This is a genomic window from Bacteroides sp. 1001302B_160321_D4, assembly GCF_015667765.1.
GTDB classification, from domain to species: Bacteria; Bacteroidota; Bacteroidia; order Bacteroidales; family Bacteroidaceae; genus Bacteroides; species Bacteroides xylanisolvens.
Genome location: NZ_JADPLO010000006.1, coordinates 57,672 through 115,342, shown reverse-complemented (window position 1 = coordinate 115,342; position 57,671 = coordinate 57,672). Strand labels below are relative to the sequence as shown.

The window sequence follows — 57,671 nt, the reverse complement described above, 5'->3', positions numbered from 1 at the left end:
GTATCAGGCGTTTCGTATTTCAATTTCAGGATAGCCAGTCTCATTTCATCTGTCAATACCGCAGAAATGCGTTCGGCCACCCTTTCAAAATAGCCATCATAACGAGAGCCTTCTTGGATATGAATCATATCCATTTGCCAGAGTTCTCCTTCCATATCCTGATACCATGCATGCCACTCTATACACGCTTCTGCTGTATGTAATAAATTCGTATATTCAATCTTCTTTACGGACGTATTTTCCGCCAATTCAGCCATCGCCCGAAAGCTGGCAGACAAATCCAAAGGGGAAGTATAAATATGAAAATCAATATCCCGATGTTTCATCAATAATCCTGTACGCAACGAACCTACCAGATTCACTTTGGCACCAATCCCCTCCCATATCCGAACAATACGGGTATCCTCTATAATCTCCCAAGCTTTCTGCTGGTTACGTTTTGCCAATTCAAGAATATTCATCTTTTTCCTTATTAAGTAAGTATGCAAAAATAGGAAAAAGGATACATATATAGCTATAAATAACTATTTAATCCCTTAATGGGTTGAGCTAACTTTGTCCGCAAATTCAATTCTTCACCATACAACTAAAAAGAGATTATGATATTCAATCAAACAGAGAAACAGGAAAAAGAGTATTTACAGCAAGTCATAACCACTATCCATGATACAATCAACACCACCAGTACTTCCGTCAAAGAGCATATAGACACCCTGCAGGAGTACAAGGATTATCTATGGTCGAACAAAGATATTGATCCCCACGAAATCCGTTCCATGCGCGAAAGCATATTAAATCATTTTGCATTAGGCGAAAACGTAATTGACAAACGCAGGCGACTAAGCAAAATACTGGATATCCCCTATTTCGGACGAATCGACTTTCAGGAAAAGAAAGACAAAAGCCAAGTTAGTCCGATCTATATAGGAATACACACTTTCTATGATTTCAAGCAAAAACGAAATCTGATTTACGATTGGCGAGCTCCTATTTCAAGCATGTTCTACGATCATGAATTAGGCGAAGCGACCTATTCTTCTCCGGCAGGTGAAATTAATGGAACAATCTTGCTCAAACGCCAGTACCGTATTCGTAAAGGAAATATGGAGTATATGATTGAAAGTTCCGTAACTGTTCATGACGATATTCTGCAAAAAGAACTATGCTCCAATGCCGACAACAAAATGAGGAATATAGTTACGACCATCCAAAGGGAACAAAATCGGATTATCCGCAATGAAAATGCCGCCGTACTTATCATACAAGGCGTTGCCGGTTCAGGGAAAACATCTATTGCCCTCCATCGTATCGCCTACCTGCTTTACGCGCAGAAAGGGCAGATTTCTTCCAAAGACATATTAATTATCTCACCCAATAAAGTATTTGCCGATTACATATCGAATGTACTTCCGGAACTTGGCGAAGAGACCGTTCCCGAAACCAGCATGGAACAAATTCTCTCAAATGTACTTGACAACAAATATAAATGCCAGACTTTCTTTGAACAAGTAACAGAATTATTGGAAAAGCCGACACAAGACTTTATCAAACGGATACAATACAAAGCCTCCTTCGAGTTTATATCACAACTTGACAAGTTCATCCTTTATATGGAAAACAACTATTTCAAAGCCACAGATGTAAAACTCACAAAAAGCATCACTATTCCCGCTGAATTTATTAACGAGCAGTTCAAACGATTCCATCGCTATCCCATACGTCAACGATTTGAGCCTATGACAGATTATATTCTGGAAATGATGCAACTACAATATAATCTCACAGTTAGCACTCCGGAGAAAAACCAACTAAAGAAAGAGATAAAAAAGATGTTCGTAGGCAATAACGATCTCCAAATCTATAAAGACTTTTTTGAGTGGATCGGAAAACCGGAGATGTTCAAGACACGCAAAAACCGCATACTGGAATATGCAGATTTAGCCCCTTTGGCTTATCTGCATATCGCATTAAATGGGAACAACGCCCAATCTTACGTCAAACACCTTCTGATAGACGAAATGCAAGACTATTCTCCCATACAATACAAGGTGATTCAAAAACTTTATCCGTGTCGAAAAACAATTCTTGGAGACACTTTCCAATCCGTCAATCCTTATGGTTCTTCCACTGCCGGTATGATTCAAAAAGCATTTGCAACAGGAGAAATTATGAAACTTTGCAAAAGCTATCGTTCTACTTTTGAGATTACCAGTTTTACACAAAAAATTCAACCGAACAATGAATTAGAACCGATTATGAGACATGGGGAACACCCCAAGATTCTTCCATTCAAAAATACGGAAGAAGAGATCCAAGGTATTGCGGATTTAGTAAACTCCTTCAGGAACTCCCATTATACCTCATTAGGGATCATCTGCAAAACAGAATCCCAAGCAAAAAAACTTGTTCAAAAGCTCCAGATATATGCAAACGACATCTCACTTTTGTCAAATCAAAGTTCTGCTTATGTAAAAGGGATTATCATCACTTCCGCCCATATGGCGAAAGGACTGGAATTTGACGAAGTAATCATTCCGCAAACAGATGATAAGAACTATCATTCCAATATTGATAAAAGTATGCTTTATGTGGCAACCACAAGGGCTATGCACAAGCTAACTTTGACTTATCCTGTTTCTTCACCCAGTTGTCGATTCCTGTAATAGAATATAACATCGAAAATTAAAAGAACTACCCGCAAGACAAGAGCCGCTTGAACAATCTCAAACGGCTCCGTAACTCCTTTAACAACATGGTTATCGAGCTAATACAACCACCGGTCTATATTCCTTTTTTCTGCACTGAACTCCACTCCAACTTTAACCAACTCACGCCCGTCTACCTGATAAGGTATCAGATAGCCTTTTTCATCAATCTGCTGCAAAGCCTGTTCGGCAGTACCATTCAGTTTAAATTCAAATACATAAATATACTTCGGAGTTTTCACCACTGCATCCGCCCGTCCGCGGGCACTACGAACCTCTGCTCCGGTAAATTGTCCCATCAATTTGAATACTAAGTAAAATACAACTTGATAATGTCGTTCGGTCTTTTCATTCAGTTCATAAGGGAAATCTGCGAAGAAAGCCTGCAAGCGGGTAAGAAAAGCATCAACATCACCACTCTCCAATTCACGTACAAATTTACCAAGATAAAAACCCCGTTCATCATCTACCACTGATGTGTAATAAGGAACCAAAAAATCCATAAATCCATATCGTACTTCATCATTGGGAAATTTCAGCAGGTAGTTTCCAAAACGCTTGTCATACCCCTTTATAGTCAAATAGCCACTCTGATAAATCAACGGAATCGGATTATTAGCATCTACCCTATATTCCATAAACGAAGAAGCATTGGCTTCTACCCCATCAATCAACGTACGCAAATCATACTCACTCTTTTTAAGCAGTTCGACTAAAAAAGTAGGAGTACCGGTTTGAAACCAATAGTTGCTAAACTTATACCCGTCAAAAACATTAAGCACACTGAATGGATTGAATACTCCTTCCGCAAACTCACAAAAATGATAGCCGTCATATAAAGCCGTCATCTTGTTCAATGTTTCTTCATAAGTCAGTTCATTCGTTTCTGCCAATCGATTCAGTTCAGGAATAAAAGTATCCTTCAATTCTTGTCGCGTAATACCACAAATGGTGGCATACTGCGGCTTCATACTGATATCATTCAGTTGATTCAAATCACTGAACACACTGACTTGCGCAAACTTAGTCACACCGGTAAGGAAAACAAAACGAAGATACCGGTCAGAACTTTTCAGTACACCATAGAAGGCCTTCAATGTCTTACGATAGTCATCAAGCAAAACGTCATCACCCAATGCCTGCAACAAAGGTTTATCATATTCATCCACCAAGACTACGACTCCACGACCAGACTGTTCACAGGCTCGGCGAATTACACCCGCAAAACGTCCGGAGAGAGTTTCCTCATCCTCCCCTTTGCCATATTTCAGTTCCCATTGCGTCAACTGCCTGCTAAGAATTTCGACTAAAGCCTGGGGAGAATCATATTTTTCCGCGTTTAAATCCAAATGAAATACCGGATATGTCTTCCATTCCTTTTCCATATTAGCTATGACCAACCCTTCAAATAATTCTTTCTTACCTTCGAAATAAGCTTCAAAAGTAGAAAGAAGAAGACTCTTGCCAAAACGACGAGGACGGCTCAAGAAATAAGGTTTACCTGTGTTAGCTATTCGCCACACAAAAGCAGTCTTATCTACATAGAGATAATTTTCTTCACGAATCTCTGCAAAAGTCTGTATTCCAATAGGAAGTTTACGTAATATCCCGTCCATGATTTTTCCTCTATTTTGATTATTCAAAGATACGCATTTCCACGGGAATACACATACAAATTCCACAAAAAAGTACACAGTTTCACAGACAGCACTACCATGACTCCATTTTTCATCAAACTAGTTTTGTACCAGACAAACAACATCTCACTTCCTCTTCACTTTGCAAATCCAACACACAATAACCAGAACCAGCAAAATAATTCCGTACCAATACCCACCTCCGATTATCCTATTAGTAGTTTTCTCAACTCCCGTTTTATGAATCTCTGTCTTAGCGCTCATATCCGATAAGCTCACAGACTGTGAATTCACTTCTTGAAGAAGTTGTTTCTCATTAACGTTTTTCCTATCCACCACAGTCTTTACCGCCATCCCAACCTTCAATCCAAGCGTATCCACAGGAAACACAAACAGCACCTGTTCGATATGCTCCTCCACCACCTCCGAATCCTTTTCTAAAGCAACCTTATTTTTAACAAGACTTTTCCCGGAGCTACTATTTAAACTTGAATCAACCCTAACTTCACTCTCCCTGTTTATCACCTCTTTCTTACTCCTACATCCCGACAGCAATACAGGCACAACCAAAGCCACCAACAATACAAACAGTAACTCCCTCCCACTCCTCAAAAACTCCTTCACATCAAAACAGGGACAACCCTTCACATATTCATAAGGTTCAATCACTCCGTCACCATTCAAATCCGGTGAAGTATCCCGATGTCCCAACACTTGGAGAATATTATATTCCCACTGCAAATCGATAATAATCTGATAAAGCACCCGTTTTTGAGCATTCGTCCGGGTATCTGCCGGACGCCCGTTCTCATCCAATCCACCGATATAACATATCGCGATACTCTGCTCATTCCAACCTTTACAATGAGCACCGGACAAAGCCACATCCCGCCCCTTTTCCAATTTCCCATCCAAACGGATCACATAGTGATACCCGATACCGTTGAACCCACGTTCCCGGTGCCAACGGTCAATATCTGTGGCAGTAAAATCCTGTCCGGCTTTCGTAGCCGAACAATGTACTATGATAGAATCTATATTTCTCATGATTATTCATTATTAGTTCAAACGCACCAGTTAATAATCCGAAGGTGGCATACGTTTCACACACCCTCTAATCTCACACTTCTTCACTTCCGACTCCTTCTGTATCAACTCCACTTCATGACATTTATGTATCCAGTCAATCTTCTCTTCCTGCTCCTTGCGAAGTTCAATATAAAGCCCGTCTATCTTCTCGTCACGTTGAGTCAGCCGTTCTTCCAGCCAGTCCACCTTCTTACGGCGATTTTCTTCTTCCATACTGTTCACGGACGCTTCCTCTTTCCGTGCATCCGTCTTACGACAAGTGAGATACCTCACTAACCATTTCACTGCTTCCAAACCACCCATAGCGGTAATAAAAGCAAGGATTGTAGTTATTTGCATATTCAATCATTTTTACGTAGTTATAAAGAAAGAATGAGGCCGAAGCCCCATTCCATACAAACCAGACAGTTCTCAACGGCTCATGAATCAAGCAGCTGGGTCTGGTGCTTCACCATTACCACCCGAACCACCATCCGGATCCGGAGTTTCACCCCCATCATCCGAACCGTCACCAACACTACCCGAATCATTAATATGATCCAAATCCTTGAACTTCAATCCATCCGAACGGGTAGTCGTCCCGGTAAACAGACGAATATCCGAGTTAGCACGAAAACAGATACGAAGCCCTGAAATATTAGCGATCGTAAAATCTTCCGCCTTCTCCGTCCCTTTGCTTTGGGCAGAAAGGTAAAAATATCCCAGACCGGCGATATTCACCGAACGGCCACCCAGCAATGTCTTTCTCAATAACGTACGAAAATCCTTCAATACACTAATCGTTTCACCCTCGCTGACACCGGAAGCAGACGCAATCTCCTTTGCAAACTCATCCAACGTTGCACTCGTATCATACTGATAAGAAATCACCGGATACACTTTCTTTCCTGCTTCTTTATTTGTAGGGTCACACAGGCGAGACACCCTTCTAAATCTAATAGCCATACTACTTTTCTTTTTTAAATAAATACTGTTTTAATTATCACTTCGCTAACGTTAACGATGCAAAGATGCAGCATCTTCCACGGAGATGAAACGACACCTAATAACCTCATCAGAAAAGTACTAAAAAGCATTTCAGACATATACAACTGACATAGAGGAACTAAATAAACGACAAGAAAACGACGAAAAGCAGAAAAAAGCGACAAAATCAATACCTGGGGGAGAATAATAAATAAACAAACATATTCAAACTAATAAATATCATAATAAAAAAGTGCACCTTCTTCCCCACCGGGAAAAAGATGCACACACAAACAAAACAAACAATAGGCTACCTTCACAGGCAGCGGAAAAGTCATGATTCCATTTTTCTTATGCCACTATTATATATCATCATACTTATTTAATAAATAACTGGTAACTTCACTTATAGAAGAGGGTTCTTTCAATAATACTTGCTTGTCCTCTCCCAACAAATATATCGAGGGAAGAGAACGTAAGAAATATAGTTCTTTTTCAGTCAACACCTTCCTGACATCATAACCGTTTATCCACACAGAAGGAAGAGACTGCTGATATTCTTTCCACATATCTATTTCACCTTCCATACAAATCGTAACAAGAGCAAGTTGCGATAGGGATAATCCACTATGTTGCAAGAAGGAATTTATTATCGATGATTCAGACAGTTCCATCATTGATTGCCGACAATAAATACAGTCCGGATCATAAAACAGTAATAATGTATATTTAGCGGAAATATCCCATAAATTCTGAAGTTCTCCCGTAGAAAGAATGAAAGTAAAATCAGCAGCTTTTATCCCTATCCGGTTCTTTTTAAGCATTTTCAATTGATACAAAGGACGTATACGCATCATTCCATCTAAGTGTCCAGATGTTAATGCTTCCTCCAATACTGAAATATAATAACTATCATTCCGTAGTGACGAATCAGGTTCATATAGATGATGCTCCAACCGTTGTAGAAACCAACGGTTTACGACCTTATTAACTTTAGTCTTCAACACCAATTTCCTGATATTTTCAAAAGCCCTTTCCTCTGTCAATTCCGACAATTGAGAAAGATAATCCACCAGCATCTTTTCGGTAGTGGCAGAGCTGCTTAACCGGATAGTATCTGTAAAATCATACGTATCCCAAAAGCGCTCTATCAGTATGCTGTCTTTTTGTTGCTTTGCCATAATATTTGATTTACCAGAATTGGCAGAACAAGTACATAAAAGTAGAAACACGCCTAAAGTAATATAAAGAAGTCTTATATATTTCTGATGTATTACCAATCTTAAAAGGTGTAATAATCTTAATCTTCGTTTATTCATAATTCTACAAGTTCAAGCACAATTCATTACACCATTTGACATACTCGTTTTCTCCACCACAAATCCTTTCCGGCACTTTCATTTCTATACATTCATTCCCGACATATATCCGGCTCATCTCGAATATTTCTATCAGACAGTCATCCGATATACACATACAAAAGCATATAATATCCGGATTATCACATTTCACGATTTTCATCCCCGGATAAAGTAAAGACAGACAAAAAGCAGAATATCCGAATGCTTTCCATGAATCCTCTAGATAATACAAATAAACAAAGCCTCGATTATCACCTTCTTTTTCCAAAATATCGTTTAATATATTCATCCTCATATCTCCTTTCATTCTTAACACTATTTGCATTATCCTTCCTGACGTATCCGAAGTTCGAAATACCCATTTCTGCCAAACAGACGCACTTTTCCTTCACGCGCATTACCTGTATTATTTTCCTTTATATGGACAAAAATATAATCATTAACAGAGTCTAACAGGGGGTGAAGAATGGCTCCTTCATGTCGCTGTTCAGCTATCCCAATCCAATCAGATAAACCAACGACTTCCCCATAATGCGTATATGGCATGGGAAGCACTGTATATGACTGGCCAATAGAGGGATAGCGTTCAACAGTCACCGTTTTTTGTAGGACTCCATATTGGATAATACTCGTAAAAGAGTATTCCGTACCTGCTTTTTCACTCGGTTCCGTGAAACATAAGTCCATCTCAACAGGATTATCAGGAGTATCATTACAAACTGTCTCCCCTGTTATTTCTGTCCCGTTTGCTTTCACTGTTATCAATCTACGTTGAAGATTGGGGTAATCCGGGTCAAACGTAGTGTAACTCTCCAATGATTCATCCCGGATGCACCGGTAGAAATGGCCTAACACAAAAGAATTCAAGGTTTCATTACTGTATATAATCCAATGGGAATTTTCAAATCCCATCTGATAACCATTCCATAAATAATTCTCCTTATAATCATACGTACCGTTATACTCTAATAATATGTATGCTTCCATATCATTAGTAAATCCATTTTTCTCCGCATTCTCGAATGAATTAGCACCAAATCCCTTAACACTCCCGATAGTCAGTTTATAGTAATCATTGCCTGTAATTGAAGTCAACGGAACTTTGTCTTTTGTACACAGACGGAGTTTATAGTATCCCTCCCTTTCTGTCCCATCCGTTGCTTTATATTTTCCACGTACAACAATATGAAATCCCTTATGAGCATCCAAACCCATATTCCGAATCTGATACAGATAAATAGGAGTTGACAAAGGAGCAAGATTACTGACAGACAAAGTAGAAGGACTGATATAATCCACGTCTGCCAATACTGAAGCTGATACAGGACAACCCAACCAATCTATTGAAATCAATTTAAAATTGCCGGCTGTTACTTCCACACTGAATTTCGCCACATTCCGTTTTAAACTGAAACCATTACTGCCGTCACTTTCCATGGCATTACGAATATTCATCATATTGAGTGATGAAAGAGTTATGCGTCTGGTAGCCATTACAAAAGGCGGTTTTACAAGTGCTTCCGTACTTGTGCATATCTTATTTTCCAACTCCTGCAAAGTATGTATTGTCCCTTCCTCCATCGGATAATTGGCTATCAGATACAATGTATGTTCTCCTGTGGCTGAAGATATGTTCACCGTCGTCTTATATTCATTCCCAGTCCATTCCAAATCAGGGTGCTGATGATAAACAAGATCTCCCTTATGGTCGAATATTAGGAAGTCCATACTTTCCACCTTCGCTTCATCGGCAGGAACAACTATCCCCCGCGTATGTATAACAGATTCTTGTTGTACGCTCAGCCTCAAAACCATTTGTTCCTGTACATCTCTCGGATCGTTGTTCTCCGACATTTCATCACTATTGCAAGCTCCAAAAGAGAAAAGCAATACAAACAGGAGTAATTGAATATATTTCTTTTTTACTATCATATCTGTACTTTTTTATCAAAGAGAGGGATAACGTAGTTTCACACAACGTACCGTATGTTTCTGATTCCGCAGTTCATCAGTCGTATCACTTCCATCCGGATCGCTCATAGTGGCTACTATAAATGTGCCATCATCATTCTTTCCCCAATAGCTGTCCGAGAAGAAATTATTGGGAAGTCCGTTGGTTCCGGCATTCAAGAAAACATAATTCATTTCTTTTCCTGTGGGCAACCGCCAAGTACCACCTAAATTTGCACATACAGAAGATGCGTTTTCTTTCGTAACATTAGGAACATCCGTACTTGAAACAATAAAGTCTGAAACTTCAGGGGGACGGACATCAAGAGTACAGTTATAGAGATATTTTTCCTCTTTATAATTGTCTATGAGGTTATTGAATCCGTAACTTATATACGCCTTTCTGGCATTTGTATCATGTTCTTCTATACACCATGACTGACCTGAATTAATCGCCTGATTTTCACGTATGGTAGCTAATCTCCAGCATCCTTTTCCTCTTGTTGCATCATTTGCACTTACCCCTTCAGGATAATACGCCCTACATCCAGTTTCCTTAGTGGCTCTTTTATAAAACTCCTCATTATAAATGCCGACACGCATCCAAGTCGCTTCTTCCCAATACCCCATGGCTTCAGCCCAAGTAACAGGATCTTTTTCACTACGATTCGTTTCCGAGGCATAAAGTTGTAGATTAAGTTCAACAGACGCAGTACCTGATTTCAATTTAGTTACATAGGTAATATTATTACCCGTATTCCAGTTTCCACGCCTGAATCCGACACGTCCGCTCTTCTTATTTGCATCATCATATTCTATTGTCATTTGTAGTTGATTACCGATTGTCACCCCAGTGGGGAGTGTCACTTCGACCGGAGCATTACAGGCAAAACGCACGTATGAGTAAAAGCGTAGCGATTTTACTTCAACCGTCTTTTTGTTGACAGCAAGAAAACTAGCTCCCGTTATTTCAATTGGGACATTGATTTCCGACCATCCGGAAACGTTGGATTTCATCTCGAGAGACTCTTCCCCATAACCGGTTATTGCTTTAACATTCAAACTGTAATGTCTGTTGCGGGTTATATTCCATTCTGTAGAATGTGAATCAATAGAATTCAGAGCGTCACCAATCGGTAGAGTATATACCCGGGTAATTCCTCTAGAGGTTCCTTTAATACGCAATACCATTCTATAATCTTTATCTGTCGGTAAATATTCCGGCAAATAGATTTCACCGGACGACCATGTGAAATGATTTTGTTCCGTGCTGCTATTTCTCAATGAAAACATACGGTTATCTAGAAAACCTTCTTCTATCTTGTACTTACCGGCAACCAAATAACTATATTTCGGTATACGAAGCAGCTCCATAGATTCAAAGTTGACATATTCGCCCGTGGGATTTCCGTTTTCACAAATCTCCGTACTTAGGTCGAACTTAACACTTAGTTTGGCAATCACACGTTGCAACTTTATCTCCAGTTTAGATACAGGCACAGACACCCCCTCTGTATATATCTCATTTTTACTTCGCACATTCACATTAAGCAACTGCCGGAAAAACACAAATCTTGAAGCATTCAAGTTACTTTCCGAATTCATCTGAATACTTTTCAATTCTTCAGGGCTGTTTATTCCCGAAAGATCTACTGGTTCATTTCCTATCACATAAATATCATTGTATCCTATATAGGTAATGGCAACATAATCTTCATTTATATCTATCAATTGATTGCTGACTAAAACTTTAGGCCCGTAAGGATTGGAAGTGCGTGTCGAGAAAATGATAACACGCAATTGTGATACCTCATTTTCATCCCCTGCAACAAGCTTAGGCATGATACTGACAGGGATTTCCTTCCCTTCTCCCTGACCATTACTATCGGAAGATGCTTCTGTTCCGTCAGTACAAGCAGTGAGTAGATATAATAATGTCACAACGAAGCTATATATATAAACTAATTTCAGTCTCATTCTCTCATTCAATTATAAAGTATCACATTTCCGTATCCTGCAATATGATTGTCCACCCTGATACGGTAACAGCCGTTTGCATATAAGTATCCGTGTCACCGTCCAGATCATCTATAAGCGATATTTCTACTTCATACACATCCTGCCGGTCAAGTTCCGACTGTACACGGGTATATGGATGCATCCGGATGAGTTCGACTAAACCAGAACGGTAGAGTTCTTTGATTGTGCCGTCCTGCATTAAACGTTCTATCAGTAGCGTCAATTTTTCCCCTTCCACCAAACGCATCAAAGAAAAAACACCTGCAAATTGATTCCATGCATCATTATTTGTGCCCTGATATGGATAATATGTCAATTCATTGCCCGAAGCAACTACAGAATTATCAAATTTATAAGTCGCCCCTTTAGGGTCAACCACACGGACACGCACACCATCCGCACAGCGGTGAATACATGGTATTCCGCTTTTTTCAAACCACTTCACATTCAGATGCAAATGATTCTCATTCTTTATAAGTGAAAGAACTTCAGTGTGTTCCTTCACATCGTTTACTTCTACTTGTTTCATAGCATGAAAAACAGGAGTCAGTCTATAGTTCACGCTACGTTCTTCTGTTGCGTTGAGTGATAATAACGCTTGCTCAAGCGTAGTTTGTCCGGCAATAAAGACCGGTTGTAAAGTCACTTCATCAGTCAAGTTTCCCCATGCCACCAACGTATAGCTACCGGCAGAAAGTTCCGGGTCAACCCGAAAATCTTTCGGGAAAGGCGTTCCTTTACGAGTTATACATTTCAGAAAACATCCGGCTGCATCAAATACATACAAGTCTATTTGCTGTACGTCAATGTTGAAGCGATCGGGACAAGTATTGTCCGTGTGATGAACATATTCGAAAGCCACCTGGAAACTTCCCTGCGGACAATCGGAAAAATCTTCATTAACGCATCCTGTAATAAGCCATAATAGCATTGATATATATGCCACCATCCTTCTTTTCCGGTAAAATGTACTATACATGTTAAATTGTTATTGAGAGGGATTTTAGATTCTTTTACCGGGGAAAATGCCCCGGCAAAAGAATCCGTTAAAATCTATTTTTAATGAACCGGCAAACTAATAGCAATTACATTCCCAGTTCTGCATCCTGTTCAACTTTCGTCCATGGTTCCACTGTGATATGTGCCTGCATGTACGTTTTCTGGTTGATGGGATCTGTCGGGTCCACGGTAACATCTTCATCATCAGGATAACCGATTGAAGTAATTTTTGAGATATTTACATTGTAAAAACGGTTGCGCATTACCGAATAGAACAGATTGTTGGCTTCCGTCTTTCCATCCATATTATCTTCAACATTCACACGATAGTAACAGGTACCTCCGGTGTACTGGAAAATACGTATTGTTCCTTCAATACTTTCCTTATAGCCCGGTAGTGCATTCTTGGGATGCGAATATTTCTTGATGGTAACAACTGAATAAATACCTTCAGAAGTAGAGAATGAGCTTCCATAATATACACTTACAGAATTTTCTATATCACCTTCGTCTACAGCACTTCCCTCGTCTACTGCATTTAACCATTTCTGTTTTCCGGCTTTATTCAAATAAGTCTTTAAAATCATGCCCAAGCCATAGTTTGCCAAGTTTCCACTAAAGTCTGCAGGAGCCGTATAAATCTGATTTTCCCATTCCGGGACAATAAAATATGGCGGTACATCTTTTCCTCCTGTAGTATAATCAGTTCCGTCTAATTTATTTTCGATACTAAGATTGCTACCATCATTTTTCACTTCAACAGCATTAATCATCACATTAGCCGCCGGAGCAAATACACCTTTCACCAACACATAAGTAGTATTTCCCCTTACCGGTGTCTGATTGGAGTTCTCCGGCAAATATATAGACTCTATAGCTTCCCCGTCAGCACTTGCTTTCAAATCCAAATTAGGCTCATTCACCTCGTCATAATATTTAGCGAAATCTGCAAATGTAGAGCTAGTATTAGTCATTGTATAAAACGGTGTAAGGAAACCATCAACATGATTATGCAGAAATATATAGCTCTGAACCGGAAGATTACGAACCGTAAAAGTCGGAGTAAGTAATTTGCCTAATGTATTACTTTCACTATCTTTCAATATCAAAGCATCCGCATTTGCATAAGTAGCCTGCAACTTAGCAGCAGCACGGGATATGAACACCTCCAAATGATTGTTTTTCTTCATTTCCGCCGAACTATCATACGCCGGTTTCGAGCAATCCTCAGCAGAAATCCCGGGATATAATGTGTATTCGGTTGCCTTCAATACGTTTGCCATCAGGAAACCATTGGTCGCCGCATTCCCATTACCGGATATTTTATCAAAATTACCGACACGCGATACAGCAACTGCCGTTTCTACACCTTTGGTATGGGCAATACGTCCTGCTTTCGTACAATGTGTCAAAGTAACAGCTTCAAATTGAGTAGTTGTAGTGGTAGACGTAATCCAGTCGTCCTGCATATTAGCTACTACATACACTTTCTTTTTACCGGAAGTTAGTTTCAATACAGCAGTGTGCTCCGTGCCATGTTCATCTACAGTAGCATTATCCGTCTTTGCTTCAAAGCTACCGGATTCATTGAAGATATAAGCCCGCAGATTTTTGATGTTTTTTTCTGTAGTAGTACCTTCATGTGTGTCACCCGTTGTACGTGCTACAACACTATCTTTGCCCAGTTTAAATGTAAACTTCGCCCAAGTAGGTTCTCCCTCTATGACTTCGGTATTACCATTGTCATCGCTTCTTTCTTCGCCTAGCTTGCCCTCACTGCTACAAGCAGCAAACGTTATTGTTGCCAGCGCAAATACTCCGATTAGAAAATAATTCTTTCTCATTTTTCGTTTTATGATTAAAAAATAAATTATTATATATTGAGATTTATACGGTTCCATTCTTCATCCGGTAATACACTTTGATGTATCCTGCTCGACGCAGTTGCGGAAAGAAGTGTTCTTCCAAATAACGATAGGGCACTCCTCTTTTCAAACGTTGCAACTGTCCCTCACGCCCTTTCATTATCGGAACAGAATCAATAATATTCAATACTTCCTTACGGTATTCCATACCAGAATGTTCCACTTTATAACGTAGTTCTTCCCAGCCCTCATCACCATTCACAAGTGCAAAGCAACTATCCGCCAAAGCAATCCGGTCGGCTATATATTGCTTCAGCGCTTCAGCTCGTTTTCCAGACAATCGTTTGTTGAATTCAAAAGCCCCCTCGGGTGAGGAAAGCCCCAATAGCACTACGCGAGCTATCTCTACTTCGGGATCTTCACTAATACGGCGAATTACATCAATAATATGTTCCAACACTCTCTCATTATCCAGATAATTGCTATCTATCTCTGCCTTTGCAAGCTTGAAATAAACAATCTGTGCTCCTTCCTGCTCGCCTGCCAGAATCCTTTTGCCCACTGAATAGTTATCTATGGGTTCTACAAATTTCTCTGTTTCAGCCAGTACTTCCGTAGCACATTTATGCGGTAACATTTCCGGTATTTTCACCTTATTCTTTATTTCCGGCTTAACAATAGAATATCCATCCGTCCGGTTCCACGTAAACAATTCCACCATATCCAACTCCTTTTTCATACAGCAATTTCTAAGTTGCCGCTGTAACACTAACTTTGCCTGCCATATCCAAAGTTGATTGGCTAACATCGGAGTTGAACATGTTATTGTATTCCATTGCCGATTGGATACTGTATATATTAAGTCTTTCTCTGCTTTTGATGAGTGAAGCACTTTTTGTCTTCGAACTATTTTCTCCCGTATTTTGCCATTTACGCGTATGGCAGGGAAAGCAAAAGACTGATTTCCCTTTATATCTATCAATATAGGTGTAAGCAACAACTCATCATTTGCTTTTGTAATGCCGGGAGCAATCATCAAATGAAATCTCAAACTCACAGAATCCCCTTGAGCATTCTTCTCTATAGAAAAATTATTGATCTTGATCGAATCATTATTTTGAGCGGAAACTGACATGAACGTTATACTCATAAAAAAGGAAAGTATTATAATCTGAAAACTATTCATTTGGCACATTATTTAAGTAAGTATATGATAGATACAGCGGCACGTGTAGGCCCTAAATAATTACGGTTGTTTACACTTAAACGCTCACCGCATTCCTTACACGGGTATTTACTATAATGCAGGTGTGCATAGCCGACCCCTAATGTCCCTTCTATACTCCAATGTGGTGAAAGAATCCACTGATACCCATAACTGAATCCGAATCCGGCAAGATTTCCCTGTCTTCTAAAGTCACCTAGTCCCCAATATCGAATATTACTGACATTATATTGTCCATAAAACAAATGTCCGCCAAAGAAATGTCCATTGAACCGTTCACAAAGCCAATAGCGAAGCTCTGATTGTATCAACCAATGCTTCATTTTTCTATTGTTGGAACCATAACCATTCTTACCCAAAGGAAAAGGATTGTAGGCTCCCCACAAATCAACAGTCAGTTTGGGAGATATTCCCCATTCCACCCCTATGTTTGGTGTTTGTAACAACCCGCCATAAAGTAAATTCGTTTTTACTGCTATATCTTGTGCTCTAACCGCAAAACATCCTAGCAAAGTAAATAGACCAATAAGTATGCCGGCTTTATTTCTTATACAATCATTCATTATATACAGTTTTTTCAAACTATTTCTTATGCATCTCTATTCCGTAATAGAGATGCATAATTACACATAAACAGTAAACATCTAATTATCAAAGAATTATATTACAAAAACTAATAATAAAATGTTTCAACATCATAATACAATGAATCATAGCAAACAAAATAAATAATATCATTTTGATATATAATTCATTAAAAAAATAGATACTGAAACAATTGTGAAACAAACAGATAAGCAACAGACCAAACAATCAAAACAGTTATTGCTATGGAAACAAAACATATAAAAAGCGAACTTCTGTATATTGAAGAACATCGGTCATGTCAAAACTACATGACAACGATTGAAACTGGATTTAAATATCTTGAATTCGCTAAGAATGCAGCATTTGAAGAAGATAATACAACAAAAAATTATCTCCTGTTCTTCCTGAAAGGCGATTTCACCATAAGTTGCAACCAGTTTCATAACAAGTTGTTTCATGCTGGAGAAATGATACTCATCCCTCGTTCTTCCCGACTAAAAGGATTTGCGGGAACCGATTCAAGCCTACTCTCCATGTTTTTCGATATACCTGCAGAGAACTGTGACAAGCTCATATTACAGTCTTTATCAAATGTATGCAACAACATTGAATATGACTTTTCACCAATTAAAATACGCTATCCATTAACACTATTTCTTGAAGTATTAACTCACTGCATCAAAAACGGAATGAGTTGCGCACACTTACACGGGCTGATGCAACGAGAGTTTTTCTTTCTTTTACGAGGGTTTTATGAAAAACAGGAGATTGCAGTATTATTCCACCCCATTATCGGAAAAGAAGTGGATTTTAAAGATTTTGTCATGCACAATCATACCAAAGTAGATAATATAGAGCAGCTTATCTCACTATCGAATATGGGAAGAAGCTGTTTTTTTACCAAATTCAATGAAGTGTTTGGTATGACAGCTAAACAGTGGATGCTGAAACAAAAGAACCAAAGAATATTGGAAAAAATGACGGAACCAGGAGTATGTATAAAAGATATCATTGAAGAATTGGGATTTGATTCGCAAGGTAACTTCAACCGTTACTGCAAACAACATTTCGGATGTACCCCCAAACAACTGATAGAGCAATGTCAGGCAACCAATCAAACAAGTTAGCCATTATTGTCCCTATCTGTACAAAATGAATAAATTATTGGACTTTATGATAAATTCAATATTGAAAAATTTCATTTACTTTGCAGCGTGAAATATATTAAGAAACAAAGATATTTTAATATGATCTCTATTACGGAATAGATTACAATATTGCAAAGATAAATAAAAATATTATATCTTCTAATTCTCAACAGATTATATTACAAATAATTATTTCATTTGGATAAGTTTGTAACGATGCTATTCACCTGATTGAGCATGGATACATCAAAATCCTTTAAATAGACGCGTGTCATTTCTTCCGAAGTGTGTCCAAGTCCGGCACTAATCACAGAAATCGGAGCTCCATAGTCACGTGCGAGGGTAGCCCAAGTATGCCGAGCAGTATATGTCGTTAACGGTACTTTAATATCAGCTACAACAGCGATTTTCTTCAAATGGCGGTTGATACGCCCTAACGCCAGACGGTATTTTTGGTATCCCGAAGCATATTCACCGCTAATGATCGGAAAGAGATACTCATTCTCCGTGTTATATTTATCTATCACGCCCTGCATCTGCGGAGTCACCACTATACGAATCAGCTGTTTCGACTTATGGCGGGAATAAGTCAGCACACCATTACAAATATCGGTTTTCTTCAAAAGGACAATATCGACAAAAGCCATTCCCTGCGCATAAAAGCTGAACAGATACAGATCGCGGGTAAATTCCAGTTCTGGTTCATTCTCCAAATTCAAGTCCGCCAAATTCTGCATATCCGTCCGTGACAAAGCACGTTTTACAGTCTTCGCCGGGCGGGTCTGTGCCTTCGCAAATGGATATTCGCCACGAGGATGATAACCGTCCGTTACCGCTTGGTTATACAAAGAGCGCAAATTGCGCAGATAATAACTTACCGTATTGCCAGAAGCACCATTACTATACAGAAAATCCTCGTATCTCCTGACGAACGCCAAATCAACCTCTGACATCCGCACATCAGGGCGACCTATAAATTTTGCCAACGACGAACGGGTGCTCTTGTAGGCCGCAGCCATTCCTACTTTCTTCAGTTCCTGCTTACGCTCAATTTGCGCATTAATATATCGCAATAAATAAAACTGTGATTTTCCTGTACCAAAAGCATTTTGAGTCAGAATATCCTCCACTGCAAATTCTTCTCTTGTCCGCTCAAGCTGCCTGATCCGAATATCAATCTGATTCCGCATCTTTCGTAACTCGCGGTTCATTTTCACGACCTCCGTAGCCGTAAAAGTAGAACCTACGCCATTCATAATCTTCCCTTCCGACTCGTCAAACACCTCTTCTTTCATCCGGTAGCCTGTATACAGCAATTTTTTTCTCCGATTGTGGATCACCTGAAATACTAAAGGGTAACTGCCATTATTCAATATCCTGCTCTTGTTCAGCATAAGTTTCACTGATGTTATCATATCTTGCTTTTTTTGTTTGAGACGTAAAAGTACGAAGTTCACCTTACTTATCTGAACTATTTTTCCGCCTGTTACGCAAGAAACAAGAAAAGGAATAAAAAGTTTTTCCACTTTAAGAATAGTTATCTGATAAATATAGTTAAAACACACGTCCTATTAATCAGTATATTTTTATTACATATTGCCAATATACATACGCATAAATTAGATATGTATACCATTTATGATATTTCATTACATAATATAAAGATTACCGCTATTCTTCCTTTTGAAAAATCAGAATATTAGGAATAGCTTTGCACTATGGATTTTAGGGAGCCGTCCGTTCCTTTAAAAGGAAGAGGTCCTTCCTCGGTGTGCAACGGGTCGTTCCTTTTAAAGGAACGGCCCGTTGGTTTTAAAGGAAAAACCGGCATTTGTAACCATTTGAATTTCAATTTCTTACCGAATTAGAATTCCGTCCCCGTAACCCATGGAATTTTTTCCAACAAACACGACGGAATCTGCCGTACGAAGCGGCAATCAGTATACAATAAATTTCAACAATTCAAAATTCAAATCCTATGGTTACAGTCACGTTTGCCATTAAGCCATATCTGGCGAGGTATATGTATGTCCGATACGGACAAAGTTTAGAACTTCAATCGCCCGGCAATCCACCTTCAAGGCTTCCCATTCCAATCCACCTCTCCCACCTCACTCCCATTTATCACTTCCTGCATCAATTATCTGTTCCTCATCCGCAAGGCGTTTCCTGGAAAGAGACTGGAAATATCTGTTTTGTTCTTCCCAGCCCAAGGCAAGGGAAAAATCCGGAAGTTTATAATTATTTCGGTCAGGACAGTATCTTTATTATTGAAAAGGAAATTGAGGTGGAAATGAAAGCGGAGCTTTATTCGTTTCTGTTGGAAAATAAGTTCAAAAATGGGGTGATGTATATAAAGTCGATGCATGAGTTTGTGGTAAAGTATGATATGGCGGAGTCGGTGGAAGAGGAAAGTTTGATGAGAGGGTTTCAGAGGTGGAGAAAGAAAATGAAAAAAATATAACGTTAAGTAACTAATCAAACTTAAGCAGCATAATAGCTAAAGTTAATATTCAATTGTATTCCTATCGCCGCCAAAACCCTGTTGATGACATAAAAAAGCAATTCAATAGTGACATAGCCCTGTGGTCTAACCCATTTCCCTTTCATAATACGTCACAACGTCTCCACAATGTTCAAATGAGGAGAATACGGGAATATAGAAGAGAAAGAGACCTCGTTTTTCCCATATGGGACACATTCGCTTTATTTTCTCATTACGGTATACACTTGCATTGTCAAGCAGAAGCTTTCTACTAAGCTTCTTTGGCTGCACACACTCTATCGGTCCAACTCACTGGCTTGCACACAGCTTCCTCGCCCAAACAGTCCATTATAGTTTTGCAATCTTAACCAAGACGTATATATAATCTTTGTAATGCGATTTGAACATGTTTAAAATAATTACGAATAACTACTTAAAGAAATAATTCATACCATAATTGACTTGAAAAGTTAGGAGTTATCAAAAAATTATGCTACATAAGTTACTTAATTCACTATGAAATATGTAAATTACTGCTTAATATTTGATAGAAATTTATGTACATTGAAATTTATTTCTTATTTTTGTTATCTAAAAGGATTTAACAATGGTAGATAAACAGACCAACAGTAGTTCTTTTACAAAAGAAACATACTAATAAATGACTAGTAGAACAGCATCACAAGGTTCCCGTAACAATTCCAAAATGATACCTAAATACTGCTCAAGTGTCACTAGAAACATTAGTAGTAGTTGCGAAGATTCTAGAGATAAACATAAAAGAATTGCTAATATTAACAGAGTAAATCTGTTCCCAAATATTAAAAATGACATCTAAAGATAAAATATTGATTGGACTAGTTGATGCTGACCTATTGAATGGTGGTACGCGTCACCCTAATCTTGTACTACTGAAATTAGCGGGTTTCCTAACTGATAATGCAATTCCTTTTCGTTTGATAATAGATAAAGATGAGAATATTATGGAGTATACCACTATATACATGTCCAAAGTTTTCTCATTTACCCCAGACCCTCCATTTTATGAGAAGGTAAAGAAAACTCCAAACGAAAACAAGTTTAAAATAGGTGGAACTGGTGATTATGCTATAAAAAAGGATATCAAAGACTTCAAATCTTCACGTACTCGTGACATGAATCAATTGGAAAATGATATTTTTTTGAATAATTATCCAAATAAAAGAGGTGGAAAGAAAAAATGGGGAATCGATATGTGTAGGCAAATGCCATATTATCATCTTTATGACGAGTACATACAATCAAAAATAAAAGCAGGAAGAAAGAAATCATACTTTAATGATTATCTTTATTACTCAATAGGTTTTTTAACACGCGGCTGTATTCGCCATTGCCCTTTCTGCGTTAATAAACTTGAAAATAAGGTTTATCGTTATTCGGAATTAGAATGGTTTTTAGATGATGAGAGGAATGAGAAAGGCGATTTGATTCGTCCTTATATTTATCTTTGGGATGATAATTTTTTGGCAGCTCCAAAAGAAATTTGGCAGCCGATGTTACAAAGTCTCATTGATTCAAAACGTCCATTCCAATTTCGACAGGGTTTAGATGAACGCATTTTAGCTGAAAGTGAAGATGGTGAAGAAATTGCTCAGATGTTATCTAAGTGTAAGTATCATGGCGATTTTATTTTTGCGTTTGACAACTGGCGTGACCGTGATAAGATAATCAAAGCATTAAAAATCTGGAAGAGACATAATTCCAAACGCGGAACGAAATTCTATCTTTTTTGTGGTTACACATTGAAATCCGGTGAAGATGAGAAACTTTATAATGACATCAAAATACTATTTGAACGAATCAAAATTTTGATGCAATATGGCTGTTTCGGTTATGTAATGAGACATGCAGATTATGTCAATCATAAATTGTCAAATATTTATGTTCAAATAGCGCGGTGGTGCAATCAACCGCAGTTCTATCGCTACATGTCATTTTGGGAATACTGCTACCGCAATCAATCATATTGGGAGCAAAAGACAAAGAAACTAGATGTTCCCAATCAAATTTCGTTTGAAGAATTTGAAGACAGGTTGAGCAATGGCTATTATGAAAAGAATGGTCTCAAACTTTGCAAAACAATACAGACATTTGTCAACTTTTTAAACGAATTCCCGCAACATAGGGAAGAAATATTAAAGATGTTTAATTACAAACTAAAAGATTTGGTTAACCCTACACTTTGGACTAAAAAAGAAATATGATTATAGACTATACAAATAGGGATTTGTCTCGATTAGAGCATCTTATAACAAAGAATGATGGGACTCCATTACAGGGTGAGATTGACATGTACAGACGTATTGTACATGACTGTGAAAAGAGTTCAATAATGTGGCATTTTTGGCATGATATAAGACTTCACATTACTTCTGGTAGAGCTGGAGAAATACAAATAGATTTTCTACTTATTTGTGAACTTGGGGCGATTGTTATAGAGGTGAAAGGCGGAGCTATACAAATTGAAGCAGGTCATTATTTTTACCAGAACAAAGGAACACTCACCCAGATGGACCGTTCACCGTTCAAGCAAGCTGAAGATTACCAATGGGCGATTATCAACAATAAAGTATTAAATGGAGAAGAGGTATTCATTGACCATCTTTGTGCCTTCCCTCATGCAAGCCTTGAACGCACAAGCAACAATCCCGTTCAGGATCTATCTTACAAAATGTGGAATAAAAGCAAACAAGATTCGGATACTTCTTTTGCAGACTTCTGTATCGAAGTGTTGAAGGAAGACAAACGGAGAAGACATTGGTTTAGCTGCAATCTTTCTACAGAAATCCTCTCATCTGTAGTTAACTGTTTTGCACCTACGATCAAAGATACAGGAAGATACAGTCAATCATCATTAAAGGACATTTTAACTTGGTTGAACATCTCTAATTTGGATGCATTAGATAGTTTGCAACGGAATCACCGAGTGGCGATAGAAGGTGGTCCAGGTACTGGTAAAACGACAATAGCCAAGGCTTTTATTAAGAAAAACAAGGGATTGAATGGCTTGTATCTGTGCTGGACAAAATTGCTTGCTGCACAAACTAAATACATTCTTCAATTAGAAGGGCTTAGCAATTGCGATGTAGAGAGTTATGCTTCATATTTGCATCGTATTTCTGGCGGACAAATATCTATCAATGAGTTAAGCCTTACAACAGGCTTGCAGGAACTGGAGTCAACTATTATAAAATATTTGCAAGACAAATATTATGATTATGTAATTATAGACGAAGCACAGGATGTTGCTGATAAAGGAATGATTACCATACTAAGAGAACTAACGTCATTGCAACATACTGGCCTGCGAACGGGCCGATTCTTAGTTTTATATGATATTGAGCAAGGATATAATAGTGGCACGCGCAATTTAGAATCTGCAATAGATGAGATCTTACGTACTTCGGCACATTTTACAATCAATGGTAACAAACGAGTTCCGACTAATATAGAGATTGTAAGATATGCAAATGAATTAATGACAGTGAACTCTGAAAATCTTACAGCTTTTTGGAATAAGATTAGCAATGATGAATGTGCCTGTAAAATTCATTTTGTAGAGGATTCTAAAGTTCTAACAAGAGGTATTAAGCAACAAAGAAAAGAGATGACAAGTTCTAATTTTTCATTGGATAATTCTACAATTCTTGTACACTCAGATTTGCTGACCTCTCTGCAGGATGGTCAAGATTCCATTTATGATAAATTATCATATTCGGATTCTGTTATAGAACTTTCTAAGGAGAATATATCTAGATTGCCAGAACGTGCTATTGGACTTTCTTCTATTTTAAAATACAAAGGATTGGAAAATGAGAACATCATACTTGTGATCCCTGCCAAGCAAGTTAAGAGTACCTACGAAAATTTCTTGTTTGAAATTTATGTTGGTATGACTCGTGCCATTATGAGTCTTGATATATTCATACTTAATATATAACACAACATGATCGACCAGCACTTTATAAATCACTACAACAAGAATAATTCGGATGTAAATCTGATTATTGATGTGATGTGTCATCCTAAAAAGGAAGATGCACGAATGTTCTTGTGCATGATAAATGACGTGATGAACTATTACATAAGTAGAATAGATGATGAAGTGCGTTATCCGCTGCTGTATATTCCTGCTTCAGAAGTTTGGGCACAAGAAATATGTATTGAGTTTGTTACATTGAAACTTTCATTGCTTTACAACCGATTAATACAAATTAAATTGCGCGCAGATATAGAAAGAGCTTGTATGACTTTACCGATGGATTGTTCTGCTAAATCAAAAAAATTCAAACAGGCACAGAACAACTACAAATATTCAAAGCGTATTTATAACTATATTAAGAACAGGAATATACCGGAAAGCAGTATCAACAAAAACTTGATAATTTGTAAGCCTTTTGATTGTTCTGTTCGGGAGAATCCTTATCTAGATAATTATTGTGGTAATGAGAAAACCATATGTGATAAGCGCTATGCTGTTTCCAGAGCAGACATTGAAGTAGGAGCATTGGATCGTCCTATAAAGAAGAATAAAGGTTTATGCAAAATAGAAAACATGTTCGTGTTTCTTTCCAGAAGCGCAAACGGGCGTTTCTCTGAAGCATATTCGTTTCAAAAACCGAGAATAGAAAGACTTAATAAGTTAGGGGCAGGAATACAAAATGTATTTTATTTTTACTTTTCAACAAAACCATATAAATTGCAAAGGCAATTAACGTGGAAGCTTAAAAATGCCGCTGACATATTGCATGAGAATGTAAAGGAAATGAAAGATTTTATTTCTATATCCGCAGAAGAATCAGACTTCATCTTTGGAAGGATTCGCAAACAAAACAAATTAATTATACAGCAAGAAGGATTAGATGATTTCAAGACACTTGTTGATGATGCATTAGATGCTTGTGAATACAATATTCAGGCAAGAAACAATTTGGCAGTTTGTTTCAATGAATACTCTCAAAACTTATTCAAAAACGAATTCGAAAATTCTATTGACGACATTGATGCACAGTATTTTGATATATTTTTTAAAAATATTCAATATACATGGGAAAATAAAATCTTCCCAGAAATCATGACATTTTTGAATGGACAGACAAAAGTTTGTCTCATTCTTGATTATTTCATGCCAGACTACTACAAGCAGCATATCGTTTCAGTGTTTGATTCATATGGAATTGGTGTTATAACACAAACATTTAAATCGTTAAAATATAAAGCATTAGAAGGTAAATACGTTTCGAATAACCCATCAAACAAGATAATTGTATTGTCTTATCAAGGACATTATGTAGGCAGACCATACAATCATTATCCAAATTCGTTTGACCCAATCTGTTTGTGTGAAAAACAGGAACTATTGAATATAATCAACCCGTTTGTTTTTGACCCATATTATGCGGTGCATCATTACGAATACATGAGAACTCTAAGAAACATCTTGTCGTCTGACTATCGCATGAACTATGTAAAATGTACAGTTCCCCTACCAGAACGACCAAAGCGAAAGATTGATGACAGCCGAGACCGCTCAACATCCCGTTCTAGTAATAGTCATAGAGCAAACCAAAACAATAAGCGATATAGTGCTTTCACAGGCAGTGGTAAGTCAATTAAACTGATAGAATCTGACTATGTTATCTGCAAAGAGAACAATTTGTTCAGTAATGAGCAAATAATACCAGTATCATCTCTAAATTCTCTTATGCAAGAGAGTGAACAGGCATTCTTAATATGTCCGTTATCAAAATTGCAAGATATTTTAGAATCAATTCTTGAGCAATCAGAAGATGAAATCAAGAAAGATGAATTGTATATTCGTCAAGATGAACGCTATGCTTTAACAGATGATGAAGTTTCATCTGAAAGTGAACTTTGGGAGATATTACTAAGAAGAAAAGTTGAGCTAAGAGGTGCTGATATCGTATTTGCTGAAGTAATGGAGAAAATACCATATTCAGAGCAAATCAAAAGACAGTCTTTTGAGCGTTGGTACGCCCAAAACAATGATATGATTTTGCCAAGAAGCCGCAGGATGCAGGATGCGCTCTTCCAATATTTGTCAATTGCAACTCCATATGATAAAATTATTCGGCGAAAGAAAGCCCAAAAAGGAACAAAAACAGAACAAAAGAATTCGATGCTTAGATCATTCCTTTGTAACAACTTGTTCTCAGACGATTATAAGCAAGCGTTCGAAAGGTTGAGCGATGGGATGAAAGATATGTTTGGCATTGACAATCATGACGACTTAGAAGCATTGATTGACTTGCTAAAGAAAGAAATTGATTATACTGAAATAAAAAATATATCTATATATGATAAGAACTAAACGTGAATCTTTGGAACTGTTCATCAAAGAACAACTCATCGGCCCTGGCGGTTGTAAGGGGCTGTATTCCTTGAAGTCAGGCTCTTCTGTCAGTGAAGAAACAGATTTTTCGGGAGAAGTGGTAAGTACAACTCCTGGTTCAATTTACAGTTCAGCTATATTGTTTCCTTTCAAAAAAGAAATTAAGACCGGTGACGCTTCCAAACAAGTAAATACGGATACGGAATCCGAAGCAATAGAAACGCCAGATGAAAATTACGAGCAAGAAAATGAACTTGAAGAAATAATTGATAACTTTCAGAATGAAGACGAGGATCTGAATTCTTTGAGTAGAAGGTTCCCTTCTTCAATGGGAATATCATGTTGTTTAGATTCTAGTTTCGCCAATGACAATGAATTGAAAATTGTTGTTTCAGGTCGCTATTACACAAAATTAGAACAACACACACAGCTTGAAGTCATAATCGAAGAACAGGAAGCTTTTGAGGCTTTTTTCAGGAAGAATGCTGCCATGTTTAATGAATGGTTTGAGTTAAAGGGAGACAAACTATCATTACGCCGAACGATTCCGCAAGCACAATTGAAAACTTATAAAGAAAGTCTAAGAGCACTCAACATTCAAATAACAGCAGAGATAGCAAAAAATCCTGATGGGAGTTTTGATACGATTTTCAATAATCCAACTTTCAAGGAACAGTATAGATTTTTTAGTTCTTACAAAGAACGATTATTCAAGAATATTTCTTCATTAAAAGAAAATAATGCATATTTTACAGCCCAAGAAGTTGAGACAATCAAAAAACGAATAGAAACGATAGAGCGATATGAGACATTTTTTTCGTACTTCGAAGACTTAATTTCCATTTGTGACAGTCGGAATTTTGGTTATTGGGTAGAACATCCTTTTTCAAAAGAGATTGATTTGAGTTCGGTAAGGTTAAAGATCTCGTCAGAGGATGGTAAAGTTATTTATTCACCAAAAAAGAATAAATGTCTCAAAGATATTATTGCTGTCAAAATTAGTGACAATATACAACTTTCTCTCTCTGCCTGGTTACAGTTGATTAAGACTAAAGATAACCGAACTTACTTGAAGATATTGCTAAACAATTCTTCGACAGAAGTAACGACCGACGGACAACATTATTATTCCATCGTGTCAGAGACGGTAAACGAAAGATGTTTCTTTGGGACTAAAATAGAAGCAATAAGCAAGCATCTTTGTCCTTATAAAAGTTTGCAATCTGATAGTCTTGATGACAAGGAAGCTCACAATCTTAATTTTCTTTATCGCAGAGTTGAGGATTATGGTGTTGGACATCTTTGTTCTGTTGACTGGAAGAAAGATGAGGATGGAGTGATGCATGTCTTTTCGGAGTTTATGCCGAGTATTGAAACGCCAGATGTTGAGCCTGTTCCACGAGACAAGTCTTGTGAAGTGGCTGGACAGAACGGATATGTTTTACCCAAGCCTTATCTTGAAGATAGTCAATGCCTTCAGTTTAAATGGTTGTCATTCTTTTCAGAAACTTCTGATGAAAAGATTTTGAGTGGTTTGTTGGAGTTCGTGTCTACATACAAAATATGGATTGAGACACAACGAGATAGTATCAGTGAACTGAAAGATTACGAAACTGCTACTCAAAATGTTGATGCTTGTGAGACGGATTACGAAAGAATGAAACATAATGTGATGGAATTCTTGTCTGACTCAGCTAAGATGAAAGCATTTAGAACCATGAATGCAGCGATGTTTATGCAATTGTGGCACAACAAGAAAGAAAATCAAAAAAAGGTTAGAGATGAAGAATCTATTTTGGATTTCAATTTCTACAGAAAGGCTACAGACAACATATTCCCCAAAGTTGAACATGCAGCTTGGAGACCATTCCAGTTGGCGTTTATTCTTTTGAATCTTGATGGCATATTTAAGAGTCAAAGTGATGTCTCTTGGGCAAAACGCAATGAATTGGTCGATTTAGTATGGTTCCCGACAGGTGGTGGCAAGACGGAAGCTTATTTGGGTTTGATTGCCCTTACAATTATCAATCGCCGCTTGACTTGTGGAGAAGCGGGTTATGGCGTAACGGCTATTATGCGATATACGTTACGATTGCTGACTACCCAGCAGTTCCAAAGAGCACTGCGTTTGATTCTTGCTTTAGAGCAAATTCGTCTATGGGAAATAGATTACTACAATCTTGGTAAAGAACAGATTTCAATAGGACTGTTTGTTGGTGACCAATCACTGCCTAATTCGTTAAAAGACCTGAAAGAAGAATGTCGCAAATGGGAAAGCAGAACTGAATCTGGAAATAACAGCAAAATTCCATTGGATGTTTGCCCTTGGTGTGGTTCTAAACTGACACACGAGACAAGTCGAAGTAGTGGTGTGAAGTTTTTCTGCAAAAATATTTTCTGTACTTATGATGTGGAAAATGCGGTGATTCCTGTCAGGTTATGTGATGACGATATCTACATAAATCCTCCTACACTGTTGTTTGGTACAGTAGATAAATTCGCCCAATTGGCTCACAAGGTTAATACTTATAATACTTCTGCAAGTAAGGATTCCAGGCGTTTGTTTGGTCGTGGCGCGAATTGGCAAAAACTACCTCCAGATCTTATCATTCAGGATGAGTTACACTTACTTCTAGGTCCGTTGGGTTCTGCTGTCAGTTTGTATGAATGTGCTATCGACCAACTTTGCACGAGAAAAGAGGGAGACTTAACAATTCGTCCGAAGATTATTTCATCAACTGCTACAACTCGTAATACGGCTTTGCAGGTTCGTGCCCTCTACGATAGAGGAATAAGCATTTTTCCTAAGAATGGTATTGACTATGATGACTCTTTTTTTGCTTTCTACAAACGATGCAAAAAAAAGGGAGACGAAGATTGGTCGTTTGTATCAAAGCGCAGGTATATTGGAGTGATGCCAACAGGCAGAACACAGATGACGACACAGATGAGGCTTGCTGCTATTCTGTTTGTCCATCGTGCAATTTTTGAGAAAGAGAATTTGGCTAAGTTGAACGACAAAGATTTTATCAAAGCAGCCGATTACTATTTCACTACCATTTCTTATTTCAATAGTTTGAAAGAGGTTGGCAAAACGGATGCACAGTTCTACATGGAATTTACTAAATACACTCGTCGTCTTTACAAACGTGTGATGCGTTACTCCAATATGCTAGAATGTTTCTATGCATATAACGAACGTTTTTCCAAATCAGAACTTACAGGGCGACTTTCTGGAAACGATGCAGTTGCAGAATTGAATAAGGTTCAGTCAATAAGTTGGAGTCCAGAACATCGTTTTCCTTATCAAGAGGGGGGAAATTGGCAACAGGCAATCAAACCTGATGATTTCATCCTTGCCACAAATATGATTTCTGTTGGTCTTGATGTATCAAGATTTAACACCATCATAATGAACTCAATGCCGAGAAATATTGCTGAATACATTCAGGCAAGTTCTCGGGTTGCACGAGAAAAGGAAGGACTAGTGCTGACTTTGCATAATCCTTTCCGTTCTAGAGACGTATCACATTTTGAGAAGTTTAGGGAATTCCATGAGAAGCTTTACTACTATGTTGAGCCTATCTCAATCACTCCATTCTCTCATAAGTCTGTAGAAAAATATTTACCATTATTCATTGGCGCATATGTGAGACATCTATACCCAACTTTAGCTGATAATAAATCTGCAGGCAATATAGACATGGTTAAGATAGGGGAAATTGAAAAGAAAGTTAAGAAATATTTTGCTGGGCGTTTGGAGAGGACAGCAGAACTCTCGGGCATTGAACGTGAATTGCTGACAAAAGATTTGTTTGACTATATATGTTTGATGGTTCATGAAATGTTGGAACAATGGATAAAAAAGAAAGAAGAATCGCAAGATTTGGTTTATATAAAGAATCGTTGGGGACGAGACCAGCAAGCTACGCCATTATATTTCTCTACAGAGGATTATGATGAAATTCGACAGCAGAACAAATGGAAAGTTCCTACTGCGTTAAGAATTCTTGAACCAGAGGCTGTAATCCACATTATCAAATAAAAATTATGGATATTAATAACAAAAAACAATATAATCAAGGAATTGGCAAATATAAGATTTTGTCTTCAACTGCGGGCGTAGGTTCTCTAGTCACAACAAAATGGGGAGGATTCATTATGCCGTTGAGTATTTCTGATTGGCAATTTATTAAAACGCTATCAGCAGAAATCACTAAACCAGAGAATGCAAATCATACGCTGCAGCAGCTAGGGAATTTGGCTGGCGTTGAGATAATTGATGATACTCGTTTCGTAGAGTTCTTGAAGCAAAAGAAGCAGATGACTGCATTAAAATGTTTTATCGCTGTACCTCATATTCAATTGGATAAGTTCAATCAGATTGATAAATCAGAACATCCGATTTATAAAAAGAAACAAGACTTGGGAGTAGAGCTTAAGGATGAAATGTTTGTAATTCCAGCCATCAATTTCCCTAAGTGGTTTATTTCTTCTAAGAATTATGAATTAAAGTCAATTGACGATTGGGCTGAAATTTGGAAGACGGAAAGATGTAACGATGGTAAAATGGATTATTTTGCCCCTCCTAGAGATCCTTACAAAAAGACTTTCCGCACTTTTAAGAAATCTATGCTAACGGACAAGACTGTTTATGACTTGCTTAAACCTGTTCCGATGGTTTTAATTTGTCCTAACGGTCATATTTCAGATATCCCTTGGTATCAGTATTTTTGTGCTAAACTTGCGGGCGAGAAAATAGACCGACCAGAAGGTTTTGAGCTGTTTAATTATGATTACGTATCCTGTCCAAAGTCTCCTGATGAAAAACACAATCTCCAATGGATTACAAACCGGAACCAAGGTGAATCTTGGGGAACTCTCAAATGCTCACATTGTCAGCGCACAGTCAGTTTGGCTGGTATTATGAACATCAAGCCTTTCTGCCGTGGAGAACGTCCTTGGGATTCTGAAAACAGACGAGAGATTTGTATGAGTGGACATGACCGAACTATCATGCAAATGGCTTTAGTAACAAGTAATAGTATTTACTACGCCAATAGCCTAAGCAGTCTTTATATTCCAAACGAATATATTGAGAAGCCAGAAGGACAACTATCTGCTGAAGCAAATAAGATGCTGAAAAAGATAGAAGAAAAGATTTATCCAAGATACGAACACCGCACAGAAACTCCTTCTAGAGATGATTTTTGGCAAAAAATGTTTGAAAACAGTGATACTTTGAGAGATGCTGCGGATGACGACGATATTGAGTTAAGCGAAAGCGATTGGAATGAAATAAAGCAGTCATTCGTAAATCCGGATGAAACAAAGGAAGTTGACGTTTTGGCAACATATCGCCTCAATGAATATCAAGTATTTGCCAAGAACTCAAAAACTCCAGGAGATAAACCCGGACTGCACTTTAGAGATATAGACCTTCCTGATTATTTAAAAGAGTATTTTACAAAGATCCAAACAATAGATACGTTAGCTGTAACTACAACCCAACTAGGATTTAGCCGAGTTTCTATGCCATCACCAAAGATTGTTAGTGAAAAAGTCGTTTACCCTGACGAACAAATAAAGCCAATCTATGCAAGCAACAAAGAAGATGTACTTGTTTTACCAGCTAACCAACTATTTGGTGAAGGAATATTTTTTATGTTTAACGAAGAGAAAGTGAATCAGTGGGCTAAACGCCATAATTTGGACGAATACTACCAATGCAATCTTAACGATGATGACATGAGTAAATTTATGTCTGATGAAATGGATCAATATGGTAGAGCCCGTTTCTATCTTCTCCATACTTTCTCCCACATAATTATGAAAGAAATGGAATTCTCATGCGGTTATCCAACTGCCAGTTTAAATGAACGCCTTTACTATTCAGATCAGATGTGCGGTGTTCTCATATACACTGCTGACGGAGCAGAGGGCAGTATGGGTGGGCTCGTATGGCAAGGACAACCTCACTTGATTGCAAATATCATCAAAACAGCCATGAATCGAGCTCTTAACTGCTCATCAGATCCAATGTGCTGGGAAAACGAAGATGGTCTTAATCGCGCTTCTTGTTTCTCCTGCACCATGATTTCTGAAACATCATGTGAACAACGTAATCTCGGTTTGGATCGTCGCGCACTTGTAGATGGAAGATTTGGATATTTCAAAGAAACAATAGGTTAATAGACACAAATTATAAGCTTCCAGTAAGTACCCGTATAAAATTGTGATTCTATATTATACGGGTACTAAAAGGGAAGTTTACATTACACCTGTCTCAAATCAAACGCATAACTATAATCAATCAAGCTATGCTGTTTTTCATTTTGACGCCACGCTTCTTCAGCATGACTCATTTCTGAAATTTCATTAGCCTTACTCTTCTCAAAATGAACTAATACACATTGTAAAACCTCTAATTCTTCAACTGTAAATAAAGATTGTTCAAATTGCTCAACAGTTGTAATTATACTTCCAGAATAACCATTTCCCAAATTTATGATTTCCTTTTTTAATCCGTCCAAGTTCTCATATATAGTACTATAACGCACAGGAACAGGCCCATAACTTATAGCTTGGTATTGTAACCCGCTAATACCTTTACCATATTTCTTATAGGAAAGAAAATCAGAATAAAATAATAATTTATTTAGTTTTGTTTCAAAAACTCCTTGTAATGCAGATGCAAAAAAGACAATAATCTGCTTAACCTTCTCGGGAATGACAGAAGCATACCCATTCATACTTGAACGTAAAGACAAATGGTTGTGAAATATAAATTCATTTATTTTATTCTCAAAACAGGAATTATTTAATAACAGTTCCTTTACCCTTTTTTCAATTTTAAGTATCTCATCATTGGGAAACTGATTTTGAGCAAGTTTCAGAATTTCCAAAAAGAAATGAGGATCTTTCAAAGCTGAAATCATTTTTCCATTAGACACACTAGGCATCTCTCCTTCTTCGTATTTTCTATATTGGTTATCGCCAAAACCTAAAAGTTTAGACATTCGAAGTGCAGATATACCATATAATTCCCGGACCCTTTTTATTTCATCCGGAAATGGTATCGCATATTTCTGACGATACAAATTATAAACTTGATTCATATTCAGTTGATCAAGTTCAGTTGTAGTAAACTCTTCATTTGTATCCTTACATCTATAAAAATGATATACTATCTCAAAATTGTCTTTTCGAAATTCAAATGATTGCTTCTCATGACACAATGCAGCGTCACCACCTGTAAACGGACTTTTCATAACTTCTACTTTTTATTTTTGAAAGGATGTTCTATTTTTCTCTCTGCCAAATGAAAGGAGACACAGATTGGAGAATTTGCTCCAGTACCTTTACTTATTTTGATATAAACCTCCTTTTTATCTACGGACTTGCCAAACTCCCAAAGTTCTCCCATATAATTCAACTTATCTTCCGTAGGACCTTTATAATAGTCCTCAACTGTCAAAGACATTATTATCTTTTCACGCATAATTGCCGAAATCTCCAAATCAAGCAAAGCTTGCATATTCTTCTTTCTATCTATGCGAAAGATAATCCCGAAAACCCTAGCCTTATCTTTAAATTCTTTCAAGAATTTATCGACTGTTTCTATATCCATATCTAAAATATCTTTATGCAAAGATATGAATAATGTAGTATAATACAATAAATATTCAACTTTAAAGTTGAAAAAGAACTATTAAAAGACTATATATTCAAGATATATTGATATTAGTCCGAAAAATTCAACTCGAATCTATTTTCCTACCTTTACAAAATTAAACATCATAAGAATTATAAAGATATGACGATTCCATACTAAACTCGAAATATTTTCACTACATTCACAGCATGAAATGCAGAATTATACTCGAACTATTAGCAATTCTCTTTTTTACAGGATGTTATAACAGAGAACAGATTTCCCGGCTTGATGAGGCGGAAGCACTGTTACAAAATAAGCCGGATAGTGCCTTAACAATATTACAACAACTCAAATCGGAAGGCAGCCAGGCTGAACAGGCCAGGTATGCGTTGCTTTATTCAGAGGCTTTAGACAAAAATCATATCAAAGCAACGAATGATTCACTGATTCGTCGGGCTTGGGAGTATTACAAACATCATCCCAAAGATTTACGCCGCCAATGCAAGACTCTCTATTATTGGGGAAAAGTCAAACTGCGTGCAGGAGACAAGCCGGGAGCGTTACGCCTTTACCTGAAAGTTGAAGAGAAACTGAAGGATACCAATGAGCCTTATTACGCAGGGCTTTTATACAGTCAAATCGGTGAAGTGTATTATGACCAGATGAACTATAGCCGGGCTTATCATTATTTTCGTGAAGCTCGCAATAACTTCCGGCAGGCTGATAATACTCGCGAAGAAACAAAGGCAACTCTCGATATGGCAGCCGCAACTTTCAATTCGAAAGATATGGAGAAAGCCATGCGGCTCTATTCTGCCGCACTCGATCTGGCCGATGAACACAAGTACGATAAGTTAGCCAAAGCTAGCCTTACCAATCTTGCTTCTCTCTATGTGGTGTCAGGCAAGAAACAAATTCCCCATGACCTGCTGCAACGTATCGAACTTTCTGCCCGGCAAGATACACTATACGGATATCATACATTAGTAGATGTGAATCTACTGAAAAACCGTATAGACAGCGCACGCTACTATCTGGCTCTTGCAGAAACACATTCCACCGATATACGTGACATGGCAGACCTGCAATACACCGCTTATCGGATTGAAGCGCAGGCCAGAAACTTCGAGAAAGCAACCGAGAAGATACATCATTATATCTATCTGACTGACTCGCTGACACGCTCGAATATGCAATTCTCCGCCGGTATGGTGGAACGTGACTATTTCAAGGAACGCTCCAAATTCGCCGAATACCGGATGAAGAACCGTACTACCTGGGAAATTGCCGTAGCAAGTATTATTTTTCTAATAATAGGAGTAGCATACTACATCATCCGTCAACGCCTGCGCCTGCAACGCGAACGTACCGACCGCTACCTGCTATTAGCGGAAGAAGCCAACACCCAATACAAAACCCTGACAGAACACATGGAAGGACAGCGCAATGCGGAAAGCCATTTAAAAGGTTTGGTAGCTTCACGTTTTGACATCATTGACAAACTGGGAAAGACTTACTATGAACGTGAGAATACCGCATCACAACAAGCGGCCATGTTCCACGAAGTGAAACAGATTATCACCGATTTTGCAGAGAACAATGCAATGTTCCAAGAACTGGAACTTATCGTAAATACCTGCCATGATAATGCAATGGAGAAGTTGCGGAATGATTTTCCGTCAATGAAAGAAGCTGACATACGACTGCTTTGTTATATTTTTGTAGGTTTCTCGCCACAAGTAATCAGTTTGTTTATGAAAGATACGGTAGCTAATGTATATGCTCGCAAGTCCCGGCTCAAATCACGTATCAAATCGGCAGAAACGGCCAATAAAGAGTTGTTTTTAGCACTTTTCGGATAGGTGTTAGACCTGTGTTAGAAATCTTAGAATACATCTTTCATAATCCATTGAATATCAATACACTTTAAATCAAATTGTTAGATTTGCGAGATTGCATCACAACCCGAATTTGATGCAATCTTATTACTTTTGCATTCGAAAAATTAGAAAAAAGAAAAGATTATGAAGAATATTGTTATTCTATTAAGCGCCATGCTTTTCATGGTAGCATGCGAAAAAGGAAACGAAGAAATGAAAGAAGCAAAAGTAGTGGTATCCGTTTATGATGAGAATGGAAAAATTGCAACGGGCGTTCCCGTAAAAATGTATAATGAAAAGGATTATAAGGTTTTTGAAAAAGATAATTTAACTTTGCCAACTGCAATCATACAGACAAATGAAAGTGGTATGGCCACCTTTGTACTGCCACGAGAGGAATGGTTTGCAACGCAGTCGCAACGGTTCCTGACATTCGTGGTACAAGAAGGGGGCGGCCCTGACAACTATCAGATATGGTCTTCCGGCAAAACCGTAGAAGCCGGAAAAGCCGTAAAAGTAGAAATACGTTTAACCCAATTCCCTAACTAAGCCTTTATCACATGAAGCAAACTAGACTTTATATAATTACAACACTTTGCCTGCAAATGGTTCTGGGAGCAATATTACTAAGTTGCAGCACCGAAAATGACGAATACAAGAAAGATTCACCTTCGGCAGCAAATCCTGTTGAACCCATAGGGGCTTCACTTGAAGATTTCTCCATAGAACAATCGCCCGCAAAAACAATTTATGCATTAGGAGAGAATATAGACTTAACCGGCCTTAACGTGACAGGCAAGTATGATGACGGGAAACAACGCCCCGTAAAGGTTACCTCGGAACAGATCAGTGGTTTCTCATCATCTGTCCCTGTCGATAAACAGGAAGTAACCATAACAATAGAAGGAAAACAGAAAAGCTTCTCCGTGCACATTTCTCCTGTCCGTGTAGAAAACGGAGTATTGACGGAAATATTGAAAGGATACAATGAAATCATACTCCCTAATAGTGTGAAATCAATTCCTAAAGACGCCTTTAGGAATAGCCAAATAGCAAAGGTAGTACTCAATGAAGGACTAAAATCGATTGGAGATATGGCTTTCTTCAATTCAACCGTCCAGGAAATTGTGTTTCCATCAACCTTGGAGCAGCTTAAAGAAGACATCTTCTATTATTGCTACAACCTGAAAAAAGCAGATCTAAGCAAGACTAAAATCACTAAACTTCCTGCCAGTACATTTGTATATGCAGGTATTGAAGAAGTGTTGTTACCCGTGACACTAAAAGAAATCGGATCGCAGGCATTCCTCAAGACCTCTCAATTGAAAACCATCGAGATTCCGGAGAATGTAAGCACCATTGGTCAGGAAGCATTCCGGGAAAGTGGTATTACGACAGTGAAGTTACCCAACGGTGTTACAAACATAGCAAGCAGGGCTTTTTACTACTGCCCGGAATTGGCGGAAGTGACCACCTACGGGAGTACTTTCAATGATGACCCCGAAGCTATGATCCACCCCTATTGTCTTGAAGGATGTCCGAAATTGGCTCGCTTCGAAATACCTGAAAGTATTCGGATATTGGGACAGGGATTACTGGGTGGTAATAGGAAAGTGACCCAATTAACCATTCCGGCAAACGTCACACAGATTAATTTTTCGGCTTTCAATAATACAGGTATTAAAGAAGTAAAGGTAGAAGGGACAACACCTCCGCAGGTATTTGAAAAAGTATGGTACGGATTTCCGGATGATATTACCGTCATTCGTGTTCCTGCCGAATCTGTGGAAAAATATAAGAACGCAAATGGTTGGAGGGATTTCACAAACAAGATAACAACGTTCTAACAGTTCTCCAGTTTTTCGATTATAATCGAATAAAGTTGGTTTAATATCGACTTTTCCGGTTATAATCGAAATAACTTAAGAAAACACTATATTTTCGATAATAGCCGGAAAAATCAGTACTATTAGTTTATCTATTTAAATCTCCCCATTCACCCCCAAGCCGAACAGAGCAAAATCGCCCAGGCAAGGATCATCCGGAAAGACCTCTGCCAATGCAGTCGTTATCTGACGGGCATTTTTCAGAGAAAAAGTTTCCGTATCCGTCAACTTGAAATAATGTGCTACCCGGCATACATGTGTATCTAAAGGAACAATCAAATCTCTGCGATCAAAACTTTCCCAAATCCCCAAATCGACCTCCGAATCCCGACGAATCATCCAACGCAAAAACATATTCAGTTTCTTTTGAGGACTTTTGGCAGAAACTTCAAGAAATGCACATAACTTTTCCATTGGTATTCCGGGATATAACATCAAAGCTTCCTCCAGACTTTCAAACTGTGTATAAGCTATATATAATCGCCGAAAGTATCCATAAAAATCAGCATACGACAACATCCGATAAAAGCTATTGGTTGCTCCTGAAGGAAAATCCTTCTCCCACTGGCAGGACAATACATACTGATAAGGCGAATCTCCCATTAGCCCGTGCAATTCGTCCGCTTTCTTCAAGATCTGTTTGCGATTGCCAAAACTCATAATCGCCGTCAGCAAACCGCTGACTTCGATATCCTGTTTCAGCGTATAACGATGGGGAAACTGCACCGGATCGCTTTGTATAAAGTCTGCGCGATGATACATCTCCGCACACATTAAAAGTTTATTCTTTATATCTTCAGTCATTTCGAGAAAGTATCAAGTATTGAAAGTACAAAAATACATATTCTAGTTGGATTTCCTCTTTAAGTAAATGACGGATTGTATCCCTAATAAAATAACAAAGAGATATTCTGCCGTCATATACACAGTCAGAGAAGCATGAAAACATTCACTTAACAGATACAGATAAATCAAATATACAAGAATGGTGATTAACTGGAAGATAAAGGCGAGCTTCGTCTTTCCTGTACCGGTAACAGCATTGATATAAACATATCCGGGCAGTGCAAAAGCATAATTCAACAGCATAACTATAAAAGGATAGAAAGCTAGTCTCACCAGATTATCGTTATTCGTATAAAATCCGATAACCCATTGGTTACCCCAAAGAGCCATAACTATCAATGGCCCCCCCACGGCATAACCCAACCTAAGAACTTTATGGCAAACGGGAAAAAGTTCCTTCCCCTGCCCCGCCCCAATTAGATTGCTGACTAATGAACCAGTAGTGGATGCAAAAGAGTTGACAATCACAAAAAAGACGGTAGAAACACTACGAGTAATATTGGAAATAGCAAGCTCTGTCCTTCCCAGATGCTCGATAGCAACGAAGAACAGAAACCAGGGAGCAACGCTGACAAAAGAGTGAAGCATACTCCATATAGATATCCTCAACAACTTTATTAACACTTTCCCATCATAAACGACCTTCAGCCCATATTTCACTTTATCTACCCTCACCCACATATATAATAGGAGTACGATAAAAGCTCCGAACTCTGCCAAAGAAGAAGCCATCGCCGCCCCGGATATACCCAGATTCAGTTTGAATATCAGCAGATAGTTAAAAGGAATATTGATACAGATAGCCACGATAGCTGCTGCGGACAATGCTTTGGTCGTTGTTATCCCTACCAGAAAAGACCGGAAAGCTAAAAAAGGAAATGAGAATAACAAACCGAAGCTACGCCAATCCAGATAATGAATCACTGCCTGATAAATTTCATCCGAAGTTATCAACCGGCACAGGATCAAGGGAGAAGCCAAATGGAGCAATAGGCAAAGAATGACTGCCATCCCCGACAGGAAATATACTCCCTGAAAAAATGTACGTCCCGTCTCTTTATAATGTTGTTCCCCATTTCTCCGGGCAATCATCACCTGCAGCCCGATGCTGAATCCGAAGCCCAGCATATAAACAGCTAAATAATAGATTCCGGCAAGCGCAGAAGCTCCCAGTTCGACTTCTCCCACATGCCCCAGGAAAATAGCGTCGGTAATATTGATTAATTGTTCCATCAGAATGCTCATCATCACAGGAAAGTTGATGAGCCATATTTGCTTATATGTATAATTCATTGCTCAACTTAAAAATAGCACGATACGGTATACCACATCATAGCAGCACACAGTTCCGTAAATTTATAAAAATGGATATAAAACTCTTTGGCAGACGAGTAGTTGCCTGTCGGATAGCTGAATAGCCCTGTTAGAAATGATGCTATTCGTTGAGCGTAGCTAGATACAGAGTTTCATAAATAGATAAATACTGTTGGTTTATCAATCAATTACGCAACAAAGATAAGAAATCTTATTTTCATATCCCAATGTGGTATGGTATTAGCAGATTACTTATAGGAAAGAAATGTATTAAAAACATTGATTGCAACATTAACAGATTGATTTATATAGATATACCATATTCTAAAGCTAAGGAATGATTCTTAAATATCTTTCTCTTTTGAAAAAAGGCATATCATTTTGAAAAGAGTAGTAACCAATAAATAACCAGATAACAATGAAAGTTTGTAAATTCGAGAAAATTAAAGATGAGGATGAAATGAAGCAAGTAATCAATTGTATTCAGAAAGAACATCCTTATGTAGCTGTAGTCCCTATATTGGCACAATTACAGGAGTGGTTACAGGCTATTTCCATCAGTTGGTTTCACGAAGAAGATGAAGCTTCTCATGCCACAGTCAATGCCATCGAAGCATATTGCTGTACCCTTGCCAATCATCTCATTACAGATTCGCACTTAAATCAGGAAATTAAAAACCGGATTCTGGAGTGTATAAAGAAAATACATATACTTGTAGAAGACAAAGCAGATTTACTGATTGATAAAATGATAAAAGCGGAAATATACGGATTATCCAGCGATTTATTCACTTATTGCTTACGTCAACAGGGTCTTCGTGCCCAAACATTAGATACCGGCAAACTTATACAGATCAACCTGGAAAGAAAGCCGGATATCCCATATATTCAGGAATCTATCCAACAATACATTGACGAGAACCGGAATGTGGATATTTTTATCGCCCCACTTTCCATTTGCAGGAATGTGTATGGTGAAATAGACTTTATGAGCGAACAACGCAATGATTACTATGCAACAGTGCTTGCCACCCTATTCAAAGCGGACGAAATACTGTTATCCACCCCTATCAACCATATCTACGCAAACCGGAATTGCCTGCGAGAACAACATTCACTAACTTACATAGAAGCCGAACAACTGATTAACAGCGGAGTACACCTGCTCTACGCAGATTGTATCACCCTTGCGGCACGCTCCAATATAGTTATCCGCCTAACCGATATACACGATCTGTCAACAGAACGCCTCTATATATCTTCCCATGACACAGGCAACAGTGTCAAGGCCATCCTCTCACAGGATTCGGCTACCTTTGTACGTTTTACCTCATTGAATGTATTGCCCGGATATTTGTTTATGGGTAAGATATTGGAAGTTATCAACAAATATCAAATCAATGTCATCTCAATGGCCTCATCCAATGTATCCATCTCGATGATGCTGACAGCCAGCCGGGACACCCTGCGAATCATTGAAAGGGAACTACACAAATATGCCGAAATGGTTATGGACGAAAATATGTCTGTAATACATATCATCGGCTCACACTATCTGTGCACAGCACAGATAAAAACAAACTAATCAGTTCGCTATCCAAACAATTTCTCGAAAGCCAGTGCGTGGCCTGATTAAAATGTATATTCAGATTTTATATTCCTCTATCTTCCGATACAACGTAGTAAGTCCGATTTTCAACAAGCGGGCAGCTTCCGTTTTATTCCCTTTCGTATATTCCAACACACGCGCAATATGCCTGCGCTCCATTGCAGCCAGTTCAAAACGACCTGTACTATCGTCCGAACATTCATAATGAGTGTTCTGGATTTCCAAAGGAAGGTCGCAGATATCCAGCCGTCCACCTTCGCAAACAATCAGGCTACGCTCAATCACATTTCTCAACTCACGGATGTTCCCTTTCCATGGCTGTTGTTCCAGCGCTTCCAGAAAAGCAGGAGTCATCTCATTGATGGCATACGAAAGTTTTTCGGAGAAACTTTTGGCAAAAGCAGTTGCAAGAATTCTGATATCACCGGTACGTTCACGAAGCGAAGGAAGATGCACCTGAAAAACCGAAAGACGATAAAACAAGTCCTCACGGAAATGCCCGGCTTTGATCTCCTCCTGCAAATTCCGGTTGGTAGCAGCGATGATACGCACATTGACTCTTGTCGGCTTGGTATCACCGATCTTTATATATTCTCCTGTTTCAAGGATACGCAGTAACTTTGCCTGCAATTCGAAAGCCATCTCTCCGATTTCATCCAGAAAGATCGTTCCGTTATTGGCCTCTTCAAAAAGCCCTTTCTTATCTTTCAACGCACCGGTAAACGAACCTGCCTTATGTCCGAACATCTCGCTTTCGAGCAGTTCTTTGCTGAAAGACGAACAGTTGACCGCCACAAAATTCTGTTTGCTCCGCTTGCTGTTATAATGTATAGCCTGCGCAAAGACCTCCTTTCCTGTTCCGGTTTCTCCCGTCAGCAATACGGGAACATCTGTCACAGACACCTTCTGCGCCAAAGACACCGACTCTTTCAGCACTTTTGACTCCCCCAGGATAGAATCGAACGAGTACATTTGCCCGACCTTCTTTTCCAGTTTTTCGAGACGGACATTCATTTTTGCTTTCTCTACGGCACGACTAATGAGAGGGATAATCTTGTTATTATCATCTCCTTTCGTTATATAATCAAACGCACCGTTTTTAATAGCCTGCACCCCGTCGGGAATATTGCCGTGAGCAGTAAGAAGAATCACTTCTACATTGGGAGCTATTTTTTTGATGTTCAACACCAGATCCACTCCGTTTCCATCAGGAAGAAAAACATCACATAAAGCTACGTCGGGCGATTGAATTTCCAGTTGTTTGATGGCAGTTTTGCAATCACCTGCCTGACACACTTCATAGCCCTCAAGTTCCAGCATACGAGCTAAAAGGCTGCGAATCTGGACTTCATCGTCAATAATAAGAATTTTATTCATACAAATTGTCTACATTAATATAGAAGAATGAAAAACAGGGTGCGCAAATATAGTTTTTTTATCTGAATCCATGAACATTTCTTCGCCCCTGTTTGTTATTTCCACAGGAAACTATTTACACTATAAACAGATGAAAATAATTATTATTGGGGGAGTTGCAGGAGGAGCCACCACTGCTGCCCGAATCAGACGAGTAGATGAAACAGCAGAAATTATCCTTTTGGAAAAAGGAAAGTATATATCATACGCCAATTGCGGCCTTCCTTATTATATAGGAGGAGTGATAGAGGAACGGGATAAATTGTTCGTGCAAACGCCCGAAGCCTTCTCTACACGCTTCCGTGTAGATGTACGTACAGAAAACGAAGCGATTTTTATTGACCGGAAAAGAAAGACAGTGACCATCCGGCAAAGCAGTGAAGACACTTATGAGGAGAGCTACGATAAATTAGTCATCTCCACCGGAGCTTCCCCGGTGCGTCCTCCTCTTCCGGGAATCGACCTTAGCGGAATCTTCACGTTAAGGAATGTCACCGACACGGATCGGATCAAAGAATATATCAAGAGCCACGCTCCGCGAAAAGCCGTTATCGTAGGAGCCGGATTTATCGGTCTGGAAATGGCGGAAAACTTACATACACAGGGAGCGAAAGTGTCGATTGTGGAAATGGGCAATCAAGTGATGGCTCCTATCGACTTCTCGATGGCATCGCTCGTCCACCAGCACTTGATGGATAAAGGAGTCAATCTTTATCTGGAACAAGCTGTCGCCTCTTTTAGCCGGGAGGGAAAAGGATTGAAAGTAACGTTCAAAAATGGTCAGTCCATTTCTGCCGATATCGTTATCCTGTCAATCGGAGTACGCCCGGAAACCAGTCTGGCACGAGCTGCCGAACTGACTATCGGCCCTGCAGGAGGTATTGCCGTGAATGATTACCTGCAAACGTCTGATGAATCGATTTATGCCATCGGTGACGCAATCGAGTTCCGCCATCCGATCACCGGAAAACCCTGGCTCAACTATCTTGCCGGACCTGCCAACCGTCAGGGACGCATCGTTGCAGACAACGTTCTCGGGGCAAAAATACCTTACGAGGGTTCTATCGGCACTTCAATCGCAAAAGTTTTCGACATGACCGTTGCTTCAACCGGTTTACCCGGCAAGCGCCTGCGCCAGGAAGAGATAGATTATATGTCATCTACCATCCATCCCGCCTCTCATGCCGGCTACTATCCGGATGCCATGCCGATGAGTATCAAAATCACTTTCGACAAAAAGACGGGAAGATTGTACGGCGGGCAAATCGTCGGTTACGACGGAGTGGACAAACGGATTGACGAACTCGCGCTTGTCATCAAACACGAGGGAACGATCTACGACCTGATGAAAGTGGAACAAGCGTATGCTCCTCCGTTCTCTTCGGCCAAAGATCCGGTAGCACTGGCAGGATATGTAGCGGAAGACATCATTACCGGCAAAACCAATCCGGTATATTGGAGAGAGTTGCGGGACATTGAAATGGAAAATAAGTTCCTCCTGGATGTCCGCACCCCGGACGAATATTCTTTAGGCAGCCTACCGGGTGCCGTGAATATTCCGCTGGATGAGCTTCGTGACCGGCTGGCCGAACTGCCGAAAGATAAAATGATTTATACCTTCTGCGCTGTCGGACTACGGGGCTATCTTGCCTACCGGATATTGACTCAACATGGATTTGACAAGGTGCGTAATCTCTCGGGAGGACTGAAGACTTATCGAGCCGCCACTGCTCCGATTATCATACGCGAAGAAAATGGAAATGAAATAGACGAATCACCCGAACAACAGGGAGGTAGTCCCCAAGTTGGGCAACCTGCGGTTGCTAAGGTTTCGGATACCACGGTTACTGCCACTGCTGCCGTCACCGCCGATGCTCTTGCAAACCCCGCTAAAACAGTTCGGGTAGACGCCTGCGGGTTACAATGTCCCGGCCCGATTTTGAAAATGAAAAAAACAATGGATACACTGGCGTCAGGTGAACGGGTGGAAATCACCTCAACCGATCCGGGATTTCCGCGTGACGCCGCCGCATGGTGCAGTTCAACGGGCAATCAACTGATTTCGAAAGACAGCTCCGGAGGAAAATCTGTTGTTGTCATAGAAAAAGGAGAACCAAAATCGTGCAATATTGTTACTTCATGTGAGGGCAAAGGAAAAACCTTTATCATGTTTAGTGATGATTTGGATAAAGCTTTGGCTACTTTTGTACTAGCAAACGGCGCAGCAGCTACCGGGCAGAAAGTCACCATCTTCTTTACGTTCTGGGGACTGAACGTCATCAAGAAGTTGCACAAACCGGAAACCGAAAAGGATATTTTCGGAAAAATGTTTGGCATGATGCTGCCTTCCAGCTCCAAAAAGCTGAAACTTTCTAAGATGAGTATGGGCGGAATAGGCGGAAAAATGATGCGGTATATCATGAACAAAAAAGGGATTGATTCACTGGAATCCCTGCGCCAGCAAGCGCTGGAAAACGGTGTGGAATTTATTGCTTGCCAGATGTCAATGGACGTGATGGGAGTCAAACAAGAAGAACTCCTGGACGAGGTGACCATTGGCGGCGTAGCAACGTATATGGAACGGGCGGATAACGCAAACGTTAATCTATTTATTTAAAAAATGAACAAATGAAATATTTAAATAAGGTATGAAAACAATATGTGCAATGCGTGATGTATTCAAAGCAATGGGAAACTTTGAAACAGCATTTGAAAAAATGTACCAGATAACGCTTAATGAAGCAATGATATTGTGTGCCCTTAAAGAGGCTTCGGACAAAGTGACGGCTACCAACCTGTCTAAACAAACCGAACTAAGCCCCTCACACACATCCAAAATGCTGCGGATACTGGAAGAAAAAGGACTAATCGTCCGATCACTCGGAAGTGAAGACCGGAGACAGATGTATTTCCATCTGACTCAATTGGGTAAACAACGGGTAACTGAACTGGAACTTGATAAGGTAGAAATACCGGATCTACTAAAACCTCTGTTTTAATAAACGGATTTTTCAAATAAATATCTGTAAATAATAAACGGTGAGCAAACTCCCTGATAATAGGGCAGAGCGCTCACCGTTTTTCTTTCCGCCGGGCCAAAGAAATATGTTAATTTTCCGGCAAAAGAAATTTCCACGCGAACCTTTTTCCACCTTTCTTGTTGTTTGTATCAAAAGCCCAAGGTACCTGGGCGTGATTTTTATATAACCTAAACATTATAAAAGATATGAAGAAATTAATTCCTATTTTATTGGCGGTCTTTGCACTCGCTTCATGTGAAAAAGACCCGGACATGGGTAAACTGGATGACAATTATCTGGTATACACTAACTACGACAAGAAAGCCGATTTCAAAGTTCCTACATTCTATCTGGCACCACAGATTCTGGTCATCAGTGATAGTAAAGAACCGGAATATCTCGAAGGTGAAGGCGCAGAACAAATTCTGGCAGCTTATACAGACAATATGGAAGCTAGAGGTTACGAAGCAGCAGCTGACCAGGAAAGCGCAGATCTTGGTATCCAAGTGAGCTACATCGCAAGTACTTATTATTTCACCAGCTACACACAACCTGAATGGTGGTGGGGTTATCCCGGATATTGGGGTCCTGGCTACTGGGGTGGCAACTGGGGTGGTGGATGGTACTACCCGTATGCAGTAACTTATAGTTATAGCACCAACTCCTTCCTGACAGAAATGGTGAACTTGAAAGCCGAACAGGGAGACAGTAAAAAACTGCCTGTTGTATGGACAAGTTATCTGACCGGATTTGAAACTGGTTCCAAAGCTATCAACCGTACTCTTGCAGTAGAAGCTGTCAACCAGTCATTTACACAGTCACCTTATCTTACTAACAAATAAACAACTACAACTGTTATGAAAACAAGAAAAAATATATACTTCAAGGTAGTAGCCTTGGCGGCTATTGCCATCGCCTTCGCCATGCCGGCTAAGGCACAGCTATCGGACAATGGATATGCAAATATCGACTGGCAGTTCAACGCTCCGCTAAGTAACAATTTTGCTGATAAAGCAAGCGGTTGGGGTATGAACTTCGAAGGTGGTTATTTCGTGACTCCTAACATCGGTTTGGGTCTTTTCCTCAACTATCACAGCAACCACGAATATGTAGGTCGCGAAACCTTCCAGATGGGTGCCGGTGAAGTGACTACCGATCAGCAACATACCATTTTCCAATTGCCTTTCGGTGCTGCTGCACGTTACCAGTGGAATCGCGGTGGAGCCTTTCAACCATACGTCAGTGCTAAATTAGGTGCTGAATATGCTAAAATCCGCTCTAACTTCAGCATGCTGGAAGCAAGAGAAAACAGTTGGGGATTCTACGCTTCTCCTGAAGTAGGTATCAATGTATTCCCATGGGTTTACGGACCGGGCTTGCACTTTGCTTTGTACTACAGCTATGGTACCAACAAGGCTGACGTACTGCATTACAGTGTAGATGGATTGAGCAACTTCGGCTTCCGCCTGGGTGTATCCTTCTAAGGCTGGCTGACAACTATCAGAATTTACGTTAATAATAAAAAAGGTAAAAGGTAGCTTTTAATATAGGCACCTTTTACCTTTCTTTTTTTATTTTTTCTTCATCGCATCATAAATAGCTCCCTGTATTCGCTCACGAATGTGCAGTTGGTTCAGTTTGCGATTTGTTACATCCGGATAAATCCGGTTACTAAGGAATACATAAACCAGTTCATTGACCGGGTCTACCCATGCACATGTACCGGTAAAGCCAGTATGACCATACACTCCGGCAGGTGCGGCAGGAGCACAATTTCCTTTCTTCGGATCATCAGCATCCGGTTTGTCAAACCCCAAGCCACGCCGGCTGATCTTTGAAGTTTCCGTAGTAAACAACTGGCAGGTTTCTTTGCTTAGATAGCGTTGACCGTCTATTTCTCCTCCATTCAACAACATCTGATAAACGCGGGCTACATCACGGGCAGTAGAGAAAAGTCCGGCATTTCCGGCCAATCCACCAAAGAAAGCGGAAGCCTCATCATGCACAAATCCCTGCAAAGTCTCTTTACGCAAGAAACGGTCTTTGTTGGAAGGGACAATTTCCGATTTGGCAAAACGGCGTAAAGGCAAGTAGCCTGTATGCTCCAACCCCATCGGTTCGTAAAACTCATGTTGCAGATAGGCTTCCATAGGCATACCGGCCAGTTGTTCTACCAACATACCCAACAGAATAAATCCGACATCACTATATACATAGCGTTTCTGCTTTAACGGAGCTTCCATTATTTTCTCTTCCATCACCTTCCGGAAGGAACGGTTTAGCCACAAACTATCGCAGATTTGAACAGTGTAATCACCTGTCTTGACGGGAGAGACGTATTCACTTTTGAATTTGAACTTCGGATTCGCCCATGAAGTCGTTCCCAACTGTAACGGATGATGCGCATCTTTGCGTGCGCTGAACAATCTTCCGTCATAACTATCTTTATCAATGGCTTCTTGGTAGAAAGGAATCCAGGAAGGTAAACCGGACTGATGATACAGGATTTCCTGAATCGTTATATCTTTCTTATCAGTACGTTGCAAAAACGGTAAATGATCCGAAATCTTATCTGTCAGATTGAAACGTCCCTTATCGTAGAGTTTCATGATGGCAAGCAAAGTGCCCGTCGTCTTTGATAAGGAAGCCAAATCGTAGATACTGGTAGACTCGACACGCGAACTTCCTTTACCCGCATAAGTGCCGAAAGATTTGTCGAACATGATATGCCCGTTTTTCAACACTACCACCTGGCAACCGGGATAAGCTCCCTGACGAATACCGTCTAATGCGATGGAATCAATGCGTTTCAGATGAGTAGAAGAAAGTCCGTATTCTTCCGGCACGAAATGCAACGGCGTCTTGGGGGTAATGGTCACTCCTGCTCCCGTTGGAAACAGTTCTCCCAAGCTTGCCGACAACTGTCCGTCTGCGGATGCCTTGGCAAATAACACATCTGCGACCTGACGCTGCACGTCTACATTATAACTATGTCCCAACACGACTGCCGAAGCATGAGCCACGGCCCGCTGAATTTGTAACATCATCTTCCCAGGAGTGAAGAACAGATAAATAGCCGGACTTTGAGGAGCAAACTTCGCAAAGAAAGGCTGATAAGAAGCCAGCCGCTGTTCGCTAATGGCTACAATGATTCGTTTATAGGTAGACAAAGAATCACGCAACCGTTGGTTTTCCTCTTCTGTCTGATTAGCGCGAAGGCAAAAGCGGGCCAAAGAGGTATAACGGGAAAGTTGTTTGGCCAATACATCAGTTTTTCCAGGATTTCCCACTTCGAGCAGTGCAATCTTCTGTTCCTTGTCTGTATGTAGAGGAAGGATATGATTCTTATTGCTCAAAACAGTTATTGCCGCTAAATTCAACCGACGAACCAGGTCACGTGTCTGCGGACTATTAATGCGTTGTTCCAGACCGGATAATTGTACATACGATTTCTTCTTAAGTCCCAACACATATTTATAAGTCAAGACTTTGCGGCATTTGCTTTCAATCTCTTCACGGCTTAGTTCCCCTTTTTCAACAGCTGCCAGTACGGCCGGTATCTCGTCCTTCAGGTTACGGGGAGACAGTACCATGTCATTACCTGCTTTCAAAGCCTGCAAACTGACATTTCCATTTCCTGCCACACCTTTCATGGCAAGCGCGTCGGTAAATATCAGCCCTTTGAACGCCAGTTCATCGGTCAGCAAATCATACACGACATTGCGGGACAAGGAAGACGGAAGTCCGCCAATAGGTTCAATCACCGGAACTTGCAGATGCCCCACCATCATACCGCCCAGTCCGGCACGGATGGCCTCTTTAAACGGATAAAGTTCCACACTATCCAGACGCTCGCGAGTGAAAGGAAGTACCGGAAGCGCTTTATGCGAATCGACATCGGTATCCCCGTGTCCGGGAAAGTGTTTGCACACAGATAACACCCCTCCACCTTCCAAACCGGAAGCATAAGCGATTACCTTATCGGCCACTTGGATCGGATCTTCGCCAAAAGAACGGGTATTGATGACAGGATTTTTAGGGTTTATATTCACGTCCGCCACGGGAGCGAAGTTTACCTGTACTCCAATCTGCCGGCATTGACGGGCAACTTCACGTCCGTACTCATAAAGCAGCCGGTTGTCGCGGATACATCCCAGCACCATATTTCGCGGGAAAACAGGCGTACCGCGCAAGCGCATAGACAACCCCCATTCTCCATCAAAGGTAATCATCAAAGGAACTTTGGCTTGTCGCTGCGCCCGGTTCGTCAGTTCGACCTGGTTTTGCATCTTCCCGCCGGAAAAGAGAAGGCCGCCTACCTTATAAGTGTCGATGACTTCGCGCAGCAGTTCCAGGTTTCGTTTGGTGTCTACCGGAGCAATGGTATAAATGAATAACTGACCTACCTTTTCTTTAAAGGAAAGTTTATCCATCACCGAATCAACCCAGTGCCGGCAGTCCTTGTCCTGAAGGGCTTTGTACACGAGCAGAGGTTCAACGGTGGTAGCATTTTGCGCCGGACTCGAAACTGTGCCGACCGCGATAAGGAATAAAAGCGTTACTATTAAGGGAATTATCTTCATTTATGTTTCAATGTCAAATCAAGACGGCCTACACGAACACCATTTTTTCCTGTGTGCATGACAGGCACCTCTTTTCCGTCCATATTCAAGTATGTTTTGGGGCCTTCCATAAATGTATGGGAGTGTCCACCCAGAATCACGTCGATATTGTGTGTTCCGGCAACCAGATGTTCATCCATCTGGATGCCCAGATGAGACAGGCATACGACCAGCTCACAACCTTCTTCCTCTTTCAACAAGGTAGCTATCTCGTTGGATACACGGATAGGATCTTCATAAACGACTCCTTCGCATTTATTGGCCTGAATCATTCCTTCTGGCTGGGTTCCGAGGCCGAACACGCCAATTCTCAAACCATATTTCTCCAGAACGACGTAGGGCTTGACTATATCTTTTAACACCGTAGCATCCAGATTATAGTTGGCACAAACGACCGGAAAATCAGCCATCTTAAAAATACGGGCCATATTATCCACATCGAAATCAAACTCATGGTTACCGATTGTCATTGCATCATAGCCCATTTCATTCATCAGTTTGATTTCTACTTCTCCACGGAACATATTATAATAAGGTGTCCCCTGGGAAATATCTCCGCAATCGAAAAGCAATACATTCTTATGATCTTTGCGGAACTGTTCGAGAAAAGCAGCCCGGCGGACAAAACCACCTTTGTTATAATATCGGTCGCCCTTCTGATTGATAGGTTCGATACGGCTATGCACATCGCTTGTTTGTAAAATGATCACTTCTTTGGTATCCTGCGCAAAGATTGAAAAAGTGAAACTCAATGCAAGACATAGCAGGAATAATATCTGAAATCTTTTCATATTCAATATTTTTAGATTCTCCTTTTTTATTTTATCGTAATACGTCCGTCCAGTTTGGAGGTAATCGCTTTGCCTTCGGCTGTTTGTTTGCGTACATAATCAAGAAACAGTCCGCGTAAGGTAGCATCTTCGGGGCATACTCTCTTTTCTGCCTGCAGGAACGCATCCATTCGTCCGTTTCCATCTGCCAGATAGTCGATAGTAGCCACTGTGTAAAGCTGGTCATCTTTTAACGGTTTTCCAGCTATAAATGCGTTCAGCAGCTTTCCGTCTTTTGTGATTTCAAGGCGGATACCGCTCACTCCTTCTCCATGCAGAGACGCTATTGCTTCACAAAGGCGTCTCAAGTCTGTCCCTTTCATAGTCAATACACAAAGGGAATTCTCGAAAGGAAGAATTTCAAAAACATCTCCTACCGTGATATCTCCTTCGGGCAAGATATTACGCAAGCCGCCCATATTTACCAATCCCATATCGGCCGGTTTCCCCAATACCTGGGTTGCCGCTTGCTGTAGAACACCCGCGACAAGGTCGGATAGCAAGCTTTCAGGAGCTCCTTTGTCCATCTTCATCGCACTGGTACCGATAACTTCATACATCATCGCATCCACCTTTTCCTTATAAGGCTTTAAGATTTCGGTAGCTTTCACGTTGGGAGTGGTGTCCCAAACAGAATCAATCGTTATCATGCTACCCTCTACTTTGGTTACTTCGTACTGTGCCGTAGTCTCGCGTGCGGTCCGGCAGGAAGTAAACAGGAAACCTCCTGTCAACACTGCCACCATCAGATACTTTACATAAGTCTGTTTCATGTTCGCTATTTTTAGATATGCTACAAATATACAAAAACATTTGGCTATCTGGCAAATAATTCGTTACTTTGCACCGCTTTCGCGCAATCGCTGTCAAGAGAAGAGATACTTGGTATGTTGCGTTGTAACGATGAAACAATTTAATAATAACAACAATGGATTTAATTAAAATTGCAGAAGAAGCATTTGCTACCGGAAAACAGCACCCGAGCTTCAAAGCAGGAGACACTGTAACAGTGGCATATCGTATTATCGAGGGTAACAAAGAACGTGTACAGTTGTACCGTGGTGTTGTTATCAAAATCGCCGGTCACGGAGACAAGAAACGTTTTACTGTACGTAAAATGTCAGGAACTATAGGCGTAGAAAGAATTTTCCCAATCGAATCACCGGCTATCGATAGCATCGAAGTGAACAAGGTAGGTAAAGTTCGTCGCGCTAAATTGTACTACCTGCGTGCTCTTACTGGTAAGAAAGCTAGAATCAAAGAAAAAAGAGTTAACGGCTAAGCCAAACTTTTCGATTCGAAATAAAAAAGGGAACTTCATTCATTATGAGGTTCCCTTTTTTATTGCTACCATCCTCTAAGCAATCCTATTTCTTCAATTTACTGACCGTATGATTATTCAATTCCGCACGGTTTTGAATAAAATAATGGAGTATTCTGGAAACGTTGTGGTAAATCTGAAAAAGACGATTAAGTTTTTAAGATTCCCCGTTATCTTTTTATTATAATGAATGGGTCAAGGGTGAGGGGTGGTGAGGGTAGATTTATAACCTTTTATTTTATTATTTTCTATACTATCTCCTTTTTTATCTATAAAAAAAATACGAAAGTTATAAATCTACCCTCACCACCCCTCACCCTTGACCCATTCATTAGCGCACCGTTTAACTCGTTTCTGCACTGCAATGTTTCTCCTGACATATAAAAATAACAAATAAGATTTTTAATATTGTGTTATTTTTCTTGTTGATGCAACATTTTATATTTTATACGTTTGTCTATCAGCCACATGAGTACCCAGTAGAAGGGTAATATAATGGGATAAAATATTATTATCAGTGCAATATATCCATGTCTTTGCGAAGCGTCTTTGCCAATAACAAAATCTATTATTGAGTAGGAGTAAATGAAAAAGAGCAAAATAAAGAATGGAACCAAAATACTTCCCAGAATGACTACCCATGAGAATCGCTTTTGACGATTACTCTTTCGATAACAGGTTATAAATTTCAAGTGTAGCAGAAATAAGAATATTCCGTACACTGCTGCCAATCCTTCCGGACCAAAGGTTAACAATATTTTAGCATAAGAATTCGGTTCGGGCTTATAAGTCAGTTCCATGAATTCGTCTTCGGGCAACGAATCAAAATGCCATGTGTTGATTTGTTTGATTCCACCCTCTTGGGGCTTTCCAAGGTTACTTGAATAGTCTTTTATCTTTCCTGCTTGTTCAACAGTAATGTCCAGTGTGCCAAAAGATTTCCATTTTTTGGCTGGCGACAGAGAGTAACGAAAGTTGTATTTAGTTATCCAATCAAGACAGTTTCGCCAGGGATATGCAGTGTATTCCACCCGGATACGATGAGTACCTTGCGAGAGTTCGGGCTGGAAGTACTTCATTTCAAAAGAATAATATGTTTCGCTCGTATTATCGTCCCATCGACATTCTATTTTTCTGTTGTTGTCGTCACAACGATCACAACTGTTAGTGAAATCACTGAATATAGAATCAGAAGATTCTTCCCCCTCTTCTTTTTTGAACGGAATATCGAACACTTTTACCGGACGATCATCAAGCCATACGCAAAAGTCGTCTTTATAGTCAACGGCACAAAAAAGGAGAGGAATTTGCTTACCGACTACGTCACTTTTGATCGTGTATTCTACCTTATATTTTGCAGTATGGAAATTCTCGTCTATCTGAATAAAGATACTTTCATGCAGAATATCCACATGCCTGCTCGAAATGGCACTGGCTGCTTTGGTTCCTTCAATGAAAGGTGATGCCATATTGGCTTTTGCAGAATTACAGATAAATAATAACATCAGGGATATAATGAGGACGGTGAATGAGGATCTTTTTTTCATGTCGTATTTCTTCTATTCTTAGTATATGCCACAAAAGTACCAAAAATATAGGGTTATTTATTATTAACTTCGTTTTTTGTATCTCAACCGAATAAACACAACCACAAGATAGCATCTAAAAACAAAGCCCCGAAAGTCATAAACTCCCGAGGCTTCATTACCTTTATTATAATAATGATATATTATTCTTTCAAATCTTTCAGTTCCCAAGCCAATGCACTGGCACCCAGTACAGCAGCATCAGAATCCTTCAATTCGGAAACGAGCAATTTCGTCTTACCTTTATAGATATTCAGGATATTATCATCAATGGCCTTCTGAATCGGTTTCATGATATAGTCACCGGACTTAGCCAAGCCACCGAACAATACAATGGCTTCAGGACTGGAGAATGCAATAGCATCCGCCAAAGCTTCACCCAGAATGTTACCTGTAAAGCTAAAGATTTCCTGTGCCAGTTTATCTCCTTGTACAGCTGCATCATATACATCTTTTGAAGTAATGTTTTCTGCAGGAATGTTACGAAGCAAGCTGGCATCCGTACGAGCGGCAAGGAATTCGCGAGCTGTGCGAGCTACACCGGTAGCCGAACAGTAAGTTTCCAGACATCCCTTACGTCCACAACCGCAAAGACGACCATCGCGACGAGCGATCACGTGTCCTAATTCGCCTGCAAAACCGTCATGTCCATATACCATCTGGCCGTTGATAACAATACCACTACCCACACCGGTACCCAATGTAATCATGATAAAGTCTTTCATACCACGGGCAGCGCCATAAGTCATTTCACCGATAGCAGCAGCATTTGCATCGTTTGTCAAAGCAGTGGGGATACCCAGTCTTTCTTCAAACATGGCAGCCAACGGAAGAATTCCTTTCCAAGGCAAGTTCGGAGCAAATTCAATCGTTCCCGTGTAATAGTTACCATTCGGAGCACCGATACCGATGCCTCTGATTTTATCAACGCCACCATTAGCAATAATCAATGGAAGCAGGCTTTTACACACTTCATCAGCGTATTCTTCTACTGTAGGATAACCAGATGTTTTGATTGAACTGCTGGCAATAATAGTTCCGCGTGCGTCTACAATTCCAAAGACGGTATTCGTTCCGCCTATGTCAATACCTACTACGTAGGGCTTTTCCATGTTTGAATTCATGATACTTTTATTTAAAAGGGTTAGTTAATCATTAAGTTTACTGCACACAAATTACGTAAAGAAGATTGAGTCTACAAAATGTTTTTCAAAAAAAGTTCAACCTCTTTGCAACTTTTCGTATCTTGCAGCCGTCTAATAGTAGAAAATTATTAGAAAACAGAATCTAAATAAAGAAAATTGTGATACAACTAACAAACGTCAACAAGACCTACAACAACGGAGCGCCTCTCCATGTACTTAAAGGTATCAATCTCAATATCGAACAGGGAGAATTTGTTTCCATCATGGGAGCATCCGGGTCTGGGAAATCAACTTTACTCAATATATTGGGAATTCTCGACAACTACGACACCGGAGAGTATTATCTGAATAACGTACTCATCAAGAACTTAAGCGAAACCAAAGCTGCCGAATACCGGAACCGCATGATCGGATTTATCTTCCAGTCATTCAATCTGATTTCCTTTAAAGATGCCGTAGAGAATGTAGCACTTCCTTTATTTTATCAAGGGATAAGCCGCAAGAAGCGAAATGCACTTGCCTTGGAATATCTCGACCGTCTGGGTTTAAAAGACTGGGCACATCACATGCCCAACGAAATGAGTGGCGGTCAGAAACAACGTGTGGCAATCGCACGGGCTTTAATCACCCAACCGCAAATCATTCTGGCAGATGAGCCTACGGGAGCTTTGGACAGTAAAACTTCCGTGGAAGTGATGCAAATTCTGAAAGATCTTCATAAACTGGGAATGACGATTGTAGTTGTCACCCACGAAAGCGGAGTTGCCAACCAAACAGACAAGATTATACACATCAAAGACGGAGTCATCGAACGCATTGAAGATAATATCGACCACGATGCCTCTCCGTTCGGCAAAGACGGTTTCATGAAATAAGTATTAAGTAATAAGTATTAATTCCATGCGGTCGCAGCGCAGCCTAATACTTAATACCTAATACTTAATACTTACTTATCACCTAATACTTAAAAAAATGATTGATATTTGGCAAGAAATATACAGTACCATCAAGCGTAACAAGCTAAGGACTTTTCTCACAGGATTTGCTGTGGCATGGGGTATCTTTATGCTGATCGTCCTGTTAGGCGCAGGCAACGGATTGATCCATGCATTCGAGCAATCGGCTTCCGAACGTGCCATGAACTCCATCAAGATTTTTCCGGGATGGACCAGCAAATCATACGATGGACTGAAAGAAGGAAGACGAGTGCAATTGGATAATAAAGACGTGGACGCTACCGACCATTATTTTCCGGACCATGTCATTAAAGCGGGGGCAACTGTGTGGCAAGGAGGTATTAACTTAAGTTTCGGACAAGAATACGTCAGTTTGAATCTTTCCGGCGTATATCCCAACCATACGGAAGTAGAAGTGGTGAAACTCTTCAAAGGACGTTTCATCAATGAAATTGATATTAAAGAGCGCCGGAAAGTAATTGTGCTCCATAAAAAGACAGCAGAGATTCTTTTCGATAAAACGCATACCGAGCCTATCGGGCAGTTTGTCAATGCCGGTAATGTGGTTTATCAGGTAGTAGGGCTGTATAATGATAAAGGAGACAGCGGAGACAGCGATGCTTACATCCCCTTCACCACCCTGCAAACGATTTACAACAAAGGAGACAAGTTGAATAACCTTGTCATGACTACCAAAAACCTGGAAACGATAGAAGCGAATGAAGCATTTGAAGCTCATTACCGCAAGGTGCTGGGGGCTAATCATCGCTTTGACCCGACAGACCATAGTGCTATCTGGATTTGGAACCGGTTTACCAACTACTTGCAACAGCAGCAAGGCTCGAACATGCTACGCATCGCCATCTGGGTGATCGGTATCTTCACACTGTTAAGCGGGATTGTAGGAGTGTCCAACATCATGCTGATTACCGTAAAAGAACGTACCCGTGAATTCGGTATCCGCAAAGCTCTGGGTGCCAAGCCGCTTTCTATTCTCTGGCTGATTATCGTAGAGAGTGTCACCATTACCACGATATTCGGATATATAGGAATGGTGGCGGGCATCGGAGTGACCGAATGGATGAATAACGCCTTTGGCAATCAGACAATGGATACCGGAATGTGGACGGAAACTGTTTTCCTGAATCCGACAGT

General features: G+C 39.7%; 43 protein-coding genes (2 of these 43 cut by a window edge). 19 read left to right on the top strand and 24 right to left on the bottom strand.

The window, feature by feature from the left end:
- Positions 1-461: the 5' portion of a hypothetical protein gene (locus tag KFO40_RS04120; RefSeq protein ID WP_004323239.1), read on the bottom strand. Its footprint begins 124 nt before the window's first position; the window shows 461 of its 585 coding nt (coding positions 1-461); its start codon is at positions 459-461; its stop codon lies beyond the left edge, outside the window.
- A gap of 138 nt (positions 462-599) precedes the next feature.
- On the opposite strand from KFO40_RS04120, the gene KFO40_RS04115 reads away from it, so the two are divergent.
- A complete protein-coding gene (locus tag KFO40_RS04115; protein WP_195646494.1) occupies positions 600-2,663 on the top strand; it encodes a HelD family protein in 2,064 nt (687 codons plus the stop codon).
- A 101-nt stretch (positions 2,664-2,764) separates the two neighbouring features.
- Here KFO40_RS04115 and KFO40_RS04110 read toward each other — a convergent pair whose 3' ends face one another.
- From KFO40_RS04110 to KFO40_RS04055, 12 genes are all read right to left on the bottom strand, one after another.
- A complete protein-coding gene (locus KFO40_RS04110) occupies positions 2,765-4,321 on the bottom strand; it encodes an ATP-binding protein (RefSeq protein WP_195646495.1) in 1,557 nt (518 codons plus the stop codon).
- A 147-nt stretch (positions 4,322-4,468) separates the two neighbouring features.
- On the bottom strand, positions 4,469-5,389 hold the full coding sequence (locus tag KFO40_RS04105) for an N-acetylmuramoyl-L-alanine amidase (RefSeq protein ID WP_195646496.1): 921 nt from the start codon (positions 5,387-5,389) through the stop codon (positions 4,469-4,471).
- Between the two features lie 30 nt (positions 5,390-5,419).
- Positions 5,420-5,770, bottom strand: coding sequence for a hypothetical protein (locus KFO40_RS04100; RefSeq protein ID WP_008649883.1), 351 nt, complete (start codon positions 5,768-5,770; stop codon positions 5,420-5,422).
- Positions 5,771-5,857: 87 nt separating this feature from the next.
- Positions 5,858-6,376 carry an HU family DNA-binding protein gene (locus KFO40_RS04095; RefSeq protein ID WP_004323245.1) on the bottom strand — a complete coding sequence of 173 codons (519 nt, stop codon included), beginning with the start codon at positions 6,374-6,376 and terminating at the stop codon, positions 5,858-5,860.
- Between the two features lie 383 nt (positions 6,377-6,759).
- The gene (locus tag KFO40_RS04090; RefSeq protein WP_195443310.1) at positions 6,760-7,578 is read right to left on the bottom strand and encodes a DUF5106 domain-containing protein; all 819 of its coding nucleotides are present in this window, start codon (positions 7,576-7,578) and stop codon (positions 6,760-6,762) included.
- Between the two features lie 142 nt (positions 7,579-7,720).
- Complete coding sequence (locus tag KFO40_RS04085; protein WP_229107709.1) at positions 7,721-8,065, bottom strand: hypothetical protein; 345 nt, start codon at positions 8,063-8,065, stop codon at positions 7,721-7,723.
- 17 nt (positions 8,066-8,082) lie between these two features.
- Complete coding sequence (locus KFO40_RS04080) at positions 8,083-9,690, bottom strand: fimbrial protein (protein ID WP_195443308.1); 1,608 nt, start codon at positions 9,688-9,690, stop codon at positions 8,083-8,085.
- Between the two features lie 15 nt (positions 9,691-9,705).
- Positions 9,706-11,685 carry a hypothetical protein gene (locus KFO40_RS04075; protein WP_195443306.1) on the bottom strand — a complete coding sequence of 660 codons (1,980 nt, stop codon included), beginning with the start codon at positions 11,683-11,685 and terminating at the stop codon, positions 9,706-9,708.
- 22 nt (positions 11,686-11,707) lie between these two features.
- Positions 11,708-12,706: a FimB/Mfa2 family fimbrial subunit gene (locus KFO40_RS04070; protein WP_229097442.1), complete on the bottom strand. Its 999-nt coding sequence runs from the start codon at positions 12,704-12,706 to the stop codon at positions 11,708-11,710.
- A 106-nt stretch (positions 12,707-12,812) separates the two neighbouring features.
- A complete protein-coding gene (locus KFO40_RS04065; protein ID WP_211146100.1) occupies positions 12,813-14,570 on the bottom strand; it encodes an Mfa1 family fimbria major subunit in 1,758 nt (585 codons plus the stop codon).
- Between the two features lie 43 nt (positions 14,571-14,613).
- Complete coding sequence (locus KFO40_RS04060) at positions 14,614-15,777, bottom strand: DUF3868 domain-containing protein (protein ID WP_211146099.1); 1,164 nt, start codon at positions 15,775-15,777, stop codon at positions 14,614-14,616.
- Positions 15,778-15,785: 8 nt separating this feature from the next.
- Positions 15,786-16,379 (bottom strand): DUF3575 domain-containing protein, encoded by a 594-nt coding sequence (locus KFO40_RS04055; RefSeq protein WP_099147595.1) that lies wholly within the window; start codon positions 16,377-16,379, stop codon positions 15,786-15,788.
- 267 nt (positions 16,380-16,646) lie between these two features.
- On the opposite strand from KFO40_RS04055, the gene KFO40_RS04050 reads away from it, so the two are divergent.
- Entirely contained in the window at positions 16,647-17,531 is an 885-nt protein-coding gene (locus KFO40_RS04050; RefSeq protein WP_099147594.1) for a helix-turn-helix transcriptional regulator, read from the top strand.
- A 215-nt stretch (positions 17,532-17,746) separates the two neighbouring features.
- Here KFO40_RS04050 and KFO40_RS04045 read toward each other — a convergent pair whose 3' ends face one another.
- Positions 17,747-18,967: a site-specific integrase gene (locus KFO40_RS04045; RefSeq protein WP_211146098.1), complete on the bottom strand. Its 1,221-nt coding sequence runs from the start codon at positions 18,965-18,967 to the stop codon at positions 17,747-17,749.
- 563 nt (positions 18,968-19,530) lie between these two features.
- Here KFO40_RS04045 and KFO40_RS04040 point away from each other — a divergent pair.
- The 6 genes from KFO40_RS04040 to drmB all read left to right on the top strand — a co-directional run bounded on the left by KFO40_RS04040 (position 19,531) and on the right by drmB (position 32,620).
- A complete protein-coding gene (locus KFO40_RS04040; protein WP_211146097.1) occupies positions 19,531-20,016 on the top strand; it encodes a hypothetical protein in 486 nt (161 codons plus the stop codon).
- A gap of 848 nt (positions 20,017-20,864) precedes the next feature.
- Positions 20,865-22,280 (top strand): hypothetical protein, encoded by a 1,416-nt coding sequence (locus tag KFO40_RS04035; RefSeq protein ID WP_115484499.1) that lies wholly within the window; start codon positions 20,865-20,867, stop codon positions 22,278-22,280.
- Positions 22,277-24,016, top strand: coding sequence for an NERD domain-containing protein (locus KFO40_RS04030; protein ID WP_117610835.1), 1,740 nt, complete (start codon positions 22,277-22,279; stop codon positions 24,014-24,016). Before KFO40_RS04035 ends, KFO40_RS04030 begins: the two co-directional genes overlap by 4 nt.
- Positions 24,017-24,022: 6 nt before the next feature.
- Positions 24,023-26,407, top strand: a complete 2,385-nt coding sequence (locus KFO40_RS04025) for a hypothetical protein (RefSeq protein WP_115484497.1) — start codon at positions 24,023-24,025, stop codon at positions 26,405-26,407.
- A complete protein-coding gene (locus KFO40_RS04020; protein WP_211146096.1) occupies positions 26,394-30,473 on the top strand; it encodes a helicase-related protein in 4,080 nt (1,359 codons plus the stop codon). Before KFO40_RS04025 ends, KFO40_RS04020 begins: the two co-directional genes overlap by 14 nt.
- Positions 30,474-30,478: 5 nt before the next feature.
- Positions 30,479-32,620, top strand: a complete 2,142-nt coding sequence (gene drmB, locus KFO40_RS04015; RefSeq protein WP_115484495.1) for a DUF1998 domain-containing protein — start codon at positions 30,479-30,481, stop codon at positions 32,618-32,620.
- 83 nt (positions 32,621-32,703) lie between these two features.
- On the opposite strand, the gene KFO40_RS04010 is transcribed toward drmB, so the two are convergent.
- Positions 32,704-33,699 carry a type II toxin-antitoxin system antitoxin SocA domain-containing protein gene (locus KFO40_RS04010; protein ID WP_115484494.1) on the bottom strand — a complete coding sequence of 332 codons (996 nt, stop codon included), beginning with the start codon at positions 33,697-33,699 and terminating at the stop codon, positions 32,704-32,706.
- Between the two features lie 5 nt (positions 33,700-33,704).
- Complete coding sequence (locus KFO40_RS04005; RefSeq protein WP_115484493.1) at positions 33,705-34,058, bottom strand: type II toxin-antitoxin system MqsR family toxin; 354 nt, start codon at positions 34,056-34,058, stop codon at positions 33,705-33,707.
- Between the two features lie 233 nt (positions 34,059-34,291).
- On the opposite strand from KFO40_RS04005, the gene KFO40_RS04000 reads away from it, so the two are divergent.
- The 3 genes from KFO40_RS04000 (at position 34,292) to KFO40_RS03990 (ending at position 37,812) form a co-directional block, all read left to right on the top strand.
- Positions 34,292-35,947 (top strand): tetratricopeptide repeat protein, encoded by a 1,656-nt coding sequence (locus KFO40_RS04000; RefSeq protein ID WP_004296181.1) that lies wholly within the window; start codon positions 34,292-34,294, stop codon positions 35,945-35,947.
- Between the two features lie 162 nt (positions 35,948-36,109).
- Positions 36,110-36,514 (top strand): hypothetical protein, encoded by a 405-nt coding sequence (locus tag KFO40_RS03995; RefSeq protein ID WP_004323262.1) that lies wholly within the window; start codon positions 36,110-36,112, stop codon positions 36,512-36,514.
- 11 nt (positions 36,515-36,525) lie between these two features.
- Positions 36,526-37,812, top strand: a complete 1,287-nt coding sequence (locus tag KFO40_RS03990; protein WP_211146095.1) for a leucine-rich repeat protein — start codon at positions 36,526-36,528, stop codon at positions 37,810-37,812.
- A gap of 135 nt (positions 37,813-37,947) precedes the next feature.
- Here KFO40_RS03990 and KFO40_RS03985 read toward each other — a convergent pair whose 3' ends face one another.
- Complete coding sequence (locus KFO40_RS03985) at positions 37,948-38,655, bottom strand: TIGR02757 family protein (RefSeq protein ID WP_004296184.1); 708 nt, start codon at positions 38,653-38,655, stop codon at positions 37,948-37,950.
- Between the two features lie 42 nt (positions 38,656-38,697).
- Positions 38,698-39,990: an MATE family efflux transporter gene (locus KFO40_RS03980; RefSeq protein WP_211146094.1), complete on the bottom strand. Its 1,293-nt coding sequence runs from the start codon at positions 39,988-39,990 to the stop codon at positions 38,698-38,700.
- A 439-nt stretch (positions 39,991-40,429) separates the two neighbouring features.
- On the opposite strand from KFO40_RS03980, the gene KFO40_RS03975 reads away from it, so the two are divergent.
- On the top strand, positions 40,430-41,596 hold the full coding sequence (locus tag KFO40_RS03975) for an aspartokinase (RefSeq protein ID WP_211146093.1): 1,167 nt from the start codon (positions 40,430-40,432) through the stop codon (positions 41,594-41,596).
- Positions 41,597-41,656: 60 nt separating this feature from the next.
- Here KFO40_RS03975 and KFO40_RS03970 read toward each other — a convergent pair whose 3' ends face one another.
- Entirely contained in the window at positions 41,657-42,997 is a 1,341-nt protein-coding gene (locus KFO40_RS03970; RefSeq protein WP_117684684.1) for a sigma-54-dependent transcriptional regulator, read from the bottom strand.
- A 130-nt stretch (positions 42,998-43,127) separates the two neighbouring features.
- On the opposite strand from KFO40_RS03970, the gene KFO40_RS03965 reads away from it, so the two are divergent.
- The 4 genes from KFO40_RS03965 to KFO40_RS03950 all read left to right on the top strand — a co-directional run bounded on the left by KFO40_RS03965 (position 43,128) and on the right by KFO40_RS03950 (position 47,540).
- Positions 43,128-45,653 (top strand): FAD-dependent oxidoreductase, encoded by a 2,526-nt coding sequence (locus KFO40_RS03965; protein WP_211146092.1) that lies wholly within the window; start codon positions 43,128-43,130, stop codon positions 45,651-45,653.
- A 31-nt stretch (positions 45,654-45,684) separates the two neighbouring features.
- A complete protein-coding gene (locus KFO40_RS03960; protein WP_004314299.1) occupies positions 45,685-46,035 on the top strand; it encodes a winged helix DNA-binding protein in 351 nt (116 codons plus the stop codon).
- Positions 46,036-46,262: 227 nt separating this feature from the next.
- A complete protein-coding gene (locus KFO40_RS03955) occupies positions 46,263-46,898 on the top strand; it encodes a DUF4136 domain-containing protein (RefSeq protein ID WP_004314298.1) in 636 nt (211 codons plus the stop codon).
- Positions 46,899-46,913: 15 nt separating this feature from the next.
- On the top strand, positions 46,914-47,540 hold the full coding sequence (locus tag KFO40_RS03950; protein ID WP_008019936.1) for an outer membrane beta-barrel protein: 627 nt from the start codon (positions 46,914-46,916) through the stop codon (positions 47,538-47,540).
- Between the two features lie 87 nt (positions 47,541-47,627).
- On the opposite strand, the gene KFO40_RS03945 is transcribed toward KFO40_RS03950, so the two are convergent.
- From KFO40_RS03945 to KFO40_RS03935, 3 genes are read right to left on the bottom strand one after another with little or no spacing between them, the layout of a single operon-like run.
- Entirely contained in the window at positions 47,628-50,639 is a 3,012-nt protein-coding gene (locus KFO40_RS03945) for a glycoside hydrolase family 3 N-terminal domain-containing protein (RefSeq protein WP_211146091.1), read from the bottom strand.
- Positions 50,636-51,469: a bifunctional metallophosphatase/5'-nucleotidase gene (locus KFO40_RS03940; protein WP_211146090.1), complete on the bottom strand. Its 834-nt coding sequence runs from the start codon at positions 51,467-51,469 to the stop codon at positions 50,636-50,638. Before KFO40_RS03940 ends, KFO40_RS03945 begins: the two co-directional genes overlap by 4 nt.
- Before the next feature lie 26 nt (positions 51,470-51,495).
- Positions 51,496-52,281 (bottom strand): 5'-nucleotidase C-terminal domain-containing protein, encoded by a 786-nt coding sequence (locus KFO40_RS03935; protein ID WP_211146089.1) that lies wholly within the window; start codon positions 52,279-52,281, stop codon positions 51,496-51,498.
- A 155-nt stretch (positions 52,282-52,436) separates the two neighbouring features.
- Between KFO40_RS03935 and rplS the strand changes: the two genes are divergently transcribed.
- Positions 52,437-52,790, top strand: coding sequence for a 50S ribosomal protein L19 (rplS, locus tag KFO40_RS03930; RefSeq protein WP_008026232.1), 354 nt, complete (start codon positions 52,437-52,439; stop codon positions 52,788-52,790).
- 452 nt (positions 52,791-53,242) lie between these two features.
- On the opposite strand, the gene KFO40_RS03925 is transcribed toward rplS, so the two are convergent.
- Together KFO40_RS03925 and KFO40_RS03920 are read right to left on the bottom strand one after the other, a co-directional pair.
- Positions 53,243-54,376, bottom strand: coding sequence for a hypothetical protein (locus tag KFO40_RS03925; RefSeq protein WP_211146088.1), 1,134 nt, complete (start codon positions 54,374-54,376; stop codon positions 53,243-53,245).
- 182 nt (positions 54,377-54,558) lie between these two features.
- On the bottom strand, positions 54,559-55,539 hold the full coding sequence (locus tag KFO40_RS03920; RefSeq protein ID WP_049701173.1) for an ROK family protein: 981 nt from the start codon (positions 55,537-55,539) through the stop codon (positions 54,559-54,561).
- 179 nt (positions 55,540-55,718) lie between these two features.
- Between KFO40_RS03920 and KFO40_RS03915 the strand changes: the two genes are divergently transcribed.
- Both KFO40_RS03915 and KFO40_RS03910 read left to right on the top strand, forming a co-directional pair.
- Positions 55,719-56,435 (top strand): ABC transporter ATP-binding protein, encoded by a 717-nt coding sequence (locus tag KFO40_RS03915; protein ID WP_008026229.1) that lies wholly within the window; start codon positions 55,719-55,721, stop codon positions 56,433-56,435.
- A 97-nt stretch (positions 56,436-56,532) separates the two neighbouring features.
- A protein-coding gene (locus tag KFO40_RS03910; protein ID WP_008026227.1) for an ABC transporter permease crosses the window boundary here: on the top strand, positions 56,533-57,671 show its 5' portion. It continues 121 nt past the right edge of the window; the window shows 1,139 of its 1,260 coding nt (coding positions 1-1,139); it begins with the start codon at positions 56,533-56,535; the stop codon falls past the right edge of the window.

What these genes read in the sequence shown, in the direction of transcription:
- KFO40_RS04115 (WP_195646494.1), top strand. Translation starts at nt 600, where the DNA reads ATGATATTCAATCAAACAGAGAAACAGGAAAAAGAGTATTTACAGCAA.
- KFO40_RS04110 (WP_195646495.1), bottom strand. Translation starts at nt 4,321, where the DNA reads ATGGACGGGATATTACGTAAACTTCCTATTGGAATACAGACTTTTGCA.
- KFO40_RS04105 (WP_195646496.1), bottom strand. Translation starts at nt 5,389, where the DNA reads ATGAGAAATATAGATTCTATCATAGTACATTGTTCGGCTACGAAAGCC.
- KFO40_RS04100 (WP_008649883.1), bottom strand. Translation starts at nt 5,770, where the DNA reads ATGCAAATAACTACAATCCTTGCTTTTATTACCGCTATGGGTGGTTTG.
- KFO40_RS04095 (WP_004323245.1), bottom strand. Translation starts at nt 6,376, where the DNA reads ATGGCTATTAGATTTAGAAGGGTGTCTCGCCTGTGTGACCCTACAAAT.
- KFO40_RS04090 (WP_195443310.1), bottom strand. Translation starts at nt 7,578, where the DNA reads ATGGCAAAGCAACAAAAAGACAGCATACTGATAGAGCGCTTTTGGGAT.
- KFO40_RS04085 (WP_229107709.1), bottom strand. Translation starts at nt 8,065, where the DNA reads ATGAAAGGAGATATGAGGATGAATATATTAAACGATATTTTGGAAAAA.
- KFO40_RS04080 (WP_195443308.1), bottom strand. Translation starts at nt 9,690, where the DNA reads ATGATAGTAAAAAAGAAATATATTCAATTACTCCTGTTTGTATTGCTT.
- KFO40_RS04075 (WP_195443306.1), bottom strand. Translation starts at nt 11,685, where the DNA reads ATGAGACTGAAATTAGTTTATATATATAGCTTCGTTGTGACATTATTA.
- KFO40_RS04070 (WP_229097442.1), bottom strand. Translation starts at nt 12,706, where the DNA reads ATGTATAGTACATTTTACCGGAAAAGAAGGATGGTGGCATATATATCA.
- KFO40_RS04065 (WP_211146100.1), bottom strand. Translation starts at nt 14,570, where the DNA reads ATGAGAAAGAATTATTTTCTAATCGGAGTATTTGCGCTGGCAACAATA.
- KFO40_RS04060 (WP_211146099.1), bottom strand. Translation starts at nt 15,777, where the DNA reads ATGAATAGTTTTCAGATTATAATACTTTCCTTTTTTATGAGTATAACG.
- KFO40_RS04055 (WP_099147595.1), bottom strand. Translation starts at nt 16,379, where the DNA reads ATGAATGATTGTATAAGAAATAAAGCCGGCATACTTATTGGTCTATTT.
- KFO40_RS04050 (WP_099147594.1), top strand. Translation starts at nt 16,647, where the DNA reads ATGGAAACAAAACATATAAAAAGCGAACTTCTGTATATTGAAGAACAT.
- KFO40_RS04045 (WP_211146098.1), bottom strand. Translation starts at nt 18,967, where the DNA reads ATGATAACATCAGTGAAACTTATGCTGAACAAGAGCAGGATATTGAAT.
- KFO40_RS04040 (WP_211146097.1), top strand. Translation starts at nt 19,531, where the DNA reads ATGGTTACAGTCACGTTTGCCATTAAGCCATATCTGGCGAGGTATATG.
- KFO40_RS04035 (WP_115484499.1), top strand. Translation starts at nt 20,865, where the DNA reads ATGACATCTAAAGATAAAATATTGATTGGACTAGTTGATGCTGACCTA.
- KFO40_RS04030 (WP_117610835.1), top strand. Translation starts at nt 22,277, where the DNA reads ATGATTATAGACTATACAAATAGGGATTTGTCTCGATTAGAGCATCTT.
- KFO40_RS04025 (WP_115484497.1), top strand. Translation starts at nt 24,023, where the DNA reads ATGATCGACCAGCACTTTATAAATCACTACAACAAGAATAATTCGGAT.
- KFO40_RS04020 (WP_211146096.1), top strand. Translation starts at nt 26,394, where the DNA reads ATGATAAGAACTAAACGTGAATCTTTGGAACTGTTCATCAAAGAACAA.
- drmB (WP_115484495.1), top strand. Translation starts at nt 30,479, where the DNA reads ATGGATATTAATAACAAAAAACAATATAATCAAGGAATTGGCAAATAT.
- KFO40_RS04010 (WP_115484494.1), bottom strand. Translation starts at nt 33,699, where the DNA reads ATGAAAAGTCCGTTTACAGGTGGTGACGCTGCATTGTGTCATGAGAAG.
- KFO40_RS04005 (WP_115484493.1), bottom strand. Translation starts at nt 34,058, where the DNA reads ATGGATATAGAAACAGTCGATAAATTCTTGAAAGAATTTAAAGATAAG.
- KFO40_RS04000 (WP_004296181.1), top strand. Translation starts at nt 34,292, where the DNA reads ATGAAATGCAGAATTATACTCGAACTATTAGCAATTCTCTTTTTTACA.
- KFO40_RS03995 (WP_004323262.1), top strand. Translation starts at nt 36,110, where the DNA reads ATGAAGAATATTGTTATTCTATTAAGCGCCATGCTTTTCATGGTAGCA.
- KFO40_RS03990 (WP_211146095.1), top strand. Translation starts at nt 36,526, where the DNA reads ATGAAGCAAACTAGACTTTATATAATTACAACACTTTGCCTGCAAATG.
- KFO40_RS03985 (WP_004296184.1), bottom strand. Translation starts at nt 38,655, where the DNA reads ATGACTGAAGATATAAAGAATAAACTTTTAATGTGTGCGGAGATGTAT.
- KFO40_RS03980 (WP_211146094.1), bottom strand. Translation starts at nt 39,990, where the DNA reads ATGAATTATACATATAAGCAAATATGGCTCATCAACTTTCCTGTGATG.
- KFO40_RS03975 (WP_211146093.1), top strand. Translation starts at nt 40,430, where the DNA reads ATGAAAGTTTGTAAATTCGAGAAAATTAAAGATGAGGATGAAATGAAG.
- KFO40_RS03970 (WP_117684684.1), bottom strand. Translation starts at nt 42,997, where the DNA reads ATGAATAAAATTCTTATTATTGACGATGAAGTCCAGATTCGCAGCCTT.
- KFO40_RS03965 (WP_211146092.1), top strand. Translation starts at nt 43,128, where the DNA reads ATGAAAATAATTATTATTGGGGGAGTTGCAGGAGGAGCCACCACTGCT.
- KFO40_RS03960 (WP_004314299.1), top strand. Translation starts at nt 45,685, where the DNA reads ATGAAAACAATATGTGCAATGCGTGATGTATTCAAAGCAATGGGAAAC.
- KFO40_RS03955 (WP_004314298.1), top strand. Translation starts at nt 46,263, where the DNA reads ATGAAGAAATTAATTCCTATTTTATTGGCGGTCTTTGCACTCGCTTCA.
- KFO40_RS03950 (WP_008019936.1), top strand. Translation starts at nt 46,914, where the DNA reads ATGAAAACAAGAAAAAATATATACTTCAAGGTAGTAGCCTTGGCGGCT.
- KFO40_RS03945 (WP_211146091.1), bottom strand. Translation starts at nt 50,639, where the DNA reads ATGAAGATAATTCCCTTAATAGTAACGCTTTTATTCCTTATCGCGGTC.
- KFO40_RS03940 (WP_211146090.1), bottom strand. Translation starts at nt 51,469, where the DNA reads ATGAAAAGATTTCAGATATTATTCCTGCTATGTCTTGCATTGAGTTTC.
- KFO40_RS03935 (WP_211146089.1), bottom strand. Translation starts at nt 52,281, where the DNA reads ATGAAACAGACTTATGTAAAGTATCTGATGGTGGCAGTGTTGACAGGA.
- rplS (WP_008026232.1), top strand. Translation starts at nt 52,437, where the DNA reads ATGGATTTAATTAAAATTGCAGAAGAAGCATTTGCTACCGGAAAACAG.
- KFO40_RS03925 (WP_211146088.1), bottom strand. Translation starts at nt 54,376, where the DNA reads ATGAAAAAAAGATCCTCATTCACCGTCCTCATTATATCCCTGATGTTA.
- KFO40_RS03920 (WP_049701173.1), bottom strand. Translation starts at nt 55,539, where the DNA reads ATGAATTCAAACATGGAAAAGCCCTACGTAGTAGGTATTGACATAGGC.